This is a genomic window from Mesorhizobium kowhaii (assembly GCF_042431665.1).
Classification (GTDB): domain Bacteria; phylum Pseudomonadota; class Alphaproteobacteria; order Rhizobiales; family Rhizobiaceae; genus Mesorhizobium; species Mesorhizobium kowhaii.
In genome coordinates, this window is sequence record NZ_JBHLYT010000005.1 from 1 (window position 1) to 57,671 (window position 57,671).

Sequence of the window (57,671 nt, forward strand, 5' to 3'; positions counted from 1 at the left end):
CCGTAGCCCCCGCTGAAAACACGCAGGGCAAGGTTCAAACATGGGTCAATTCTCGGTGGAAATATCCTGGGTTGCCGGGTCAGTTCTCAGTGGCAATCAACACTATTACGCGGTTCCTGGGGATGAAATATCGGGTCTTGGACCCCGTGCGGATATTGAAACCGCCGCCCGGCAGCGGCTCGACATATCGAGGGCTGATGACCCGACAATCCTTCTTGTCGTCGCAGCATTCATAGCCGGTGACCGGATCGTGGTAGCCGGTATACCAGCTATGAGCGACGGCAAGCGCGATCAAAAAGAGCTTCATGTTTCAGAAACTTTGCGCCTCCGGACGAATATTAGCAAGCGCTTGACTAACGCTCCTCGCGCTCCAGAATCTGCCGCATGGTGCGGGGAATTGGCATTGGAGACCTGGTGGCGGTCATGGCCACGGTGCGACGGCGGGTCGATGAAGACACCGTTAGCGTCTCGATTCCGTCCTACGATTTCCCGCACGCGATCCGCGACTCGTCCAAGGTCAAACGCGGCCAGCAGATAGAGTTGACCGGCGAGGTCACGCGCATCGATGACGAGACCGTGACGATCGCCTTGGGACCGCTGGTGACGGTCACCATCGACAAGCTTCGGCTGGTGGAGAAATACCGGCCGCCGACCCGCAAGAAGCCGCTGCGAGACATGGTCGACTAAGCGAGAACGGCGTATAATTCGCCCAGCCGGCGCACCCCAACCCTGCGCCGGTCAGGCCCGGTGGTCAAACCCAAGCCCACCCGCCCTTGGCCGCTGGGCCGCTAATAGCCTCGCGAAGAAATGGCCGGTGTAGGCGATGAGGGGTTGTAAGCGAGCACCGGCCATCGCGAGAAAACCCCCGCTGGTTGATAAGTCTATATTACATTAGCAATCACGCAATTAAGACTGAAGTCCTTGGTTTGGCGGCCCTAAAGGCCCGCTTCGTCGAACTCCTTCGCCATCGCTTTGGCCTTACGTTTAGAACGTTTCCGGCTTGCGCCCCACCTTTTGCTGCTTCCTTCGTACATATTGATAAATGCCTTTATATTAGCAGAAGCGTATATATTCGCTAGCTGGCGCGCCCGCCTACGCCCACCCCCCGCGTCGGTCAGGCCCGGCGCTCTGCTGGCCACCCCGCCGGTGCAGAGATGCCGGGCCGCCTAGTCCTGAGCCCTGGGATCTTCGGGTGGCTGGGAACGAGATATTCCGGTCAGGGCGCCCCTCAGGCGCTCTACCCAGCCGTAGAGGCCTGCCGCATATACGGCCATTTGAGTTGCGGCTCGGGCGGTGACTGACTACCTACCCGCCTATGAACAGACTGAAAATCACGCTTTGGATTGTGCTGGCCGTCCTTATCTTGGCCGGCATTTATCTGTTTGTGGAAGCGGACGCGATTGATTGGTCATCGCGGCCTTGATCGCTACCCAGCCGTAGGCCGCACCAGTCCCGTCCCGTTCCATTGAATGAACGGCGCATCCTTGCCGGTGATTTCTTTGACCGTCTTCAACAGCGCTCATGCGTACGCTGCAGAGCCCGGTAATGCTCGCTGCTAGGCGATAGAAGCGGCTGGACGATGCTCTTATGAAGCCGCTCCGCCTCTACCAGAAAGCGGTCGATTTCAGCCTGTGAAAGCTGTTTGTGAAGTTTGGTTCTAGCCATTTATGGCGATCTCCGTTGAAGGGGTTCGCCGCAACGGGAGGATTATATTCCTGATCTTGATGGCGCCGGCAAGCCGGCTGGCATCGCCGCTTGCCTCGACTAGGCACGGGAGGGGCCATCCTTCTTCCGCCTGACCCGCATTCGCATACGGTGGTCCTCGTCACTAGTCGTGCTCATCCCTAGGGGCGACCTTGTCGGCTTGGGGTGTCCCCCTGCTGAAAAGAGAAGGGCGAAACGATAGATCCTCGAGGGAACAGGTCGGTACATCGCGCGCGAAAGTGCGTCAGCAGTGCGCTGGCCAAGTTCAAGCATGACGTTGTCGTATGTGTCGGAAACTCGACAATTGGGGCAAGACAAGAGGTCGGACCCTTGCGGCCCACTGATGCTGCTAAGGGGCACTCTGCATGAATTGCAGACAATCTTAGGACCGCTTTCGATCATCCACCACGCCCGTGTTTTGAAAGCTAATGTGATCGACCTCTCCGCGAGAACAGCTCAGCAGTGATTTCGTCTCTGTCCCCACTATGCCTAGCGATCAAAGCCAGCGCTTCCTGGCGGCTAATGTTGCCGAGCTTCATGAGGTACGGAACCTCAAACGTTCTCTTGTTGAGGCGCCATTCTGGCACGCGCCGTGTTGGTGATTTTCGCGCTGTTGTTCCATCTTGACGCATCATCTTTGACTCCTCTCCCTGATATGATGATGCCGTCGCAAATTCCGCGCCACGTCCTGCTTCGGAGGGCCACGGCCCCTGGCCTAAGCCGCCGGGTGCCGGGTAGCGCTATCTGGTGCGCGTTCTTTGCCGTCCTACACCGCCGAAGCGTCTGGCGCGTTCTGGCGCCCGCCTGTGGCTTTGCTGGAGCCTATGCCGCCGCCCGCTTCTCGATTTCGTTGAGCTTGGCCTTCCGCATCTTGCCACGGTCAGCCGGCTTGAACACGATCGGCGCCGACCTGAGTTGGCGGGCATAGAGCCCTACGGTGATATGGTGTTCGTCTACTATTCCGGCCATCATGTCATCCGCGCGATAGAAAGCGAGGACGTCCTTGACCGTGAACAAAGAGCAATTGCTGCGCTATGCGCGACTTGTCCGATTTACCTGGTGGCGGGTAGCGAGGCAGTTGACGCGTTCCCGTCCTATAAGCTGATGAAACCGCTGGCTGAAATATCCAACACGGGTGCTATTTGGCGACTGGGGAGTGCCCCCAACATAGGGCGTGACAAAGGAAGCTAAATCTTCACCTGCCATCAGCGAATTGGAACGGTCCTGCGCAGAGCAAAAAGGCCTGGGCGCCGCCAAGCGCCCAGGCCGTCCATTGAGATTGATGCGGGTTCAGTTCTTGACGACGCTGGTGGCCGCCTGTTCGATGAGCTTGGCGACGGCTCCGGGGTTGGAGACGTAGACTGCGTGGCTGCCGGGCACTTCAACGACCGTCGCCTGGGCGCGGGCCGCCATATGGCGCTGCGCCGGCGGCGGGATCATCTTGTCGTCGGAGGCGACAAGGTACCAGCTTGACTTCACCTTCCAGGCCGGAGCGGTGACCTTGCCTTCGAGCGCCGCGACACCCCACGGCACCTGCGAGTCCGCCATGAAGGAGGCGAGCGAGGGACGGACATCGGCGGCGAACGAGGCGGCGAACTTGTCCTTGTCGAGCATCAGGAAGCCGTCGACCGGCGGCAGGATCGGCGGCACCGACGCTCCGGGCGGCGGGTTGGCGATCAGGGTCGAGACCGATTCGCCGGCATCCGGCGCGAAGGCCGCGATATAGACGACAGCCGCCACCTTGGGATCGGTGCCGGCTTCCGACACCACGACGCCGCCATAGGAGTGGCCGACCAGGATGACGTTGCCGGGAGCGGCGGCGATGGCGCGCTTGGTGACGGCGACATCGTCGGCAAGCGAGGTCGTCGGGTTCTGGACAATGGTCACGTCATAGCCGTCCTTCTTGAGGATCTGGTAGACCCCGTCCCAGCCGGAGCCATCGACGAAGCCGCCATGCACGAGGACGACGGACTTTGCTGCAGTGTTCGACATTTGAGTTCTCCTGTTTCAAATCGTTGGTTGGGCGTTTGTTGCAGGAGAACTATGCGGCAGGGCTGAGCGGCGCGCTTTCAGGCGGCTTTCAGGTTCCCTTGATTTTACCTTGAGATCGCTTTGATTTTGCGTCCACGACGCGGCTACAGTGTCGTGTCCTCTTCGCCGCACGATCTGGAGCAAGCAGTTTGCCGTATCTTTTTGAGAATTTTGCTCTGGATGGCGATCGGCGGGAACTGCGTCGCGGCAACGACCTGATCTCCGTCGAGCCGCAGGTGTTCGACCTCTTGCAATCTGATCCGCAATCGCGAGCGGGTGGTGAGCAAGGACGATCTGGTCGATGCGGTCTGGCAGGGGCGCATCGTTTCCGACGCCACGCTCGCCAGCCGCATCAACGCCGCCCGCAATGCACTCCAAGACAGCGGCGAGGAGCAGCGGCTCATCCGCACCATCCTGCGCAGGGGCCTTCGCTTCGTCGGCACTGTGCGCGAGGAGGCCGAGGCGACGGCACCGGTGGAAAAACCGAAGCCTGCCCTGGGTATTCCCGCCCGTCCGTCCATCGCGGTGCTGCCCTTCGTGAACCTGAGCGGCGATCCGGAGCAGGATTATTTCGCCGACGGCATGGTCGAGGACATCATCACCGGCCTGTCGCGTATCCGCTGGCTGTTCGTCATCGCGCGCAATTCCAGCTTCACCTACAAGGGCCGCGCGGTGGACGTGAAGCAGGTCGGCCACGAGCTCGGCGTGCGCTACGTGCTGGAAGGCAGCGTGCGCAAGGTGGGAAGCCGCGTCCGCATTACCGGCCAGCTCATCGACGCGGAGGACGGCAGCCATCTTTGGGCCGAACGCTACGACCGCGAACTGACCGACGTGTTCGCACTACAGGACGAGATCACCGTCAGCGTGGTCGCGGCAATAGAGCCAAATCTGCGCCGGGCCGAGATCGAACGCGTGCGGCGCGATCGTCCCGACAGTCTCGACGCCTATGATCTGCTGCTGCGCGCGCTGCCGGATGTCTACACCTTCATGCCGCAAGGTGCCGCCAAGGGTCTGCCGCTGCTCGACCAGGCGCTCGCCATCGAGCCGACCTATGCGCTTGCCCACGGCTTTGCCGCCTGGGGCCATCAGACGCTGTTTGTGCGCGGTGGCATGAAGCCGGAGAACCAGGAAAAATCGATCCGTCATGCCCATGCGGCGATCGAGCATGGCTCGGGCGATGCGATGGCGCTCGCTCTGGCCGGTTTCACCATCGGCTTGGTGGAGCATGACCGCAGGCTGGCCGACGAGGCATTTGCCCAGGCTCTGGCGCTCAGCGCATCCTGCGCCTTCGTCTATGTCTTCGGCTGCGTGCCGGTGGCCTATGGTGGCGACGTGGCGCGGGCGATCGACTGGTGCGAGCAGGCGATGCGGCTTAGCCCCCTCGACGCCATGAGCTGTGTGCCGCAAGGCATCATCGGCTTCGGCAACTTCCTGTCCGGCCGGCACGAGCAAGCCGTCATGGCCGGCCGGCGGGCGGTTGAACTGAATCCCGGGTTCAGCATCCTGCACGGATGGCTGGCGGCGCCGCTCGCCAGGCTCGGGCGGCTCGACGAGGCAAAAGCGGCGGCCACGCGGCTCTTGTCGCTCGACCCGCATTTCACCATCGGCCGCTGGTCCGCCGCCGTGGGACTTGCACCCGATATCATCGATGACGTCACCGACGCCATGCGGATGGCCGGCTTACCGGAATAGCCGACAAGGGCGCATGCCAACTGGCGGGGCGAACGCTCCCTGCGCAAGCAGCTGGCCCCATGAGACCGCGGGCCGTTCGTTCACCCGGCGAAACAACTTTGCGCTCATTGGGCTGCCTGCGGATTTGATTTGCTTGGTGATCCCCCAACCTTAGGGCAAACTGCCTACCGGGGCGCTAGGAGGAGAAATGAGAGCACGCGCAGCAACGCTCGGGGATCTCGAGGATGTCTTTCGCGGTCTGTCCAAGCGAATGTCGGACGAATACGTCGCCGCGGGCAAGGACAGCAAGAGCGCGTACGACAATCTGATGATGAACTTGAAAGAAGGCCGTGCGCATGCGCTTGTCGAAGGCGACAAGACCGTGGCGATCATCGCCTGGCATGAAAATAGCGACGCTGCCGATACGCTGTTTGCCGCGCAGGAGGACTTCTTCCGTGCCACGACCGTCCGCTTCTGCAAGCGGCATATCAGGCACATCCAGGCGCTCGCCGGCAACCTCCCCATCCACTCGCGCAGCTGGCTTCAGGGGCCGGATGTCGCAAGATGGTTTGGAGTCATCGGCTATGTCCAGCGCGGCCAGGAGAACGGTGCCACCCTGTTCGAGCTGCCGCCTGCATAAGAAATCTCGGAATGCTACAGGCGCCACTACTCAGGGGGCGGGTGGCTAGGTGGCGTCCGCCCTCCGCACCGCAAACGCCGCCTGCACCGCGCGATTGACAGTGACCGGCAGGATCGACATGTGGTTCTCGCCGGCATGCAGCTCGAAGCTCGCGCGCACGCCCGGGACGGCGTGGAGACGCTCCGCCATTGCCCGCGCGAATTCGTCGGTGCGTGTCACCTTCTTCTGCTGCAGCCGCTTTTCTTCGTCCTCGGCACCAATCTGGAACGGCGCCAGCTTCTCGGTCTCGTACTCGCCAGCCGACAGGATCACGTCAACCGTCAGTTCGGGATTGGCCGCCTCGAAGGCTTCGAGAAAGCGGTCGATGGCGCGGTCTTCCCAATAGATGGCGGGGCTGGCCGCGATCCAGGTCCGGAACGAGAGCGGGCGGGTGAAAAGGGCATAGAGAGCGAACAGGCCACCGAAGGAATGGCCATACAGCGCCTGGCGGCTTTCATCGATCCTGGCGCGGCTCGCCACCCAGGGCTTCAGCTCATCCTCGATGAAGGCAAGGAATTCCCCTGCCCCGCCCGTCCTGACATCAGGGGTGCCATCATAAAAGGGCGGATAGGTCTTGCCCGGCGGCGGGCCGAGATCCCATGAGCGGCGCAGCGGATCATGGGCCCCCTCGACGGGATAGCCGATGGCAACGATGACGCCTTCGCAGACATTGGTGCCGGCGGGATAGCTCGCCTGCGCGCGCGCCGCGTCGACCGCCGTGCCGATGACGGCATTGCCGTCGGTCATGTAGAGGACCGGCCAGCCGGCTTGCGGCGCCGGCTTTGCCGGCACGTGCAGGAAAATCCGCCAGGGGGCACCGCCATGCGCCGGCATGAAATCACGGACCGTGGTGTCGACCATAAAGGCTGGCGTCGCCATCGACTTGGACATGGATATCTCCACAGGGACAAAAAGTCAGCGGCGGCGCAGCAGCCACATCAGCACCGGGCCGCCGATCAGCGTGGCAACGAGACCGGCCGGGATCTGGCGCGGGAAGATGGCGATGCGGCCGATCCAGTCGGCGGCGACCATGATCAGCGCGCCGGCGAGCACCGCGCCGGCGGCTTGCGGCAGCGCGCGGGAAAGGCCAAGGCGGCGGGCAAGATGCGGCGCCATCAGGCCGATGAAGGTCAGCGGACCGACGATCAGCGTCGAGGCGGCGGTGAGCGCGGCGACCATCAGCAGCACGAGAAGCCGCGTCCTCTTCACGTTGATGCCAAGGCCTTGAACGGCGGCGGAGCCGAGCGGCAGGATGTCGAGCCAGCGCATGAAGAGGGGCGCAAACGCGAAGAGGCAGACGGCGATACCGCCCGTCATCAAGGCAGCGCCCACATCGACGCCATAGGTCGAGCCGGTGAGCCAGTTGAGCAGCAGCATGGCGCGCGGATCGCCAGTGGCGGTGAGCACCAGGATCAGCGCGTCGAACAAAGCCGTCAAAGCCACCCCGGCGAGCAGCAGCCGTTCGGGCGCATAGGCGGCACGGCGGCCGATGGCCAGCGTCACCAGAAGAGCGGCGAAGGCACCGATGGTTGCCGCCGCGGTCTGCAGCGGACGGCCTGCATCGGAGATGGAGAACAACGCCACCATCATGCCGAGCGCGGCACCAGCGCTGATGCCTAGCACTTCGGGGCTTGCCATCGGATTGCCGGTCAGCCGCTGCATCATCAGCCCGGCAAGCGCCAGCATCGCGCCGGCACTCAGCGCGGCAAGCACGCGCGGCCACCGCCACGACAGCAGCGGCTGTAGCTCATCGGCGAGAGCGAAGGTCCAGCCATGCGGTCCCGGCCCATAGAGCAAGGCCAGGCCCAGTAACAAAAGCAGAGCCAGGCCGACTGCCGCGAGCACAAGGCCGGGCCGGCTTGCGCGTGGCAGACGCTCGGCCGTCAAGGCCGGGGCTTCAGAACCAAGGGCAAGGCGGGGCAATAGCCAAAGCAGCAGCGGCGCGCCGAGGAGCGCGGTGATGGCTCCGGTCGGCAGCAGATCGCCTTGCGGTCCGGTGGCGATCTGCACGCCCTAATCGGCGGCCCACAGCAATGCACCGCCGATGAGCGGCGCCATCACCAGTTGCTGGCCCAGCCGGCGTGCGCCGCCGATGCGCGCCAGGGTCGCGGCGGCCAGGCCGACAAAGCCGATGACGCCGACAGCGGCAACGACGAAGGCGATCAGTGCGACGGCCGCCGCCAGCCCGGCGAAGCGATAGGCGCCGAGCGGCACGCCAAGACTGCGCGCGCCTTCATCGTCGAGGCCAAGCAAGGTCAGCGGCCGCACCATGAGCAAGATCGCCAGCGCAGCAGTGCCGATGCGCGGCAACAGCCACAGCGTCGTCGACCAGTCCTGCTGGCCGAGTGAGCCCGCACCCCAGATGAACAGGCTGGCCAGCCATTCATGCCGAAGCACGATAAGCGCCGCGCCGATGGCGCCGGCATAGAGGCTGACGACCAACCCCGCCAGTACGATCGAAAGCGGCGACAGGCCCTTGTGCCAGGACAGAGCAAAGACGGCGGCAAGGGCGAGGAAAGCGCCGGCCAGCGCTACCCATTCGCGGCCGAAGGCGAGCAAGGAAGGCGAAAGAAGCGTCGCCAGCGCCAGCGCCAGATAGGCGCCGGCCGAGACGCCGACCGTTTCGGGCGAGGCTAGCGGATTGCGCAGAACCTGTTGCAGGACGGTTCCGGCAAGTCCGAGTGCGCCGCCGCACAGAAGGCTGACCGCAAGCCTGGGCAGGAAGGCGTAGTGGACCAGCACCTGCCGCATGTCCTCGGTGTCGGGGGCAGTGAGCGATTGGAGCCAAAGCGCCGCCGGCAATTGCACATTGAGATTGGAGACGGTCGCCGCCACTGCCGCGGCGGCGAGCACTACGCAGAGCAGAATCGCGCCGAGCGGGTAATTGCCGAAAAGGCTACGCGGCAAGACCCAGCCGGCAAGCTTGCGTTCCGATGCCACGATCGCCCCGTCCTCAGCCACGGGCGGCTTCCTCGATCATCGCCTTGGCCAGGACGCGTGCGAAGCGTGTCGCGGACGGAAGCGCGCCGAACATCAGCACGGCGGGAAGACGCATGATCGAGCGGTTGCGGACGAAAGGCATGGCGTTCCAGACCGGGCTTTCGGTCGGCGTGCCGCCGGCGCCGTCGGGCAAAGGCTCCAGATAGGCAAGGCGGGCGTCGCTGGATGTCGCCAGGCCGTCGATGCCGACGGTCGAAAACCCCCAATAGTTGGTCTCGCCGGTCCAGGCGTTGCTCAGCCCGATGCGGTCGAACACCTCCTGGAACAGGCTTTTCCTGCCGTAGACGCGCACATTGCGCGGGTCCATGAAGCTGACGACATAGATCGGCCGCGCCGAAAGCGGCGCCAGCTGCTGGCGAACTTCCGAAAGATACGCATCCGTCGCCGCGATCAGCGCTTCGCCTTCGCTTTCCTTGCCGACAAGCCTGGCGAGCTGGCGCGTCGCCTCGACGGCGCGCCGATAGGGCTGCCCGGCTTCGGTATAGAGCCCGATCGTCGTCACCGGCGCAACGCGTTCGAGCAGTGGCTTGATACCGTCGAGATACGGCATGGCCAGGATGATGTCGGGGGCAAGCTGCTGCAGCAATTCGAGATTGGGCTCGAGCAGCGTGCCGACATCGGCGATCTCGGGCGGCAGCGGCGGCTCGACCACCCAGGTCTCCCAGACGTCACGACCGGCAATGGCGACCGGGCTGACGCCGAGCATGAGCATGGTTTCGGCCAGCCCGTCATCCAGGCAGACGATGCGCAGCGGCCTGGCCGCGGCAGATGGCGATGCAATTGCGGTGAAGGGCAGAACGAAAAGCCGCAGCGCGCCGCGCCGGGTGATCCGGCTGCGGAGACGGTCAGCCCTGTGAGATTCGAGGGCCGCCATCATCGCACAGTGCCTGTGCGGAAAGCCGTCTGGGCGTGGATGTCAGGCACGGTCTTTCTCCAGAACAACACGATTCCAAAAATCTGGCTGTCGGCAGCCGATGGCCGGTTGACTATGAAACATGACTTTAATAGTCAACATTGAAGATGATTAAATGACTCAACAATTTGAATTTGGTGCGCGGCCGGAACGCCGCTGTGCGCATCGCAGGCAGTGAGGGGTGTCGAGATGGGGTTGAGTGCATATCGTGCGGCGCGTCGGCGAAGCCGGGCCCAGGGCCTTGTGGTCGCATCGCTCTCGACCCTGCTTTGCGCGCAGGCCCTTGCGCAGGACGCCACGACCGAGCTAAGCCCGATCAATGTCGAGGGGCAGACCGGCAGCCCGGTCGGCCCGGATGACGGCTATATCGCCAAGAATACCACCACCGGCTCGAAGACCGACACGCCGCTGAAGGAAATTCCGCAGTCGGTGTCGGTCATCACTCGCAAACAACTCGACGACCGTCAGCCGGGGCAGCTCGAGGACAGCCTATCCTATCTTGCCGGCGTCACGACTTCGCCATGGGGTATCGACGACCGCTTCGACCAATGCCTGATCCGTGGCTTCGACCTCTGCACGTCGGCGATCTATCGCGACGGCCTGCCGCAGAAGGTGATCGATTTCTCCGGCTTCAAGATCGAACCCTATGGGCTGGAGCGAATCGAGGTGCTGAAGGGACCGTCCTCGGTGCTCTACGGCGAGAACGAGGCCGGCGGCATGGTCAATGCCATCACCAAGCGGCCGACGGATAAGCCGATCTATGACGGCTTCCTCAGCTATGGCAGCTTCAACACGGTCGAGGCCGGGCTCGATGTCGGCGGCCCGATCGACGATGCCGGCATATGGTCCTACCGGCTGACCGGTCTGGTTCGCAACGGCGAGATCGAAACCGACTATTCCCGCAACGACCGCATCTTCGTCGCGCCGGCGCTCAAGTGGCAGCCGGATGCGCAGACCTCGCTGACCATCCTGGCCAACTACCAATGGGACAGGCTGACCCCGATTCAGTTCCTGCCAGCGGAATACGGCAATCTGCCGCGTAATTTCTTCACCGGCTCGCCCGACTTCGACCGCTTCGATGCCAACCATGGGTCGATCGGCTACCAGTTCAGCCATGAGTTCGACGACCATTGGACGGTGCGGCAGAACCTGCGCTACTCGCAGCAGGAAACCGACTACCGGCAGCTCTATTATGGCGAATGGCTTGGCGGCCCAGACATGATCAACGACCATACGATGTCGCGCACGCTGTTCACCGTGGACGAGACGGCAACGCTTTTCAATGTCGACAACCAGGCCGAATACAAGGCGAGCTTCGGCGCGGTCGAAAACAAGCTGCTGTTCGGTCTCGATTACAACAGGCAGTCGGTCGACGGGCAGAACGGCTACGGGGAGGGTCCGCCGCTGGACACGCTGAACCCGGACTACTCGATCCCGGTCACGCCGCCGGGCCTCATCATTGCCGATCGCGTGCAGACGATCGGCCAGATCGGTCTTTATGCACAAAACCAGTCCAAGATCGCCGACCACTGGGTTCTGACCCTCGGCGGCCGGCAGGCCTGGATCGACAACACCAATCAGGACCGGATTGGTACGGGCAGCTACGATCAGAAGGACCATGCCTTCACCGGCAATGTCGGCATCGGCTATCTCTTCGACAATGGCTTGACGCCCTATGCCAGCTATGCCGAATCCTTCACCACCAATATCGGCCAGACATTGTCCAATGTGCCGTTCCGGCCCTCCAAGGGAAAGCAGTACGAAGTCGGCGTGAAGTACGAGCCGACCTTCTTCCCCGGATACCTCACCGCCTCGCTGTTCGACCTGCGCAAGACCAATGTGCTGACGACCGATCCGAGCAATCCGCTTGGCCAGGTGCAGACTGGAGAAGTCCGCCATCGCGGCCTCGAGATCGAGGCCAATGCCGATCTCGCTTTCGGCCTGAGCACGACAGCGGCCTACACCTATCTCGATGCGGAGATAGCGAAGGGCGACGACGCCGGCAACCGCCCTGCCAGGGTGCCGGAACACCAGGCATCGCTGTGGGCCAACTATGAAGTTGGCAGCGGCGTGCTCGAGGGCTTGAGCTTCGGCGCCGGCGTGCGTTACATCGGCGCAAGCTTTGGCGACAACACGAACACAGTCAACGTGCCCGGCCACACGCTGGTCGACGCGGCACTGCGCTACAAGAAGAACGGCTGGCAGGCGGCGCTCAATGTCTCCAACCTGTTCGACAAGACCTACTACTCGACTTGCTATGAGAGCGGCAGCAAGTCCGACCTCAGCTGCATCTATGGCGAAGGCCGCGTCATCAAGGGCAGCCTCAGCATGAAGTTCTAATCACGCTGCCCAATTGCCCAGGTTGTGGCGATCTGGGCCAGTCAGGCACGGCCCGGTGCTTATCGGCGCCGGCTGCAAGGCGATTCCACCCGTCACGCCCGCTGCGACATGACGCCGCCCAGAATCGCGGCTCGCGCAGTCGAATCCAAACCCGGCATCATCTTTCCTCCACGAATTCAGTCCATAATGGGCCGGTCCACGGTCGCCTGGGGCACGAATCAAAAGCAAGCGGCAAGCCGCCGTCGGAAGATGGTGAAGACCGTGCCGAATGCATCGAGCGCAGTGCGATCGGGTTGCGCTCGGCGAGGCTTGATGATTTGTTGCCGCTATACGGAGAACGAATGATGCGAGAGCCTGCCGGTCAAGACGAATATGGGTCGACGAGTCCCTTCGATCCGGACGATCTGCCGACGTTGAATGCGATAGGTCCAAGCATGGGAAGCGGCAACGACTTCGAGAAATATGCGGTTGCGGTGATCATCGTGTTCGGCGCGCTGATCATTGGCGGGCTGATGGCTGCATCGATGACCTTCGGGCACCGCAATGGGTTCCTTTTTGCACTTGGCGGCGCCACATCGGCCTGGATATCGGGAAACGCGCTGCTGCTCGACCGGCCGCGCATTTACGCGCTGTTTGTCGGCATCGCCGCGTTGATGCTGATAGCGTCCACCGTCACGCTGATTTCGTGACGGTCTGGCTGTGAATTAGGACATCAATATCCGAGCGCTTCGCCCGATGCGGCACGGCTGTCGATAGCGCCATTGTAGCGGGCGCCGCCGCCCTTCTCGATTTCCGCCAGGCTCTTGCCGCCAACCAGGATGCCCGCCGCCTGGCCCCAGGTCGAATCACTGAGATCGAGGTGATAACCCATGCCGGCCAGCAGTTTCTCAGTGTCCGGCGACAGACCGAACGGCTCGATGTAAACCGTGTCTGGCAGCCATTGGTGGTGGATGCGCGGCGCGTCGATCGCCTCCTGGATGTTCATGCCATGGTCGACGACGTTGACGATGGCTTCCAGCGTGATGGTGATGATGCGCGAACCGCCCGGGCTGCCGATGACCATGAACGGCTTGCCGTCCTTGGCCACGACGGTCGGGCTCATCGACGACAGTGGCGTCTTCTTCGGCTGGATGGCGTTGGCTTCGCCCTGGACCAGACCATAGAGGTTGGGCACGCCGGGTTTCTGGGTGAAATCGTCCATCTCGTTGTTGAGCAGGATGCCGGTGCCGTCGGCGACGACGCCGGCGCCGAACGAGCCGTTCAGCGTATAGGTAACGGCGACCGCATTGCCGTCATTGTCGATGATCGAATAATGCGTCGTCTCCTTGCTCTCGCCAAAGCCCTTCGGCATCAGGTCCTGCGACACGCCGGCCCGGAACGGATCGATCTTGTCGCGGATGTCCTTGGCATAGGCCTTGTCCAGCAGTTTCGAGACCGGGTTTTCGACGAAATCGGGGTCGCCGAGCGCCGAATTGCGATCGACATAGGCGTAGCGCATCGCCTCGACCATGACATGGATCGTCTCGGCGGAACCGGCGCCGAGGTAAGACAACGGATAACCTTCCAGCACGTTGAGGATTTCGCAGATGATGACGCCGCCGGAGCTCGGCGGCGGCGAGGATGTGATCTCGTAGCCGCGATAGGTGCAGGTCACCGGCTTGAGTTCGCGAACCGCATATTGCTCGAAGTCCGGCTTGGCCAGGATGCCGCCCTTGGCGCCGCTCGCCTTGACGATGGCATCGGCAATGGCGCCTTTGTAGAACGCATCAGGGCCTTTCTCGGAAATGGCGGCGAGCGAGGCGGCAAGGTCAGGCTGGATCAGGCGCTCGCCGATGCCATAAGGCTTGCCATCGGGTTTCAGGAAAATGGCGGCAGCCGCGGGATCCTTTGCCAACCTGTCGGCACTGCCAGCAAAAGAGGCGGCGTCGCCCTGATTGAGGATGAATCCGTCCTTGGCATAGCCGATTGCCGGCGCCATCAGATCCTGTCTGGACAATTTGCCATATTTTTCGCGGGCCATCTCTAAACCAGCCACTGAGCCCGGCACGCCGACCGCAAGGTAGCCGTTGAGGCTGGCGCCCTTCACCGGGTTGCCGTCCTTGTCGAGATACATCGTCTTGGTCGCCGCAAGCGGCGCCCGCTCGCGAAAGTCGAGGAAGGTCGATTTGCCGTCCTTGAAGCGGATGGTCATGAAGCCGCCGCCGCCGATATTGCCGGCATTGGGGTAGACGACGGCGAGCGCATAGCCGACGGCGACTGCCGCATCGACCGCATTGCCGCCCTTCTTCAGGACCTCGACGCCGACTTCCGACGCCAGATGCTGGGCTGTCACCACCATGCCATGCTCGCCCTTGGCTGGCGCGGGTGAAGCGGCGAAGGCGCTCGTCAACGGGGCCAGTACGAAGGTGATGGAAAGACTGGCGGCGATCAATGTCCGGCGGTTCAGAGGCATGGCGGTTCTCCGGGCGGGGGGACGCCCAGAAGAACCCGTCAGGGCCGCCGAGTCCACCATCAATGGTGGACCAGGCAGATCAATTCAGATGTCAGACAATGCCGCCCGAGCCGCCGGCGACCACGGGACGTTCCGCCGCCACCTTGGTGCGGTACCCGGCTGCCCGGTAGGCGGCAACCGGATCGATGGCGCCGCCCGTCCTCAACCGCGCCATGGCGAGGATCGGCTCGACATCGGTTCGATAGGCGGCTTTCAGCGTCTGCGTCGCCATCAGCGCGTCATTGCTGTCCTGGTAGCCTTCCAGCGCCTTGCGATCGACCAACAACGCTTGTGCATAGGCGCGCTGTACCTCGACCGCCGACAGCATCAGGCTTTCGATCGGATCGGTGACGTTGTGGCTCTGGTCGAGCATATGGGCTGGATCGAAACCCTCGGCGCCCGAAAGCTCGGCATCGACCAGTTCGTTGAAGACCAGGAACAGCCGGTAGGGATCGATCGAACCGGCATCGAGGTCGTCATCGCCATATTTCGAATCATTGAAATGGAAGCCACCGAGTTTCTTGAACTGGATCAGCCGCGAGACGATCATCTCGATGTTGACGTTGGGCGCATGGTGGCCAAGGTCGACCAGGCAGAACGCCTTGTCGCCCAATTCCTTGGCGATCATGTAGTTGGTGCCCCAGTCCTGCACGACGGTGGAGTAGAAGGCCGGTTCGTACATCTTGTGCTCGGTGAACAGCTTCCAGCCGTCCGGCAGTCCGGCATAGACCTCTTTCATCGCGTCGAGATAGCGCTCGAAGGCTCTCGCGAAATTGACCTGGCCGGGGAAGTTCGAACCGTCGCCGATCCACACCGTCAGCGCTTTCGAGCCCAGCGTCTTGCCGATCTCGATGCATTCGAGATTGTGCTCAACCGCTTGCCGGCGCGTGCCGGCATCGGCATGCGACAGCGAGCCGAATTTATAGGAAAGCGTCTGGTCCTTGGCATCGGAGAAGGTGTTGGAATTCATGGCGTCGAAGCCGAGGCCGAAGCGCGAGGCCGCCTGTTTCAGCCGGTTCGGGTCGGCCTTGTCCCACGGAATGTGCAGGGACACGGTCGGCGTCGCCTGCGTCAGTTGCTTGATGACGGCGCAGTCCTCGATCTTGTCGAAAATGTCGCGCGGCTCGCCCGCGCCGGGAAAGCGGGCAAAGCGCGTGCCACCGGTGCCGACGCCCCAGGACGGGATCGCCACGGCGAATTTTTCGACCTTGTCGCGGATGACGTCGATGGCGATGCCGCGACGGTCGAGGCGCTCACCGAGCGAGGTGTAGTCACGCTCGAGATTGGCCCTGCGCGCGGCATTGTCCTTGTCGACGAGGTCGGCGGAGATGATGGATTCGGACACTATTGTTTCCTCCCAAATGCGTTCGGCCGGCGCTGCCCCTCATCCGCCTGCCGGCACCTTCTCCCCGTATAGACACGGGGAGAAGGGAAGCGCTCCGGCACCGCCTTCAAACGATTATCGCGTAAAACTCTGCGCGTTGCCCGCGTCGACATTGATGATGTTGCCGGTGGACTTGGCCGACATGTCGGAGGCGAAGAAATAGATAGCTTCGGCGATGTCCTCGGGAAACACCGAGCGCTTCAGCATCGAGCGTGAGCGGTAATGCTCCTCCAGATCGTCGGTCGACATCTTGTAGGCGGCGGCGCGCTGTTCCTTCCACTCGCCGGTCCAGATCTTCGAGCCGCGCAGCACAGCGTCCGGGTTGACGACATTGACCCTGATCTGCGCTTCCGCGCCTTCCAGCGCCAGGCAGCGCGCCAGATGAATCTCGGCGGCCTTGGCGGTGCAGTAGGCTGCGGCATTGGGCGAGGCGGCGAGGCCGTTCTTGGAGGCGACGAAGACGACGTTGCCACCAATCTTCTGCACCCGGAACAGCCGGAATGCTTCCCTGGAGACCAGGAAATATCCGGTCGACAGGATGTCCATGTTCTTGTTCCACAGCGCCAGCGTCGTCTCCTCGATCGGCGCCGAAGAGGCGAGACCAGCATTCGACACCAGAATGTCGATGCCGCCGAACTCGACCGCCGTGTCGGCGAAGCCGGAGACGACCTGATCCTCCGAGGTGACGTTGATCAGCACCGGCCGGACGAAATCCTTGCCATAGGCTTTGGCCAGCTCGTCATTGGCGCTGGCGAGCGCTGTCTCGTCGATGTCGGCCAGCACGACGCAGGCGCCTTCGCGCAGCAGCCGGCTTGCCGTCGCGCGGCCGATGCCGCCGGCGCCACCGGTGACCAGCGCGATCTGGCCGGCAAGCGCCTTTGACTTCGGCATGCGCTGCAGCTTCAGGTCCTCGAGCAGCCAATATTCGATGTCGAAGGCTTCCTGTGCGGGCAAGCCGACATAGGACGAGACCGTCGAGGCACCGCGCATGACGTTGATGGCGTTGACATAGAACTCGCCCGAAATACGCGCCGTCGCCTTGTCGCCGGCGAAGGTGAACATGCCGACACCAGGCATCAGGTAGACCACGGCATTGGGATCGCGAATGGCGGGCGAATCCGCATGCTTGCAGCTGTCGTAGTAGGCCTGGTAGCCGACACGATAGGCGGCCACGTCGTCGGCGAGGCGCGCGATGACGGCATCGACATCGGGCTTGGCCGGATCGAATTCGATCACCAGCGGGCGGATCTTGGTGCGCAGGAAATGGTCCGGACACGAGGTGCCGAGTGCCGCCAGCGGGCGCAAATCCCTGGAGTTGACGAATTCGAGCACGGCGGGCTGGTCGTCGAAATGACCGAGCTTGTGGCTCTTTTCCGAAATCAGGCCGCGGATCCTGGGCATCAGCTTCGCAGCGATGGCGCGGCGTGCGGTGGCGTCGAGCGATTTGACAGCCTCGCCACCGAAGATGGCCAAGCCCTCGGAGCGGCGCTCGAACCATTCGATCGCCTGATTGATCACCGAGATCGTCGTCTCGTAGCATTCCTTCGGCGTGTCGCCCCAGGTGAACAGGCCATGGCTTTCCAGGATGACACCCTTGGCCGCGGGATGTTCGAGGCAGAATTTCTCCAGCCAAAGGCCGAGTTCGAAACCCGGCCGCTTCCACGGCAGCCAGCCGATGGCATCGCCGAAAATCTCCCTGGTCAGCGCCTTGGAATCCTTCGCGGCAGCGATGGCGATGATCGCGTCGGGATGCATGTGGTCGACATAAGGCTTCGGCACGAAGGCATGCAGCGGCGTGTCGATCGAGGCCGCGCGCGGATTGAGATTGAAGGTGCAGTGCGGCAGGAAGCCAACCATCTCGTCTTCATGCGCGAGGCCGCGATAAAGCCCCTTCAACGCCCGCAGCTTGTCCATGTAGAGCGTCGCGAAACCGTCGAGCTTGATCGAGGCGCTGTCGCCGCCCGAACCCTTGACCCAAAGCACTTCGACGTCCTCGCCGGTGAGCGGGTCTTTCTGCCAGATCTTCGAGGAGGTGTTGCCGCCGCCATAGTTGGTGACGCGCTTGTCGGAACCGAGCGTGTTCGAGCGATAAACCAGAATCTCCGGCTCGCTCATCGATTGAGCCTTGGCCTCGTCCCACAGATTGGCGAGGCGCGCGCCGGTGCGCTTGTCGAGCATGGATAATCCTCCCGAAGGCACGCAAACGGTGCGGCCCATTTGGTCCGAATTTCCACGGAAGCGTCCGGCTTGTCAATCACAAACGATCAACACCGATCATATTGCACTGCACAATGAAATTATATGATCGGAAATGATTGACACTGCGCGTTTTGGGTGCCTAGATGCTTGGGCAGGGAGGAACCATGCACGAAAAAGAGCGCCACAGGATCATTCTGTCCGCCGTCCAGGAAAAGCCTGTGGTGACGGTGCAGGAGATGGTCGACCTGACGGAGTCGTCCGAGGCGACGATCCGGCGCGACATCGCGGCACTCCACATCCAGAAGCGCCTGCGCCGTGTGCGCGGTGGCGCGGAGGCGATCTCGCCGCCGCAGTTCATCGGCCTCGCCGGCCGGCCCTTTTCAGTCAACGAAACGCTCAATGCCGCGCAGAAGCGGGCGATCGCCCGCGAAGCGGTCGAATTGTGCAAAGACGGCGAGCCGATCATCATCAATGGCGGCACCACCACCTTCCAGATGGTGCATTTCCTGACCAGCCGCCGCATGCCGATCTTCACCAATTCGTTCCCGATCGCCGAGCATTTGCTCAAGCACTCCAAGAACACGGTGATGCTGTCGGGCGGCACCATCTACCGCGAGCAGAACATCATCCTGTCGCCCTTCGACAATGACGTGACGCGCAATTTCTATGCGCGCCGCATGTTCATGGGCGCGCAGGGGCTAGGGCCGCTCGGCCTGATGGAAGGCGATCCGCTTTTGATCCAGGCGGAGCAGAAACTGATCGACCAGGCCGACGAGCTGGTGGTGCTGGTCGACTCCTCGAAATTCCGCAAACGCTCCAGCCTGATCCTGTGCGGACTGTCGCGCATCGCCACCGTCATCACCGATGACGGCATCGAGGATCGCGAAGCCAAAATGCTCGAGACCGCTGGCGCGACGCTGATCGTCGCCCGCAAGTCGGCAACCAACAAGGAAGAATCTTCACTGCAGGCCTGAGGCCAACTCACGCCCGCAGCGGCGATGGAATGCAACGCTCAAGGGAGGATATTCGATGAGCTTTTTGAAGAAATTGATGGTGACGGCGGCGTTCTCGGCCGCCATGTTCGTGAATGCAGCCTATGCAGAAAACGTCAAGATCGCACTGGTGGTGAAGTCGCTTGGCAACGGCTTCTTCGATGCCGCCAACAAGGGCGCCGAAGAGGCGGCCAAGGAACTCGGCGATGTCGATATCATCTACACCGGCCCGACCAAGGCGACCGCCGAAGCGCAGATCGAGGTGGTCAATTCGCTGATCGCCCAGAAGGTCAACGCCATCGCGATTTCGGCCAACGACGCCGACGCGCTGGTGCCGGTGCTGAAGAAGGCCATGGAGCGCGGCATCACCGTCATCTCCTGGGATTCGGGGGTCGCCAAGGAAGGCCGCCAGCTTCACCTCAACCCGTCCGACACCGGCCTGATCGGCGAGACCATCATCAAGCTGGCAGCCGATTATCTGCCGGAAGGCGGCGACGTCGCCATCCTGTCGGCGTCTTCCACTGCGACCAACCAGAACGCCTGGATCGACGCGGCCAAGAAAATCCTGCCGGAGAAGTTCCCAAAGATCAAACTCGTCGCCACCGTCTACGGCGATGACGATTCGGCCAAGAGCACGGACGAAGCCAAGGGCCTGCTGAAGTCCTACCCGAACCTCAAGGCTATCATCGCACCGACCACCGTCGGCGTTGTTGCCGCGGCCCAGGTGGTGACCGACGAGAACCTGATCGGCAAGGTCAACGTCACCGGGCTCGCGCTGCCGTCCGAGTTCAAGAAGTTCATCGACAACGGCGCCTCGCAGGCGGTTGCGCTGTGGAACCCGATCGACCTCGGCTACTCGGCCGTCTACCTCGCCCATGATCTGGCGGTGAAGAAGGAAGAGGCCAAGCCGGGCGCCACGCTGTCGATCGGCCGCGTCGGCAAGGTCACGCTCGACGACACCAACTCGGCTGCGATGGCTCCGCCCTTCCAGTTCGACAAGAGCAACATCGAGAAGTTCTCCAAGATCTATTGATCTGGAGCTCCTTCGAGCTAACGCGGCGGGGCAGAGCACGATCAGCAAAAGTGGAAGCCGGTTTTGCGTTTGATCGTGCTCCAGAATCAAAGCGGCGCATGATCTTATCGTCAAAGTCTTCAACTTTGACGGATCATGCGCTGTCCCGCCGCGACTTTAAACCGACCTTGTTTCAGGGCTTGATACGACGATGGACACGACAGCCCAACACGGCACGGCAAAGGAGAGGCCATTGGCCTCGACCCCACGTCTGACGCTGTCCGGCGTCTCAAAGAGCTTTCCCGGTGTGCGCGCGCTGCACGATGTCAGCCTGTCGCTCTATCCGGGCCAGGTGACAGCCCTGATCGGCGAAAACGGCGCCGGCAAGTCGACGCTGGTCAAGATCATGACCGGCATCTACCAGCCCGATACGGGCACCATCAGCATAGACGGCCAGGCCATCACTCTGCCCAGCGCGCACGCCGCCTTCGGCTATGGCGTTACCGCGATCCATCAGGAAACGGTGCTGTTCGACGATCTGACGGTGGCTGAAAACATCTTTCTCGGCCACGCGCCGCGCACGCGCTTCGGCACCATCGACTGGCGCACCATGCGCAAAAATGCGCGCGAAGTGCTCGACACCATGCATGCCGGCCATATCGACGCCGACGCGCGGTTGAAAGACCTCGGCATCGCCAACAAGCATCTGGTCGCCGTCGCGCGTGCCATGTCGATCGACGCCCAGATCGTCATCATGGACGAGCCGACCGCGGCGCTTTCGATGAAGGAGATCGAGGAGCTTTTCCTGCTCATCGAGTTCCTCAAGAGCGAAGGCAAGGCGATCCTGTTCATCAGCCACAAGTTCGACGAGATCTACCGCATCGCCGACCGCTACACGGTGTTCCGCGATGGCGAGATGATCGGCGAAGGCCTGATCAAGGATGCCGGCCAGAGCCAGATCGTGCGCATGATGGTCGGCCGCTCCGTCGACCATATCTTTCCGCAGCGCAAGGCCGAGATCGGCGCGCCGGTGCTTTCGGTTTCCGGCCTGTCGCATCCGACCGAGTTCAACGACATCGGCTTCGAATTGCACAAGGGCGAGATCCTCGGCTTCTACGGCCTTGTCGGCGCCGGGCGCAGCGAGGTGATGCAAGCGATATCCGGCATCACCCGCACCACTGGCGGCACGATCACGTTGGAAGGCAAGACGATCGCGCCGAAATCGGCGGCGGATTCGATCGATGCTGGCATCGTCTACGTGCCGGAGGAACGCGGCAAGCAAGGCGTGGTGATCGGCCTGCCGATCTTCCAGAACGTTTCGCTGCCCTCGCTCAAGCGCACCTCGAAATCCGGCCTGCTGCGGTTGGCGGAAGAGTTCTCGCTCGCCCGCTCCTACACCGAGCGGCTCGACCTGCGCGCCTCCTCGCTCAGCCAGGATGTCGGCACGCTGTCAGGCGGCAACCAGCAGAAGATCGTCATCGCCAAATGGCTGGCGACCACGCCCAAGGTGATCATCCTCGACGAACCGACCAAGGGCATCGACATCGGCTCGAAGGCCGCCGTGCACGGCTTCATGGCCGAACTGGTGGCGCAAGGCCTGTCGGTTATCATGGTGTCGTCCGAGCTGCCCGAAATCCTCGGCATGTCCGACCGCGTCGTCGTCATGCGCGAAGGCCTTGTCGCGGCGGTCTATGACAACAAGGGACTGGACGCCGAGACGCTGGTCAGGACGGCAGCGGGGATCGCGGCATGAAAGCCTTTCTCAAATACCGCGAAATCTGGCTGCTCGCGGCCATCGTCGTGCTGATCGGGCTGATCTCGACCCGCTTCCCAGCCTTTGCCGATCCCGGCAATCTGCGCCAGGTGTTCAACGACACCTCGATCCTGATGATCCTGGCGCTTGGCCAGATGGTGGTGATCCTGACCCGGTCGATCGACCTGTCGATGGCGTCCAACCTCTGCTTCACCGGCATGGTGGTGGCGATGCTGAACGCCGCGCATCCAGCGATCCCGATCCCGCTGCTGATCGTCATCGCACTGATCGTTGGGCTGGTGCTCGGCGCAGTCAATGGCCTGCTGGTGTGGCGGCTGAACATCCCCTCGATCGTGGTGACATTGGGCACACTGACGATCTATCGCGGCGCCACTTTCGTCCTGTCCGGCGGCGCCTGGGTCAATGCCGACAAGATGAGCCCCGACTTCATCGGCTTTCAGCGTGCGGCCTTCCTCGGCATTCCGGTGCTGTCGTGGATCGCCATCCTGGTGATCGCGCTGTTCTTCGTCTTGATGACGCGCACAGCGCTTGGCCGTTCGATCTATGCCATCGGCGTCAACCCGACGGCATCGGTCTATGCCGGCTTCGATGTCGGCCGGACGAAATTCATCGTCTTCTGCATCTCCGGCATGATCGGCGGGCTTTCCGGCTACCTCTGGATCTCGCGCTATGTGATCGCCTCGGTCGAGGTCGCCAACGGCTATGAGCTCAACATCATCGCCGCCTGCGTCATCGGCGGCATCTCGATCGCCGGCGGCATCGGCTCGGTCGGCGGCACGGTGCTCGGCGCGCTGTTCCTCGGCATCATTTCCAACGCACTGCCGGTGATCAACATCTCGCCCTTCTGGCAGATGGCGATTTCGGGCAGCGCCATCATTCTCGCCGTCGTGCTCAACGCGCGCAGCGAACGCCAGCAGGGCCGCATCATCCTCAAAAAAGTGGAGGCGGCATGACCGACGTCCCGGCCCCCCGCCACATTCCCGACCGGCTCGACAAGCCGCTGAGCTCAGCGATCTTTTCCTGGGAGGCGCTGCTGGTCGTGGTGGCCGCCGCCATCTTCGCCATCAACAGCTTCGCCTCGCCCTATTTCCTCGATCCCTATTCGCTGTCCGATCTCACCTTCAACTTCACCGAGAAGGGCCTGATCGCCTTTGCCATGGCGCTGCTGATCATTTCCGGCGAGATCGACCTGTCGGTGGCTGCCATCATCGCGCTGGCGTCGACCATGATGGGCATGGCGGTGCAGGCCGGCGCCGGCACGCCGGTGCTGGTGCTGATCGGCATCGTCGTTGGGCTCGGCTGCGGCGCCTTCAACGGCTTGCTGGTGACACGGCTGGGATTGCCGTCCATCGTCGTCACCATCGGCACGATGAGCCTGTTTCGCGGCATCGCCTTCATCATCCTCGGCGACCAGGCCTACAAAGGCTATCCCGAAAGCTTTGCCTTCTTCGGCCAGGGTTACGTCTGGTGGGTGGTGTCGTTCGAGTTGGTGCTCTTCCTCATCGCGGCCGTCGTCTACTGGTTCGTGCTGCACCGGACGAGTTTCGGGCGTCGCGTCTTTGCTATCGGCAACAATCCGGTCGCGGCACAGTTTTCCGGCGTGCGCGTCGGCCGCACCAAGTTCATCCTGTTTTGCCTGACCGGGCTGATGTCCGGCATCGCCGCGGTGCTGATCACCTCGCGGCTCGGCTCGACCCGGCCGTCAATCGCGCAGGGCTATGAGCTGGAAGTCATCACCATGGTGGTGCTCGGCGGCGTCAGCATCCTCGGCGGCGCCGGCAGCATTTTGGGCGTCGTGCTCGCCGCCTTCATCATGGGGCTGGTGACCTTCGGCCTTGGCCTGCTCAACGTGCCCGGCATCGTCATGTCGATCTTCATCGGCCTGCTGCTGATCATCGTCATCGCGCTGCCGATCGTCTGGCGGCGGCTGCGCGGAGGACGCTGATGGCTGAGAAATACGCATTCAAGATGAAGCTCAAGCCGGGCATGAAGGCCGAATACAGGAAGCGCCACGACGAGATCTGGCCATCGCTGGTCGCTCTCCTGAAGCAGGCCGGCGTTTCCGATTATTCGATCCATCTCGACGAGGAGACCAATATGCTCTTCGGCGTGCTGTGGCGGCGAGACGGCCACGGTATGGACGATCTGCCGAAGCATCCGGTGATGCAGCGCTGGTGGGCTCACATGGCCGACATCATGGAGACCAAGCCGGACAACGAGCCGGTGGCGGTGCCGCTGGAAACCGTGTTCCATATGGCATGAGCGCGATGCGCCACATCGCCGTCATCGACATCGGCAAGACCAATGCCAAGGTGGCGCTGGTCGATCTCGCGACGTTGAGTGAGATCGCGCTGCGCCGCATGTCGAATGCGCCAGTGCGGCAGGCGCCCTACCCGCATCACGATGTCGAGGCGTTGTGGACGTTTATCCTCGACAGCCTTGCCGGCCTCAACCGCGAACAGCGCATCGACGCCATTTCGATCACCACACATGGTGCTACGGGCACGCTGGTCGACGCCGCGGGCGAACTTGTGCTGCCAGTCCTCGATTATGAATTCGATGGCCCCGACAGGCTGGCTGCGGACTATGATGCGATCCGCCCACCCTTCGCCGAGACCGGCACGCCACGCCTGCCGCTCGGCCTCAATCTCGGCGCGCAATTCTTCTGGCAGCAGAAAAGCTTCCCGGCGGCGTTCGCCAAGGCCGCCGCGATGCTGATGTATCCGCAATACTGGGCGCTGCGCCTGACCGGGGTCGCCGCCAACGAGGTGACTTCGCTCGGCTGCCACACCGATCTGTGGAACCCGTGGAAAGCAGATTTTTCATCGCTGGTCGACCGCCTGGGTTGGCGCGACCTGATGGCGCCGGTGCGGCCAGCCAAGGACCGCCTCGGCCCGATCCTGCCCGCGCTTGCCGCGCGAACCGGCATCGATCCGCGAACGCCGGTGTTCTGCGGCCTGCACGATTCCAACGCCTCGCTGCTGCCGCATCTCCTGTCCGACGCGCCACCCTTCTCCGTGGTCTCGACCGGCACCTGGGTGGTGTCGATGGCCGTCGGCGGCAAACAGATTGTGCTGGATGCGGCGCGCGATACGCTGGTCAATGTCAGTGCGCTCGGCAACCCTGTCCCCTCGGCACGGTTCATGGGAGGCCGCGAGTTTTCCGTGCTGACGGAAGGCCATCCGGACAACTGGACCGAAGAGGATGTCGGCGCCGTGCTGGCGCAAAAGACATTGCTGCTGCCATCGACCCAGCAAGGGTCGGGACCGTTCCCGCACCATGCCGCGATATGGCTTGACGCTGACGGCATGAACAGTGGCCAGCGCTTTGCCGCCATCTCGTTCTACCTGGCACTGATAACGGCGACCTGCCTCGACCTGATCGGCGCCGACGGCCCGACCACGGTCGAAGGGCCCTTTGCCCGCAACCGGCTCTTTGTCGGCATGCTGGCGGCAAGCACGGCGCGCGCCGTTGTCGCGTCCGAGGCCGCCACCGGCACCAGTATCGGCGCCGCGTTGCTGGCTACGGACCGGGCAACGGCTCATGGCAAAGGCGAAAGAATGGAGCCGCCGACCGATCCGGCCTGGGTCAATTACGTCAGCGCGTGGCGTGCGGCGGTCGAAGCACAGGGATAGGGTCTGTTTGTTTGGGCATGATTTTTTCCGAAAACCGAAACCCACTTTTCGGCATCATGCCCAGCTACAAGATCCGCTTGCCGAAGGCCGACATGACGAAGTTGATCGTGTCGGTGCCGATCCGAGGTTCCAGATCCGCGCTCAGGCCCGAAACATCCATCGACAGCAGCCCACCGGAGAGCGCGATTGCCTCCATCGCCTGATGGGTTTCGCGCACGGTGAGGCCACCGGAGCCGGCGGCCCAGCCGGCGAATTCGGTGACATCAGGCGAATAGCTGACATGAAAACCCTGCGTGCCGGAGGTGGCGATGCGGATCGCCTCATGCATCAGGTCGCGCATGCCCATGGCGTCGATATCAGTCATGGTGAAGGCCGCAACGCGCGAATCTTTCAGCACTCTCACCTCGGCCGGATCGGCATGGCGCAAGCCAACGATGACGACATTCTCCGTCGACAGCTGCGGCTGCAGCGCACCCGCCTTGTGGTCGAGGCCGAGCGCGCGCGCCAGCACCGAGCCTTCCGGCAGGTCGATGCCGTCCTCATCCTCCGGCATCAGGGCGGCTATGGAATCGATCCAGATCAGGCCGAAGGAGTGCGTCGCGCGCGCCGTTGCCGTCAGCGCCTTGTGCGCGATGCGACGGTCGGCGCCGGCGGCCAGCCGGATCAGCCCCGATGGCGGTCGCTCGACATCGGCGAGTTCGACGACGTCGAAATTCATCGCCTCAAGCCGGGCGCCGGTTCCTTCCCGGGCCAGGATGCCGGCAGCGCCCTGTTCCGCCAGTATCGACACCATCTTGCGGCCGGAAAAATCCTCGACATCGTGCATCGGGGCCTTTTCGACATATTCCGAGGTCATCGCCAGCAGCATGGCGCCATAGCTCATGCGGAAGGCGACGCGGTCGCCGACGGCCGGCTGCGGATCGGCATCAGCGACATCCAGCAGCAGATGGTCGCTGGAGGCACCGAGCACCCGCACGCCCTTGGCGATCGGCGTCAGCCCCTCGACCAGCACATCCTCGCGGCCGATATTGGCGATGGCGCGCAGCCTGTCGCCCTTGTCGGGAAAGACAGGCTGGTTGCCGAAGGCGTCGTAGCCGGATTGCCCGATCGGCCGTGACGGCTTGAGCTTGACTTCGATGATGTCGCTGGTCAGGCGGCAAGCGTCGGGTTCGAGTTCAGCCCACGGCACATCGCGGAAGGTTTCGACGCCGCCTTGCAGGATCGCCTCGCCGACGCGCAGATTGTTGATGCCGGCCGGCAGCTTGCCTTCCAATAACAGCGGCAGTGACGACGAGGCGCCACCGGAAATCCAGTCGAGGCTTTTGCCGGACAGGCGCTCGGTCTTGTAGGCGTGGGCGACGAGCTGCCCGAGATTTTCCTCGGTCGGCATGATGGCGCCGAAACAGCCGAGATTGGTGCCGATGCCGGCGATGCGCACGCCCTTGAACTGCAGGATCTGCTCGACTGTGGGGATCAGGTCGCTCGGCCAGATGCCTTCGCGGAGATCGCCGAGGTCGATCATCAGCATGATGTCGTGGACGCGGCCCATGCGCTCGGCGATGCGCGAAATCTCGCGGATGATGGTCAGTTCCGACTGCAGGCTCACGTCGACGGTGCGCACCACTTCCTCGACACGCGCCATCGGCGGGCTGCGCAACAGCATGATCGGTGCGTTGATGCCGCTGTCACGCAGCCGGCGGATGTTTTCGAAACGCGATTCGGCGATGCCGGCGACACCACCGCGCAGCATGGCGCGCGCCACTTGCGGCATGCCGCAGGTGCCCTTGGTGACGCCGAACACCTTGATGCCCGACAGCGCGCAGCGTTCGACGATCGTGCGCGTGTTGCGCTCGATGCGGCCAAGGTCGATGGCGACTTGCGGTCCCGACATTCCTAGCCTCCGTAGACCAGTCCCTGCGGATCGATCTCCGGCTTGCGGCCGGCGACCAGATCGGCAAGGAATTTCCCCGAGCCGCAAGCCATGGTCCAGCCGACATGGCCATGGCCGGTGTCGAGATAGAGATTCTCATACCGCGCCTGGCCGATGACCGGCACCGAGTTTGGCATCATCGGCCGCAGGCCCGCCCACAGCTCCGCTTTCTTCTCGTCGAAGGCGCCGGGGAACAGATCCTTCCCGGTTCTGAACATGGCGGCGAAGTCGCTTGGCTTGTGGGTGCGGTCGAAGCCGGTGAATTCGGCGGTCGAGGCGAGCCGCAGCCGGTTGCCCAGCCTGGAATAGGCGATCAGCTGGTCCTCGTCGGCGCCGCCCATGGTCGGACCCTTGCTCTCGTCCTCCAAGGGCACCGTCGCCGTATAACCCTTCACGGGATAGACCGGCAGGTCGATGCCGTAACGGCGGCCAAGCAGGCCGCTTTCCGGCCCCATCGAGATGACCACGGCATCGCCGGCAATCGGACCGGCCGAAGTCATCACCGCGCGCACCCGGTCGCCCTCGATGTCGAGGCCTTCGACCGTCGTGCCGTAGAGAAATTTCACGCCGAGCTTTTCGGCGGCATAGGCGGCGAGTTTTTCCACGAACTGCCGGGAATCGCCGGTCTGGTCGATCGGCGAATAGACGCCACCGGCGATCTTTTCCTTCACGCCGGCAAGACCCGGTTCAAGCTCGATCAGCCGGTCGCGGCCGACGATCTCGATCGGCAGGCCATGCTCGGCCAGATAGCGATAATTGTCGGTGCCGGTGTCGAGACTGTGCTGCGAGCGAAAGAAATAGAGGATGCCTTTCTTGCGCTCGTCATAGCCGATGCCGGTGTCGGCGGAGATGGCGTTGATGCAGTCGCGCGAATAGAGCGCCAGGCGCAGCTTGACCCGGCTGTTGGCGCGCAAGCGCTCTTTCGTGCACTGGCGCAGGAAGCGCAGGCTCCAGACGAGGAAATAAGGATCGAAGCGCAGCCGCACCTTGATGCCGAGATCATGGTTGTAGAGCGCGCGCAGGAAGGTCTTCAGCGCCGCCGGCGAGGCCCAGGCGGTGGCGTCGCCCGGCGACACCAGGCCGGCATTCGACTGGCTGGTGCCGCGCGCCGGCGCCGCATGGCGCTCGATCACGGTGACGTCGTGACCTTCGCTGGCCAGATAATAGGCGGCCGCCGTACCGACAACGCCGGCCCCAAGCACCGTTATTTTCATGCCTCCCCCGAAACTCTTCGCGGCACAGCGCCTCCACGCCTGCCGCGAATGCCTTCAATAGCGCTTCACTGCCCGCCTTGCGAGCCCTTGGGAGAAAGCCCTTGTCAGCCCCGGACGGAGTTCTTGCCGGTCAGGATGCGCTCCCAGGCGAGCGCGTCGGCAACGATCTGGTCGAGATCGTCGCGTTGCGGGGTCCAGCCGAGTTCCGCGCGGGCGAGGTCCGAATTGGCAACCACCGCCGCGGCGTCGCCGGGACGGCGATCGCCCATCTTCACCTCGAAATCATGGCCAAAGGCGCGGCGCACGCTGTCGATGACCTCGAGCACCGAATAGCCATGGCTGTAGCCGCAATTGGCGACGAGGCTTTGTCCCCCATCACGCAGCCGCTGCAAGGCAAGGCGATGCGCCGCCGCCAGATCGCTGACATGGATGTAGTCGCGCATGCAGGTGCCGTCCGGCGTCGGGTAGTCGGTGCCGAACACCTGCATGAAGGGGCGTTTGCCGAGCGCCGTTTCGCAAGCGACCTTGATCAGATGGGTGGCGCCGGGCGTCGACTGGCCGGTGCGGCCCTTCGGGTCGGCGCCGGCGACATTGAAATAGCGCAGCGCGGTGTAGCGGAGCCCATGCGCGATCGCCGCATCGCGCAGCATCCATTCGCTCATCAGCTTGGACAGGCCATAGGGCGATTCCGGCGCCAGGCGGGCATCTTCGCGCACCGGCTCCAGTCCAGCGCCGCCATAGACGGCGGCGGTCGAGGAGAAGATGAAATTGGGCACGCCCTCGCGCACCGCGGTTTCGATCAGCGTGCGCGTCTTGCAGGTGTTGTTCTCGTAATAGCCGAGCGGGTCGGCGACCGATTCCGGGACCACGATGGAACCGGCGAAATGGATGATCGCGTCGACCCGATTGTCACGAATGATGCCGCCAACGAGTTCCTTGTCGGCGACATCGCCGACGACCAGCTTTGCCTCGGGCGCCACCGCCCATTCGAAGCCGGTCGAAAGGCGGTCGAGAACGACCACGCTTTCGCCGGCATCCAGCAACTCCCAGACCATATGGCTGCCGATATAGCCGGCACCGCCTGTCACCAAAACCGTCATCCCAGTCCTCGCATCTCAAGATTTATCGGAAACTGTCTCAACCACCGCCTTACTGGAAAGCCTGCCGCATGGCCATTAGAACCCGTGGTAACCGGCATCATCGGCATGTGGCATCATCCTGAAACAAAGTTGATCCACATCAAGGGAATAGGCCACGATCCGTGGTCGTTAGGAACAGGTCCGGGGCGTGGCATTTTGACCAAAAAGGCCCGGTGGACGACCAATAGGGCAATGATTATGATCCCGCGCAAAATTGGGAAGTCGACATGAACTATCAGCGGTTCTTCGAGGAAGCGATCGATCAGCTCCATGCCGAGCGTCGCTACCGCGTCTTCGCCGACCTCGAGCGTATTGCAGGCAAGTTTCCGCGCGCCATCTGGCGTTCCAATGGCCGCGCGGAGGAAATCACCGTCTGGTGCTCCAACGACTATCTCGGCATGGGCCAGCATCCCGATGTCATCGCCGCGTTCCAGAATGCGGCGGGCAAGATGGGCTCTGGCGCCGGCGGCACCCGCAACATTTCCGGCACCAGCAACCCGCTGGTCGAGCTCGAGCTGGAGCTTGCCGACCTGCACGACAAGGAGGCGGCCCTTGTCTTCACCTCCGGCTTCGTCTCCAACGAAGCGTCGATCTCGACCATCGCACGGCTTCTGCCCAACTGCCTGATCATTTCGGACGAACTGAACCACGCCTCGATGATCGAAGGCGTGCGGCGCTCGGGTGCGGAAAAGAAGATCTTCCGCCACAATGACGTCGCGCATCTGGAAAGCCTGCTGCAGGCGGCGGGCCGCGAACGCGCCAAGCTGATCGTCTTCGAAAGTGTCTATTCGATGGATGGCGACATCGCGCCGATCAAGCAGATCGTCGAGCTCGCCGAGCGCCACAACGCCATGACCTATATAGACGAGGTCCATGCCGTCGGCATGTACGGACCGCGTGGCGGCGGCATCACCGAGCGCGAAGGCCTCGCCGACCGCATCGACATCATCGAAGGCACACTGGCCAAGGCATTCGGCACGCTCGGCGGCTACATCACCGGCACCAGCGCTGTCATCGACGCCGTGCGCTCCTATGCGCCGGGCTTCATCTTCACCACGGCGCTGCCACCGGCGATCGCCGCTGCCGCGACCACGTCGATCCGCCATCTCAAGCGCTCGCAGGCCGAGCGCGATGCGCAACAGCGGCAGGCGACGCGAACCAAGCAGATCCTCTCCGCCGCCGGCCTGCCGGTGATGGAGTCGCCCACTCATATCGTGCCGCTGCTGGTCGGCGACCCGGAGCTGTGCAAGATGGCGAGCGACCGCCTGCTTGGCGTGCACGGCATCTACATCCAGCCGATTAATTACCCGACCGTGCCGCGCGGCACGGAGCGGCTGCGCATCACACCGACCCCGTTCCATTCCGACGCGCTGATCGCCGAGTTGCAGGACGCGCTGGTCGAGACCTGGGACGCGCTCGGCATTCCCTACGGCTCCGCAGGCCGTCCGTCGGTGGCCAAGAGCGACCGGATCATTCCGCTGCTGGTGCCCAAGTCAGGCGGCTGAAGCCCGTTTGAAACTCTACTCAAACGCTCTTCATCCACTTCGCCAGCCGGTGCGCCGCTTCCTCGACCTGGTCGAGGCGGCGGTGGAAGCACAGCCTGAGAAAGGCTTCGCCACCGGGGCCGAAGGCGGTGCCGGGCGCCAGACCGACATTGGCCTTGTCGACGATGTCGAAAGCGGCGCTCCGTGAATCGGTGATGCCGTCGACCGTGAAGAACAGATAAAACGCGCCTTGCGGCACGGTGAACCGGGCGCGGCCGGTGGCGCCGAGAATGCCGCAGACCAGGTCGCGCGCCTTCCTCGCCCGCTCGATCTGTTCGGCGATGAAACCATCGCCCTCATCAAGGGCGGCGACCGCGCCGCGCTGCATGAACTGGGCGACGCCGGAGTTCGAATACTGGATCAGGTTCTCGAACACCTGCTGCAAGGCGGGATGGGTCTTGATCCAGCCGACGCGCCAGCCGGTCATCGCCCAGTTCTTGGAGAAACTGTTGACGAACAGGATGCGATCCTCGGCAGTGGCGATGTCGAGGAAGGACGGCGCACGGCCATGGCCATAGTGGAACAACGAATAGATCTCATCGGCGATGATCCAGAGGTTTTTCGCACGCGCAAGATCGAGGATCGCCTGCAAGGTCTCATGGTCGGCGGTCCAGCCCGTCGGGTTCGACGGCGTGTTGATGAACAGCGCCTTGGTGCGCGGCGTGATCGCCGCCGCGATCTTCTCGACGTCGCAGGACCAGCCATTGCCGGAATGGTCGAGCGTGACCGGCACCGGAACGGCTCCCGATATCACCGCGGCAGCGTCGAAATTCGGCCAGGCCGGCGACAGATAGACAACCTCGTCGCCGGCGCCGGCGAGCGCGTCGAGCGCCAGCTGGATGGCATGCATGCCGGACCCGGTGACGATGAACTGTTCCTCGGGGAAGGTCTTGCCGAAATGCCTGGCGTAGTAGCGGGCAAGCGCCTGCCTGAGATCGGGGATGCCCCTTTGCCAGGTGTAGAACGTCTCGCCGCCGGCCAGCGCCTTCGACGCGGCATCGGTGATGAATGGAGGCGTCGGCAGGTCGCCCTCACCGGCCCAGAGCGGGATCATGCCCTCGCGCAGGCGGCCGTAATTGACGACGGCGACAATGCCGCTTTCGGGCGCTGCGCGGGCTTCCGCGCGCAAGCTGTCGATCAAGGTCATGGCGGCTCCGTTCCAATCTCGGGCGTTAATCAGCGCTCCTTACCAGATGCGAAAACAGAAAACCCCGGCCGCGAACGACCGGGGTTTTGGTCCAGCAATGCTGTACTAAACTATCTTTTGGCGAGCAGGTCGCGAATTTCGGTCAGCAGCGCAACGTCGGCGGGCGGCGGCGCGGCAGGTGCTGCCGGCTTCTCGGCCTCAAGCCGCTTGCGCAGATTGTTCACCGCCTTGACCATCAGGAAGATAATGAAAGCGAGGATGATGAAATTCAGCGCCACCGTTATGAAGCTGCCAAAGGCGAAAACAGCGCCTTGCTTTTTGGCGTCCGCCAGCGAGGTGGCGTTGACGGCCGAGGACAGTCCAAAGAAATAGTTGTTGAAGTCCAATCCACCGAAAATCGCGCCGACGATCGGCATGATGATATCGTTGACAAGGGAATCGACAATCTTGCCAAAAGCAGCGCCGATGATGACGCCGACGGCCAAGTCCATCACGTTGCCCTTGGAAATGAATTCCTGGAATTCTTTCAGCATTCGACCCTCCTTGTCATGACCGGCCCCGCTGCCGTTCCGTCCTTGCGGCATCGACCTGAAGACAACATAACAAAAACCTGGGGTTGCAACATGGGCGAAAAGGAGAAAACAACCGGTTTCGCCTTACCTTGCGGCACCTTGGCTGTGTGGTGTCTGAATGTCGCGGCCGCAATCATGCTTCCAAAGCCGCAATGGACTCGGACGCCAAGCTGTGATTGCGTTCGGACAAGCCGGACAAAAAGACGGCAAAGGAGGAAATTCCAGGCGTGCAGGGCTTGTTCATCGTCATCATCGCGATCGCCTATGTGACGCTGTTGTTCGCCATCGCCAGCCTGGGCGATCGCCGTTCGGCGATATCCGGGCCGAGCCGGGCGCGGCCGTTCATCTACGCGCTCAGCCTTGCCATTTACTGTACGTCCTGGACCTTCTTCGGCTCGGTCGGCCTCTCCTCCGAGCGCGGCCTCGAATTCCTCGGCATCTATACCGGCCCGATACTGGTGTTCGTGTTCGGTTTTCCGCTGCTCAACCGCATCGTGCGGCTGGCCAAGACAGAGAAGATCACCTCGATCGCCGACTTCCTCGGCGCCCGCTATGGCAAGAGCTTCACCGTCGCCGCGATCGCGACCCTGATCGCCACCATCGGCGCGGTGCCCTATATCGCGCTGCAGTTGAAGGCGATCTCCGGTTCGGTCAGCCTGATGGTCGAGCACTACACGGGCTCACCACCCTCCTTCGATCCGTTCGTCAGCGACATCTCGCTGGTCGTTGCCATGCTGCTGGCGCTGTTTGCGGTGCTGTTCGGCACCCGCCACGCCGACGCCACCGAACATCAGGACGGGCTGGTGCTCGCAGTGGCGGTCGAGACCGTGGTCAAGCTCGCCGCCTTCCTGGCGATCGGCCTGATGGTCACCTTCCTGATTTTCGGCGGCCCGGGCGATATGTTCGACAAGCTCGCCCAGAACGCACAGGTCCGGCAGGCGATGGGCTACAGCACCTCGCTTGCCACCTGGCTGGTGCTGACTTGCCTGAGCGGCTTTGCCATCATCATGCTGCCGCGGCAATTCTACGTCACCATCGTCGAGAACCGCGACGAGGCCGAGTTGCGCACCGCGACATGGGTGTTTCCGCTCTACCTCGTGGCGATCAATTTGTTCGTGCTGCCGATCGCCTTTGCCGGCCTGTCGCTGGTCGGCACCGGGACCAGCAGCGATCTCTATGTGCTGTCGCTGCCTTTGTTCAGCGGCCATGATCTGCTGGCGATGGCAGCCTTCATCGGCGGCCTGTCGGCGGCAACGGCCATGGTGATCGTCGAAAGCGTCGCGCTGTCGATCATGATCTCCAACGACCTCGTCATTCCGCTGTTCGTGCGCCGCCTGCTCAAGACCTCGACCTCCGAGAACGAAGACTGGTCGACGCTCATCCTCAATGTGCGGCGCGGGGCGATCTTCATCCTGCTGTTCATCGCCTTCCTTTACTACCGTGAGAGCACCAACAGCGCGCGCCTGTCGTCGATCGGCCTGATGTCCTTCGCGGCCATCGCCCAGTTCGCGCCGGCGCTGATCGGCGGGCTGATCTGGCGCGGCGCCAATGGCAGGGGTGCAGCACTCGGCATGGTCGCCGGCATCCTCGTCTGGGGCTACACGCTGCTGTTTCCATCGCTTGCCGCACCCGATACCGGTATCATCGTGCACGGACTGTTCGGCTTCGAGGCGTTGCGGCCGCAGGCACTGTTCGGCACCGTCGCCGAACCGCTGAACCACGGCGTGTTGTGGAGCCTGTCGATCAATGCGGTGTTCTTCGTGCTCGGCTCGCTGTCGCGCGCGTCGGTGCCGCTGGAACGCATCCAGGCGTCGATCTTCGTGCCGCGCGATGCCGGCCCGATGCCCAGCCTGCGCCGCTTCCGCACCGCCATCACTGTCAACGACCTCAAGGACACGATCTCGCGCTATCTCGGCGTCGAGCGCACCGAGCGGTCCTTCCAGTCGTTCGAAAAGACCAACGGTGCCTCGCTGCACGGCAACGAGCAGGCGAGCATGGACGTCATCCGATTTTCCGAGCAGCTGCTGGCCAGCGCCGTCGGTTCTTCCTCGGCACGGCTGATCCTGTCGCTGCTGTTTCGGCGCCACGACCGCGAATCCAAGGATGCCTTCCGGCTGCTCGACGACGCCACCGAGGCGCTGCAGCACAACCGCGACCTCTTGCAGATCGCGCTCGACCAGATGGAGCAAGGCATCACCGTCTTCGATCGCGATTTCCGCCTGATCTGCTGGAACCGCCAGTACCGGGCGCTGTTCGACCTGCCCGACGAGATGGGTCAGGTCGGCGTCTCGCTCGACCGCATCCTGCGCCATCTCGCCGAGCGTGGCGACATTCCGGCGGACCAGCGTGTGGCGATGCTCAACCGGCTGACCAGTTTCGTCAGCCCATGGCAGATGGAATTGAAGACCAGCGGCCGCATCCTGGAGCTGCGTTCCAACCCGATGCCGGATGGCGGCATCGTCGCCACCTATGCCGACATTTCCGGACGCGTAGAACAGGATCTGGCGCTGAAGCGCGCCAATGAATCACTGGAGCAGCGCGTCAAGACCCGCACCATCGAGTTGACCCGCGTCAACGAGGAACTGGCGCAGGCACAGATGCTGGCCGAGGAAGCCAATCTCGGCAAGACGCGCTTCCTCGCTGCCGCTGGCCACGACATCCTGCAGCCGCTGAATGCCGCCCGGCTCTATTGCTCGTCACTGATCGAGAAGGCCGGCAAGGGGCCTGCCGGCAAGGCAGCGGTCAACATCGAATCCTCGCTGGAATCGGTCGAGACCATTCTCGGCGCCGTGCTCGATATCTCCCGCCTCGATGCCGGCGCAATGAAGCCGGACGACACCGCCTTCAACCTCGACGGACTGCTGCGCCAGATCGGCAATGATTTTCGGCCGCTGGCCGCCGAAAAGAAGCTCGGCCTGACGATCATGCCGTCATCGCTGACCGTGATGACGGACCGCAACCTGCTGCGCCGCCTGATCCAGAATCTCGTCTCCAACGCCATCAAATACACGCGGAACGGCCGTGTGCTGGTTGGCGTGCGGCGACGCGGCGAACTGGCCGAGATCCAGGTGATCGACACCGGCATCGGCATCGCCGGCGACAAGTTGAACACTGTCTTTCACGAGTTCACCCGGCTGGACGAAGGTGCGCGCGAAGCCGAGGGCCTCGGTCTCGGCCTCTCCATCGTCGACCGTATCGCCCGGGTGTTGCGCCTGGAGATCCGGATCTTTTCCAATCCGGCCAAGGGTACGCGCTTCTCCGTCATCCTGCCGGTCGCGGCGGTACAGGAGCCGCGACGCGAGATCGAAACCAGGGCTCCTGCCCATGCGACGGCTTCGCTGGCCGGGTTGCGCGTGCTCTGTATCGACAACGATGCCCGCATCCTCGAAGGCATGCGGCTCCTGCTCGAGGGCTGGGGCTGCAGTGTCGACACGGTGTCCGGCTCAAGGGATCTGGCGAGTGCCACGATGCACCGCCCGGACATCGTCCTTGCCGACTACCATCTCGACGGTGAAACCGGCCTCGACATCATCGTCAGGTTGCGCGCGATCCATGGCGACACCCTGCCGGCCGTGCTGGTCACCGCCGACCGCTCCAACGAGGTGCGCACAGTCGCGGGCGGGCTCGAGATTCCGTTGATCAACAAGCCGCTGAAACCGGCGGTGCTGCGTTCGACGATGGCCAGGGTCAGGCCGCTGGCATCGGCCGCCGAATAATCCAGTCGTTTGATTTCGCCGGGGACCGCGTGTCAGCCGGCCGTCTGCAACGGGTCGCCGCCGATCTTGGACAGCAGGATCACCGCCTGGGTGCGGCTGTCGACGCCGAGCTTTTGCAGGATGGCCGAGACATGCGCCTTGATCGTCGCCTCGGAGACGCCGAGTTCATAGGCGATCTGCTTGTTGAGCAGGCCCTCGGCCAGCATGCCGAGCACGCGGGTCTGCTGCGGCGTCAGCGCCTGCAGGCGCTTGATCAGGTCGGAAATCTCGGGATCGCGCTCGACGCCGAGATCGACGCCGACGGGCGCGGCGATGTCTCCGGCAAGCACCGACTGCACGGCATCGCGGATCTCCTCCATGCTGGCCGACTTGGAGATGAAGCCGGAAGCGCCGAGATCGAGCGCACGCCTGATGGTCGCCGGATCGTCATGTGCCGAGACCACGACCAGCGGCACCGCCGGATGGATGCCGCGCAGCGATATCAGGCCGGAAAGGCCGCTGGCGCCCGGCATCGACAGATCGAGCAGCACCAGATCGACATCCTCATTGGCCACGACCAGCGCCTTGGCGCTCTCGAAATCGCCGGCCTCGTGGATCGCCGCGACATTGCCGATGCCGGCGAGCGCTTCGCGCAGCGCACCACGAAACAGCGGGTGATCGTCGGCGATGACGAAAGAATAGCCTGCCGGCAAATGTCCCTCCCCGAATCCCCCGATGATTTTTAGCTTTTTTCTGGGATCAGTTGGACGATTATGAGGGGCTGCGCGCTGTTTTCAAGCGGCAAAGCCAGCGCGCCGCGATTTCCCTGTTTCGAGCGCTCAGGTCTTCTGCGAGTTGAGCTGGGCGCCGTTGTCCTTGTCCAAATCCTTGACGATGCCCATGAAGCCACGCAGGAAACGCTCCATGTAACTCATCGTCTTGTTGAAATCCTCCTCGCTCGGCAATTGCGATTCGAGGCGGGCGGAGAGCGAATTCTCGAGCTTGGTGACCCGCTCGTCCATCGCCTTCATCGAGGTCTGGAGGCGGTCGACCTCGTCCTGGAAAGCGGCGCGTTCGTCGGCCGCCATCTTGCAGACGAGCTGACCGGAGCGCTCCTCGCAGATCGACATCGCACCGGTCTGCGTATCCATGCGGACATAGCCGTTATCAGACTTTTCCAGCCGGTAGCGATCGGTTTCTTCCGAATATGCGGATGCCGCGACCAGCGAAACCAGCGCGGCGGGGATCAAGATGTGCTGCAGACGCATGTTGTATCCTCCATGGCCAAAGTCAGATTTATCGCATGTTTGCGCCGGAAATGGGGAAGACCCTTGGCGTGGTCTTTCCCGCGTGGCTGGTTCGGACTATAGCGCAACCATGTCTCAGTTTATCTACAAGATAACCCCGCAAGCGCCCTGGCGCGAGGCCGAAGCAAATGGCTGCTTCACCGGCGCGCCGATCGATGTCGCGGACGGCTTCATTCATTTCTCCACGGCAGGGCAGGTCAAGGAAACGGCGGCAAAGCATTTTGCCGGCCAGACCGGCCTTCTGCTGGTCGCCATCGACGGCTCGCGTCTGGGCGCAGCGCTGAAATACGAGGTCTCGCGCGGCGGCGCGCTGTTTCCGCATCTCTATGGCGTGCTGGACCTGAAAGCCGTCCTGTGGGTCCGACCGCTGCCGCTTGGCGCCGACGGTACCCACCAGTTCCCGGCACTGGAGGCCGAATGAGCGTGCTCGACAGGCTCGGCCAGAAGCTGCTGTTCACATTCGATCCGGAAACCGCGCATGGCATGTCGATCGCGGCGCTGCGATGCGGCCTGCCTGTCGGCGCGCGGACAACGCGCGATGCGCGGCTGAAGGTGACGGTCTGCGGCCTCGATTTCCCCAACCCGCTCGGCATGGCTGCCGGCTATGACAAGAACGCCGAGGTGCCCGATGCGCTGCTTGGGCTCGGCTTCGGCTTTGCCGAGGTCGGCACGATCACGCCGCTGCCACAGGCCGGCAACCCGAAGCCGCGCATCTTCCGGCTGACGGCGGATGAAGCGGTGATCAACCGGCTGGGCTTCAACAATGAAGGCCATGCGGCCGCCGAAAAGCGCCTCGCTGCCCGCAAGGGCCGCAGCGGCATCGTCGGCGTCAACATCGGCGCCAACAAGGACAGTGCCGACCGCATCGGCGACTATGAGCGAGGCGTCGCCCGCTTTGCGCCCTATGCCAGCTATCTGACGGTCAACATCTCATCGCCCAACACGCCGGGCCTGCGCAACATGCAGGCGCGCGAGCAGCTCGGCGAGCTTTTGTCACGCGTCATGGCCGCGCGCGCCGCTGCAACGGCACAGCCGCCGGTCCTCCTCAAGATCGCGCCGGACCTGGTCGAGGCCGAACTGGAAGACATCGCCGCCGAGGTCACCGAGAAGCAGATCGACGGTGTCATCGTCTCCAACACCACCATCTCCCGGCCAGCGCTGCTCAACGGCGACGCCGCGCGCGAGACCGGCGGGCTCTCCGGCAGGCCGCTGTTCGAACGCTCGACCATCGTGCTGGCCAGGATGCGCAAACTGCTCGGGCCAGAGCTTGCAATCATCGGCGTCGGCGGCGTCGATTCCACCGACGCGGCGCTGGAAAAGATCCGCGCCGGCGCCGATCTCGTTCAGCTCTACACCAGCATGATCTATGCCGGCCCCGCACTGCCGGGCCGCATCGTCGCCGGGATGGCACGCTTTGCCGAAACGGAGCGGCTCAGATCCATTCGCGAGTTGCGCGACGGCCATCTCGATCAATGGGCATCGAAGCCGCTCAGCTGAACGCCGTCCGCACCCTGAGCCGCAAAATCGTAAGCAGGCTGAAGCCCCGCGCCAGCAGGAAGACGTGCAGCGCCGCCCACAGGCCATGATTGCCGAAGGTGGGCGCCAGAGTCAGCAGCGCGCCTGAGAAGACGAGGAACGACAGCAGCATCATGTTGCGCATGTCGCGCGACCAGGTGGCGCCGATGAAAACACCGTCCATCTGAAATGCCAGCACACCGCTGAGCGGCGTCAATGCCGCCCAGGGCAGATAGATGTCAGCGACGGCGCGAACGTCCAGCGACGTTGTGACCAAGGCGACCAAACCGGCACCGCCCAGCCAGAAGATCAGCGTGGCCGCACCCGCCAGCCCGAACCCCCAAAACAAGGTGAGCCGCACAGCCTGCCGGAACGGTGTGGCGGCACGCGCGCCGACGGCACGGCCCGCCAGTTGCTCGGCGGCGGTGGCAAAGCCATCGAGGAAATAGCCGGCAACGAGAAAGAAATTCATCAGCACGGCGTTGGCGGCGAGCGTCACCGTGCCGAACTGCGCGCCCTGGCGGGTGAACAGCGCGAAGGCGGCAAGCAGCGAGAACGAGCGGATCATGATGTCGCGGTTGAGCGACAGCATGCGCAGGAAGGCGGCCATGTCGAGCAGGCGGTGACGTGGCAAAGACGGGGCCGCCCGGAACCGGCGGACCACGATGGCCAGGCCGAGCAGCATGGCGAGGAACTCACCGGTGACGGTCGCCCAGGCGACGCCGGCGACGCCCCAGCCAAGCTTCAATCCAAGCAGGAAGCAGAGCGCGATGTTGATGCCGTTCAGCACCAATTGCAGCATCAGCCCGAGCCCGCCCTCGCCGCGGCCCAGGACATAGCCGAGGATGGCATAGTTGATCAGCGAGAAGGGGGCTGCGAGCAACCTGATGCGGATATAGACGCCCATCGCCTCGCTGACGCGCGGTTCGGCGCCCATGAACTTTTGCCCGGCGACGGCGACCAGCGGCGCAAGCGCTGCGAGCACGATGCCGGCGACAACCGCGATCAGCACGGCGCGCCAGAACACCGCCTGTTCCTCCAGTTCGTCGCCGCGCCCGAAAGCCTGGGCGACGAGACCGGTGGTGCCCGAGCGCAGGAAATTGAAGGTGGTGAAGACGACGTCGAAGATCAGCGCGCCGGCCGCCAGGCCGCCAAGCAAGGCCGCGTCGCCGAACTGGCCGACAACCGCCGTATCGACCAGGCCGAGCATCGGCGTCGTCAGATAGGCAAGCGTCATCGGCACCGCTATGGCGAGCACGGAACGATTGGTGACGACAAAGGATCTGGCGTCGGCTGGGGTTGCACCCTTGTCCAAAGGATTGCTGCCTTGCTGATTGCGGCTTGATCGAACAGGCGGTGTGCCCCATTTTGCCGGCATCGCGCAATCACCCATCCCGTGACGGCCAACCGAATCCCCGGTCTGGCGCGAGCCCGCCGGATCCAGTTCATGCCCCTGCAGATCGTCCACCATCCCGACTACGACGCCGGCTTCGCCATCAGCCATCGCTTTCCGATGAGCAAATATCCGCTGCTGATGGACGCCTTGCGCGCACGCGGACTGGCCGGACCCGACGCGCTCAACATGGCCGAACCCGCGCCGGCATCATGGCTGAAGCTTGCCCATGCGGCGGAGTATGTCGACCAGGTCATCTGCTTCTCCGTGCCTGAAAAAATCGAGCGTGAGATCGGCTTTCCGGTCGGCCCGCGTGTCTCGCTGCGCGCGCAGCTTGCCACCGGTGGCACGGTGCTGGCGGCGCGGCTCGCCTTGCGCCACGGCATCGCCTGCAACACCGCCGGCGGCAGCCATCACGCGCGGCGCGCGCAAGGCGCCGGCTTCTGCACCTTCAACGATGTCGCTGTCGCCGCGCTGGTCCTGCTCGCCGAAGGCGCCGCACAAAACATCCTGGTCGTCGATCTCGACGTGCATCAGGGCGACGGCACGGCGGACATTCTCGCGGACGATCCGCGCGTGTTCACCTTTTCCATGCATGGCGACCGCAACTACCCCGCGCGCAAGATCGCCTCCGACCTCGACATCGCCCTGCCCGATGGCACAGGTGACGCTGCCTACATAGAGGGGCTCGCAGCCATCCTGCCGGAGCTGTCGGCCAGGGCGCATTGGGATATTGTTTTCTACAATGCCGGCGTCGACGTCCACGCCCAGGACAGGCTTGGACGATTGTCGCTATCGGATGACGGCCTGCGCGCCCGCGACGACATGGTGATCAGCCACTTCCGTGCGCTCGGCATTCCCGCCTGCGGCGTCATCGGTGGCGGTTATTCAACCGATGTGGCAACGCTCGCCGCACGCCACGCCATCCTGTTCGAGGTCGCCTCGGCCTATGCCCGATAATCCCCTTCAAGCATGATCTTGTCCGAAAACCGGTTCCCAAGTTTCGCTGACGCGGACCTGCGGTTCGGGATCATGCCCTATTTCCGGTAGCTGGCGATCCTGAGCAGGATGAAGGCCGGAACGACGATCGCCGCACCCAGCAGGATATATCCCAGAAAGCGATCGATGGCGTGGAAGCCGAGGTTCCACAGGTCGCGGAAAAACTTCTGGATGCCGTACAGGACGTCCATCGGCGACCAGCCGAAGGCATTCATGACCAGGCCGACGAGGAACGACACCACAAGCAGCTTCAGGATCACCCTGAACGGCGAGTCGCCGAGAAAGCGCGTCAATGCAGACAAGGCCCGTCTCCCGATTGAGGTGCCCGAGGGCGTCGGCCCAGACATACGCACTTGGCTTCCCGGCTTCAAGCCGACAGGTTTGATTGGATATCGGGGGCCTTGGGCGAGACAGAGCGCGGCACTGTCGTGCGAATTATACTGATCGAACCCATGCCGATTGGTTAATAATGGGTAACCAGCGTCGCTTTAATTTTTTGAAAATAAAGCGAAAAATCTTCATTTTTCGATTTCCCGCAATGTGCGTGCAATTTTCGCCTGCGAGATAATCCACGTCTTTCAGGCAGAGGTTGCGCGAAAGATCCGGTCACCCACCACGACTGCCTTGCGTCAGTTCTCGTGACCCGCGCGACCATTCCCGGTGAGACAAGTGAGCCGGAGCATGACCGCCCCAACGATCAGGCTCCTAGGAGATCAACCTGCGTGTCGTCGGATGCGCGTGCGTGTGGAGTAATGCAATGTCCCCCCAAGCAATGATGCTGCTGACGGCAAGTGCGCTTGCCATGTGCCTGAACGGTTCGGCAATGGCTGCCGATCTTTCGCCGACCTACAACGATCCCCCCGCCTTCGAGTGGAGCGGCGCTTATGTCGGCGTGCATGGCGGCACGGCGTTTACAGGGATGCCGAACCCGTTTGCCGGCCGGAACGGTCTCAGCGGCGGTATCCAGGCCGGCTACAATCAGCAAGTAGGACCGGGAATCCTGGGGGCCGAGATCGAAGGCTCCTATCTGGGCGGCGCCGAGCACGACGTCGAGGGCGGCAAGATCAAGGAAAAGTGGCGCGGTGCCGCCAAGGCCAGGGCCGGCTTGAGCTTCGACCAGACGCTGCTGTTCGGAACCGGGGGCGTTGCGCTGACCAAATTCGACAAGGGCGACAAGGTGAGCAGCACCGACGGATGGAAACTCGGCTATCTTGTCGGCGCCGGCATCGAACAGGCTTTCGCCGGCGGCCTCTCGGCCAAGGTCGAATATGACTATGTCCGCACACCCGGCGTCGAAACCACGTCGGCCTTTGGCAAATCCAAGGCGACGAACGGCAGCCATGAACTGAAGGCCGGCATCAACTATCGGTTCTAGAGAAGGCCCCCGGTTCGGTTGAACTCAGCCGTCTTGTAGTCCGTTCGAACAGACCTTGCGCGGTGCCCGGAGGCAATGGGTGCCGCGCAATGCGTGCCTCCATCTGCGCCGGCATCGACGCGCATCAGTTGACCGCGCCTCAGCCAGCTCCTGCGTAATGTCGATGCAATCTTCACACCCTAGGTGCCGCGGATGACCTTGATGAGGGGAATCAGATAATGCCCAAATGCAGCGCAAACCATCTTATGTGGATCTCAAGGGCGGTCTTCGTCGCAATCGTGCTGGCGCTGACGGGGTGCGCCTCCGACATCATGAAGAACTACATCGGGCAACCGGTCGAATCGGTCATTCTGGACTACGGTCCGCCAACCGCCGTCGTTGACCTCGGCCAGGGCGAGCGGGCCTATCAGTGGCGCAAAATATCCACCAACGCGGTTTCCGGGACCTCCAGCGGCGAGGTTCGCCACACAAAACACGGAACCGTCTACGAAGAGACCGAAACGCCGGGCTATATCGAGCGTCAGGAATGCTTCTATACGTTCTACGCCCGCTCTTCGGGCGGCCGATGGTTCATCACCAATTTTCGCCAACCGAAGCTGGAATGCGAATGAATTGCTTCAGCACGCTGGTTGCCCGTGACGGAGAATGCGCATGCGCATCCTGCTGATCGAGGACGAACCGGAAATGGCCTCGGTGCTGAAGACGGCGCTCGAGCGCCAGGATATCATCGTCGACCATGCCGCGACACTGGCCGATGCGGAGGCCATGGCCCGGCTCGGATACCACGACGCCGTGGTGCTGGACCGCCGCCTGCCGGATGGCGACGGCCTCAGCCTGATACCGCGCCTGCGGGCCTTGCATCTGGATGTGCCTGTCATCGCGCTGACGGCGCTTAGCGGGCTCGACGACCGGGTGGCCGGGCTCGATGCCGGCGCCGACGACTACATGGTCAAGCCGTTCGCCACGGTGGAACTGGTTGCCAGGCTCAATGCCTTGCACAGGCGCTCGTTCACCACGCGCGCCAACCAGACGGTGGTCGGCCGCCTCACCTATGATTTTCGCCATCGCGAGGCGCTTGTCGAGGATCATGCGCTGGAGTTGCCGCGGCGCGAACGGCTGGTGCTCGAAACGCTCATCCGCAGGCCGGGCCGAACCATCATGCGCGGTGCCCTGGAAGAAGCCGTCTATGCGCTTGACGACGAGATCGGCTCCAACGCGCTGGATGCGCACATTTCGCGGCTGCGGCGCAAGCTCGACGATGTCGCTGCCGGCATCGAGATCAGGGCCATCCGCAACCTCGGTTATCTCCTGCGGGCGGCCTCGTGAAAAAAAAGCCGCGCACGCGCTCGCTGCAATGGGTGCTGGTGCGGCGGCTGATCCTGCTGCAGGCGGCGACGCTTCTCATCTTCATCGTGCTGTGTGCGGCCGCGCTGTGGATCGCCAATCCGCGGCTGCTGATCGACAACGAGGCTGCCGTTGCCGCCATCAAGGAGGCCGTCGACCGAGACGGGAACGGCAAGCTGATCGTCCATCAGACCGACGGGCTCGCTACCTTTCGCGATGGCTTCCCGAATGTCTGGTACATCGTTCGCGACGGCAGCGGCCAAAGCGTCCATTTCGGCAACGTGCCCGATGTTTACGCCAGGAATTTTGGCGATCTGCTTGGCGAGGCCGATCATGCCACCATCGGATTTTCCGAAGACGATTTGAGGCCGGAAGCCTATCTCGAGAGGGTTTCGACCAGGGCCGGCACGGTGCAGATCATCGCCGCGACACGGTCATCGCGCGACGAAACCGATGGCCTCGAGATCAACATTTCGGCGACGATCGACGTCGCCAGGAATCCGGACGGCAGCAGAAACTGGGAGAAAGCGCTTCCGGCGCTTGCGGTCATCATCATCATCCTGCTGTTGCCGATCGTCCTCGTCATGGGAACCACCACCCTGGTGACTACGCCTGCGGTGGTGCGCCGGTCCTTTGCCGGCCTTGTCGAAACCGTCCAGCAGGCCGCGCGCATCGATATCGGTACCCGGACGATGCAGCTGCCGGTCAAGAACGTGCCGCAGGAAATCGCGCCTTTGATGCAGGCGTTCAACCAGACGCTGGCGCGCCTCGCCCAAGGTTATGACCGGCACAACCGCTTCCTCACCGATGCGGCCCATGAACTGCGCACGCCGATCGCCATCTTGCGCACACGCGCGGAATTGCTGAAGCAGGAGCCGCAAAGCGCGCGTCTGCTGCATGACATCGAGCGCCTGTCGCATCTTGCCCAACAGCTGCTCGACCACCAATTGCTAGACCGCCCGACGGACCAGCGCCAGATCATCGATCTCTGCGACATTGTCAGCCGGGTCGCCGCCGACTTCGCGCCGCTTGCCATCGAGGCCGGCTATGACATTGCCTTCGAGCCCTCGCCCGACAAGACCCATGTCGAGGTCAACGTCCTGCAGATCGAGCGTGCGCTGGCAAATCTGGTGCGCAATGCCATCGACCATGGCGGCGGCAGCGGCACGATCACCATAGCCGTCGACGAGACCGGCGGCGTAGAAGTGCGCGATGAAGGCCCGGGCATTCCGGCCGAGGAGCACGAGAATGTCTTCGAGCCCTTCTACCGCCTGCAGCCACAGTCGCGCGGGGCGGGGCTGGGACTGAACCTTGCACGGCAGATCGCGCTGCTGCACGACGGCACCATCCGGATATTGGTGGGAACCTGGCGCGGTGCGCGCATCCGCATGGAACTGCCGGTTCGGTCGTGACTGTGGCCGCCGGCGACCGAAAAAGGCGGCCGGCCAATGGCCACGGCCGACCCCGCTGGCTTATCTGTTTTCTAACCAATTGCCGCTATTCCCAATCGAATAGAGGGAGCAAGGCTTTTGGTGGAGATGGAGAAAAACACCGCGCGACGCGCCGTCATGCTGTCGGTGGTCGTCCCATGCTACAATGAGCTGGATGGGGTGGCCGAACTTCATCGACGGGTGACGGCCGCATGCCTGGAACAGGGATCCTCCTATGAGATCGTCCTTGTCATCGACGGCGCGACGGACGGCACGCGCGAGGCCATTTTCCAGTTGGCCGAAAAGGACGACCATGTCGTCGCCATCGACCTTGCCCGCAACTACGGCCACCAGATCGCGTTGAGCGCGGGGCTCGAATTCTGTCGCGGCCAGCGCATTTTCATTCTCGATGCCGACCTGCAGGATCCGCCTGAGCTGCTCGGCGCGATGATGGCGAAGATGAATGAAGGCTTCGACGTCGTTTACGGCCAGCGGCAGAGCCGCGACGGGGAAAGCTGGTTCAAGCTCGCCTCCGCGTCGATATTCTATCGCTTGCTGCGCCGCATGGTCGACGTCGAGATCGCGGCGAATTCGGGGGATTTCCGTCTGATGAGCCGCCGCGCGCTCGACCATCTGAACGCGATGCCCGAACGCTACAGGTTCATTCGCGGCATGGTGAGCTGGATCGGGCTGAAACAGGTGGCCTTCCCCTATGAACGGCACCGGCGCTTTGCCGGCACCACCCACTATCCGCTGAGGAAGATGGTTCTTCTGGCGGTCGACGCGATGACCAGCTTTTCCATCGCGCCCTTGCGGTTCGCCTCGCTGCTTGGAATGTTGTTCGGGCTTCTGGGCATGGTCGTGCTCGGCTACACCCTGGTCGAGTGGTCGGTCGGAAACGTGTTGCCCGGCTGGACCAGCCTTGCCGCGATCGTGCTGATCCTTGGCAGCGTCCAGCTTATGGTGCTTGGTATCTTCGGCGAGTATCTCGGGCGCATGTACATGGAGACAAAGCGGCGGCCGCTTTACTTCGTCAACGAGATCGTTTCGCGCAGCCAGGCAATCGAGGACAAGGATCTGCCCGTCCACCGCCTGCAGGAGATGGCAAAGAGGGCCGCACGTGCTTGAGGCGGAGTTCGACCAATTTGCGCGGGAATACCAGGAGCAGCATGCCGCGAGCATAAGGCTGAGCGGCGAAACGCCGGACTTCTTCGCCAAATACAAGATCGACGACATCGCCGCGACGCTGCGGCGGGCTGGTGTGAAACCGCGACGGATACTCGACTTCGGCGCCGGTGTCGGCAACTCGCTCGGCCATATGCGCAACGCCTTTCCCGACAGCGAGATCACCTTGCTCGATCCTTCGCGGGAATCGCTCGACATCGCCAGCAAGCGCTTCCCTGGCCAAGCCGCCTTCACGCATTTCGACGGCAAGACAATTCCCTTTGCCGACTGCAGCTTCGACCTGGCTTTCGCGGCCTGCGTCTTTCACCACATTCCCGAGGACCTCCAGGTCGGACTGCTCGCGGAGATCGGCAGGGTACTGGCCGATGGCGGCAGCTTCTTTGTTTTCGAACACAATCCGTGGAACCCGCTGACCACGCAAGCGGTGAGAAATTGCGCCTTCGACGAGAACGCGGTTTTGATAAATTCGCACGAGATGCGCAGGCGCATGGCCGAGGCGGGTCTTGCCAACACCCGGATCATCTACCGGATCTTCTTTCCTCGGCTGCTTGCGAGGTTGAGGCCGTTCGAGCGTTTCCTCACCAAGATTCCGGTCGGAGCCCAATATTTTGCGCATGCGGTCAAATCTGCCGTTTGACTATCCGCGGATGCTGCGATTTGGCGCCGTCGGTCTGTTGAACACGGCGCTGGGCTACGCGGTCATTCTGGCCGGGCTTGCACTGGGTCTTGGCGACATCCTCGCCAATGCCACGGGCTATGCCGCCGGCCTTGTCCTCGGCTTCTTCCTCAACCGCCAATGGACCTTCACCAGCGCCGATGGCTTCCGGCCCGGAACCTTGCTGCGATATGGGGGCGTCTTTCTGCTCGCCTACAGCATCAATCTGGCAGTCGTGATCGCCGGCCGTTCTGCAGGCTTCACCGAAAGCCCCCTGGTTCACCTCGCGGGAATCTGCGTCTATTCGGGTGTCTTCTACCTCGGTTCGGCTCACTTCGTGTTTGTCGGGCGCGGAGGTCGCGAAGACGATAAAGCCGAGCGGAATAGTCGGGTGACCGATGGGCCCCGGCGGGTGCCGACCAGTCGAACTCCTTGAACCAAACTGTCATCGGAAGCGATTAGAGGCGGCGCTATGAACAACGCTCAGGCCAGTGCTGGGGCCGCAACCTACGACGAGCGGATCCGGCTGATATTCTGCCTGTTCACCGCCTGTATCATGGCGGCGGTGCTGGCCGCCTTTGCCCCCGCCATCCTGCAGGATCCCGACAGTTGGTGGCAGGTGAAGGTCGGGCTGGATTTCCTGGCAAACCGGACATTTCCGACAGTCGACCCTTATTCCTACACCTTTGCCGGCCAGCCATGGATCGCCAAGGAATGGCTGGGGCAGGTCCTGCTGGCTCTTGCCTACCGGGCGGGAGGCTGGAACGGCGTGGTCACGCTGATCATCGCCACGATATCCCTGACGGTTTTCCTGATCGGGTGGTTTCTCAGCAGATGGCTGAAGCCGATCCTGGCGACCATGCTGGCCTTCGTCGCGATGGCCCTGATCACCCCGATCTTTACGGGGCGTCCACATATCTTCACCTTCCCGATCATCGTCATCTGGACGGCGACGCTCTTTCGTGCGGCAAGGGAAGAGCGCGCGCCACCCTGGTGGCTGCTTGTGCTGGTTGTGTTGTGGGCGAACCTGCACGCTACCTTCACCCTGAGCTTCGTCATCGCGGCTTTCGCCGGTCTCGATCTGCTGACGCGCACGGGTCTCTCGAAACCGGCCCTCGTGGCGAAATGGATCGCATTCGGTCTGCTCTGTCCGCTGGTCAGCCTGATCCACCCCTATGGCGTCCAGGCCATCCTGGCGACCTTCGCCGTGGCCTATGGCAATGAGGCGGTGTCGCTGATCGCGGAATGGCGACCGTTCAATGCGCAGGATCTCGTTGTCCAGGAAGTTGCGATGCTGGTGGGGCTTTTCGGGCTGCTGGTGTCACGGTTGCGAATTGGCTGGGCCAAGGCGTTGTTCATCGTCTTCACCTTGCATGCCTTTCTCGCCCATATACGTTTCATGTATCTGTTCTTCCTCCTGGTTCCACTGGTGGTCGCGGTGGAGGTCGCACAGCAGTACCCCTCGCTTTCGGCCACCGCATGGCTGGCTGAAAAGCGCGACGGGCTGGAACAATTCTTTGCCAGGCGGTTTTATGCGATCTGCGGCGCGACAGCTGTTTTGCTGATCGGCGCGGTTGCCGTGTTCGGCAGCGTCTATCAGGTCGCGCCGAGCCCGAAGACTTCGGCCAGCGGGGCGCTGGCATTCGCGGAAAGCCATCATCTGTCCGGCAACGTGCTGAATTCCTACAATTTCGGCGGCACGCTGATTTTCCATGGGATCAAGACTTACATCGACGGACGGACGGACCAGCTCTTCCTAGGCGGTTTCACAAAAACCGATGACGAGACGGGGCACAGCAACGGCAGGCCGCTCCTCGAAGCCCAGCTGAAGAAATACGCAATAGGCTGGGCGCTGCTGGCAGCCGACGACAATCGCATTCCCTTCCTCGACCAGTTGGGCTGGAAGCGGGCCTATTCGGACGATTACGCGGTGATCTACCTGCCCGGCGCCTGATCCTGCTCCGCCGGCGCGAACCGGCTTCGCCAGCATTCGAACTGGCATATGCCTTGACACTCATGTTGCGGTGCAGCAAAGTTGCACGGCAGAGGACAGGCGTGTGAGACTGACGAGCCGGGATTTTTTGCAGGAGCGGGACATCGCCGTATGAGCGGCGTCTCGAGTTCCGCAGCACCAATGCCTCCGGCCGCGGCGCGCGAGCCGGTCCGGATGAACTACAGGCGCGACATCGATGGCCTGCGGGCCGTGGCGGTGCTGCCCGTCCTGCTCTTCCACTTCGGCGTCTCGGCCATTCCCGGCGGCTTCACCGGCGTCGACATCTTCTTCGTCATATCGGGCTATCTGATCAGCGGCAGCCTGCTCGACGATCTCGAGCGCGGCCAGTTCTCGATCGGCCGCTTCTATTGGCGCCGCGCACGGCGTATCCTGCCGGCGCTGACCTTCGTCATCCTGCTCGCGAGCATTGCTGCCTGGTTCATCCTGCTGCCGTCGGACCTGCACGAATTCAGCTGGAGCGTGATCGCCGCCTCGACCTTCTGGTCGAATCTGTATTTCTGGAAGACGACGAATTATTTCTCCATCGACGCTGAACTGCGGCCACTGCTGCACACCTGGTCGCTTTCGGTCGAAGAGCAGTATTATATCTTCGCGCCGATCCTGCTCTATTTGATCTACCGATATGTCTCGAAGCGATGGCTGACGGTACTGCTGCCGATAACCATCGGCAGCTTTGCCCTGGCGGTCATGGCAACCTCGCTGGCGCCGACCGCCGGCTTCTATCTCTTGCCGACGCGCCTCTGGGAACTGGCGCTTGGCGCCATGCTGATGCTGAAGAAGCCACCGGCGCTTGCCAGCCGGCCGGCGATGGAACTGATCGGCCTCGCCGGCTTTGCCCTGATCGCCTTTGGCTTTCTGACGATTTCGGAGAGCGACCCGTTTCCGGGCTACAATGCCTTGTTCCCCTGCATCGGAACCGCCCTGCTCATCTATGCGGGCCACGATCACGCTGGCGCCGACAGGCCGGCACCTGTTGCCACCCGCGTCCTTCGGTTCGCGCCGCTGGTCTGGGTCGGTCTCATTTCCTATTCGCTCTACCTCGTTCACTGGCCGATCAATTCGTTCGTCCACTATCTCTCGCTGAAGGCCATCGGCGTGCCGACGGTCATCGCGATGATGGTGGCCAGTTTCGCCTTGGCGACATTTTCCTGGAAATATGTCGAGCAGCCTTTTCGCCGAAAACGGGCGTTCACCGCCCCGCTGCCGATCTTCGCCTTTTCTGCAACGGCGATCGCCCTGCTCTGTGTCGGCGGCTTGGCCGGCGCGCTCGGCGGTGGTTTTCCACAACGGTTCCCGGACTTCTCGACGGAGCGGGTCCGGGTCGGCGACTGGCGCAACGGCGTCTGTTTCAACGAAGGGGCCCGCATCGACACCTGGAGCCTCGCCGACTGCACCCGCACGCAAGGCTTTGCCACCAATGTGCTGCTGTGGGGCGATTCCTTCGCCGCCCACTATGTTTCGGGACTCGAGGCCAACGCCCAGAAAATCCAGGCCAATGTCATCCAGTACACCTATGCTGGCTGCCCGCCCGACCTCACCTATTTTTCCTATGCCCGGCCAAGCTGTACCCGTTTCAACGAACGGGCCCTGTCGATTATCCGCGACGCCAACATCCGGGCGGTAATCCTGAGCGGCCGATGGACCGACTACCAGGTCAGAGGCTTCGATGGCCTGCAAAAAACGATCGATCGGCTTCGCGACATGGGCGTCAAGGTCTATGTCATCGGCCAGTCGCCGGAATTCATCGCCGACGTCCAGAAAATCGCTTTCTTCGCAAGACGGGAGCATGTCGGGAATGCGTCCTGGCCGATGGCCATGGATCCGGGCATCAACGAGCGGGTGCTGCCGTTCGCCAAAGGCGCGACGTTCATAGATCCGCTGGCATATCTGTGCGATGCGGCCGGCTGTTCGTACGCCGATCTCGACAGCAGGCAATTTCTCTACTTCGATTATGGCCACTTCTCTTCCGCCGGCGCGACGCTGGCCATCTCGAAGTACTGGCCAAGCTTTGCCGCCGGCAACAAGATCGCCAAGGCAAGATAGCAATCGCGGGTCCGCACTCGGGGAACCGCGCAGCCTGCGGTGTGAAAGCCGCTTTGCGATTGCCCGAAGGCCAACCCGCATGGTAACGAGGGCTCACGCGGGTATGATGTAATGGTAGCTTGTCAGCTTCCCAAGCTGAACGCGAGGGTTCGATTCCCTCTACCCGCTCCAGCTTGTGCCGCCAGAAACAATTTCAGCCTGCCTGTTCGTCGAACAAAACCGAGCAGCCTCGAGCAAGCGCCACCGTTGCGAGGGCGTTTGCTACATCGTCATCCGATGAGACGAAATCGCCGGTCAGTACCCGCAATTCTTCCACGCCTTCAGCCATCGACACGAAATTCCCGACCGATCGATCGTGCTTGCAGGCTTCGACCACGCAAAGCAGATCAATCATTTCGAAGCTGCGCATGTTCGGCCTCCTGAAGAAATCGCCCGTTGCAAGGATATGAACGCACCGGCAGGAAATAATGTTCCCGGCTCGCTGTTCGCTAGCCTCGGCCTGGCGGCTCATTCATGTGCTTTACGCGCACTCGACGCCTGTCCGAGCCATCACCCCACCTCTCGCAGGATGAAATCGTGCAGCATCTTGGCGGCCGGCGACAGCACGCGGTTCTTCACCGTGATCAGGCTGTAGGGCCTGACCTCGATGTCGAATTCGGTCTGGACGACGTCGATGGCGCCGGCCAGCCCGTCGGGATTCTGGATGAATTTCGCCACCTGGATCGACACCGGCGCGATCGCATCGGACTGCGCGACCATCACCAGGGTCAAGAGCAGCGAGCTGGTGTTGAGGATACGGTCCGGCAAGGCGATGTTGCGGTTGAGGAAATTGCTCTCCATCGCCTGGCGCAAGGGCGAACCGCCTGACTGGAAAACCCAGTCGTAGGCGGCGGTGTCCTCCAGCCGCACCGCCTCGCCCTTGGTGAGCGGGTGGCCCCGGCGCACGATCAGGCAGGCCTTCTCGACGCCGATGACGCGCGATTCGAACAGCCGCGGATTGAGATCGTCGGGGATGCGAGCGATGATGAAATCATGGCGCGTGGCGATCAATTCGCGTGCCAGCACGTTGGAGGTCTCGACCTGCATGGTGATCTCGATGCGCGGATAGATGCGGCGGATTTCGCGAATTGCCGGCACCGCCAGTTCGATCGCCGGTGCCGTCACGGCACCCAGGAACACCGAGCCGCCCTTGCCCGCCTTGAGTTCGGAAATCTCGCGGTCGACCTCGCGCATTTCCAGCAGAATCGAGCGCGCGCGCCTGGCCAGTGCCTTGCCGTAAGGCGTCAAGGTGATGCCGCGCGGCAGCCTTTCACACAGCTTGACCTCCAGCACGGCCTCCATCTCGCCGATCATGCGCGAGGCCGCCGGCTGAGAAATGTTCATAACCTGGGCTGCCGCGCTCACCCGGCCATGGTCGTCGAGCGCGACGATCATGCGCATGTGGCGCAGGCTGAGACCACTGCGCAGCAAGGTTTCGCCGTCGCCCTGTTTCTCGCTGTAACCGTTTGAAACCGCAGTCGGATTCCCCAGCGCCGCCATTGCCTCTCCTTGCTCCTGTTCGCGGTGCGTCGGCAGTCGCGCCGGCCGCCTCGCCTCAATACCACATACCAATCATGATATAGCAACTATCAAAGATCGCATTTGACAGTTATGGCAAAGGATCAGAACCTTCGCGCGTTCCGAGACGCGACGGTCGCTGACGAGAAACATCGTATCGATTGAAATCAGCGCCTCGGGGCCATGGGAGGATACCGGAGATCGATATGACGGCAGCAGTGCCTTGGCGCTTCTGCACGATTGCGCGGCCCGCGACCCCCGGGGGACCGCGTCCATCAACCAGGGAGAGTTAAGTGAAAATCATCAAGACGTTAGTCGCCGCCTTGGCGGTCAGCATCGCGGCCATGTCGGCCACCGCCTACGCAGCAGACAAAGGCCTGATCGGCGTGCTGATGCCCACCAAGACCTCGCAGCGCTGGATCAATGACGGCGACGCTGTCAAGTCCCAGCTCGAGGCTCTGGGCTACACGGTCGACCTGCAATATGCGCAGGACGACATTCCAAACCAGCTCAGCCAGCTGGAAAACGAAATCACCAAGGGCCCGAAGGCGCTGATCATCGCTTCGATCGACGGCACCACCCTGTCGGACGCGCTGCAGAAGGCCGCCGACGCCGGCGTCGTCGTCGTTGCCTATGACCGCCTGATCAAGAAGACCGCCAATGTCGACTACTACACCACCTTCGACAATTTCGGTGTCGGCGTCATCCAGGCCAATTCGCTGCTCAAGGGCCTCGGCTATCCGGACAAGAAGGGTCCGTTCAACGTCGAGCTGTTCGGCGGCTCGCCGGACGACAACAATGCCTTCTTCTTCTACAACGGCGCCATGTCCATTCTTCAGCCGCTGATCGACAGCAAGGTGCTCGTCGTGAAGTCCGGCCAGACGGGTATGGACAAGGTCGGCACGCTGCGCTGGCTGGCGGCAACCGCCCAGGCGCGTATGGACAATCTGCTCTCCGCCAACTACTCGGACGGCAGCCGCGTCGATGGCGTTCTGTCGCCATATGACGGCCTTTCGCGCGGTATCACCGCATCGCTGCGCGCCGTGGGCTACGGCACGGACGCTCAGCCCTGGCCGATCGTGACCGGCCAGGACGCCGAGACCGCCTCGGTCAAGCTGATCATCTCGGGCGAGCAGTACTCGACCGTGTTCAAGGACACCCGCGAACTGGCCAAGGCCACTGTCGGTCTGGTCGACAAGGTGCTGTCGGGCGGCAAGCCCGACGGCCTCGACACCAAGACCTACAACAACGACGTCAAGGTCGTTCCTTCGATCCTGTTGACGCCGCATGAAGTCGACAAGTCGAACTACCAGGCGCTGGTGGTCGACTCCGGCTACATCAAGGCCGACGACCTGAAGTAATCGCATTTGCGAAGCCTGGGGTCCCGCGCAAAGCGGGGCCCTTTTTGCTAGCGCGGCGAATCCAAAATTCGCATACTAAGCCCCCCGGGCATTGTTCCGGACCTTGGAGGAGCGGTATTCCTGATGGCCTCGACGATTTTGGAGATGCGCGACATCACCAAGACGTTCCCCGGCGTGAAGGCGCTGTCGAACGTCAACCTCAGCGTCGAGGAAGGCGAGATCCATGCCGTGGTCGGCGAGAACGGCGCCGGCAAATCGACGCTGATGAAGGTGCTGTCAGGCGTGTACGCATCCGGCACCTATGATGGCGCGATCGTCTACCGTGGCGAGGAATGCCATTTCAAAGGCATTCACGACAGCGAACACAAGGGCATCGTCATCATCCACCAGGAGCTTGCGCTGGTGCCGATGCTGTCGATCGCCGAAAACATTTTCCTTGGCAACGAACACGCCAGATTTGGCATCATCGACTGGAATGCCAACGAGACACGGACCAGCGCCTTGCTGAAGAAGGTGGGCCTCAAGGAGGACCCCAAGACGCTGATCACCAATATCGGCGTCGGCAAGCAGCAACTGGTCGAGATTGCCAAGGCGCTCAGCAAGGAAGTCAAGCTGCTGATCCTCGACGAGCCGACGGCGAGCCTGTCCGAGAAAGACAGCCAGGCGCTGCTCGATCTGCTGCTCGAGTTCAAGCGGCAAGGCATCACCTCGATCCTGATCTCGCACAAGCTCAACGAAGTGAACCGGGTCGCCGACAAGGTCACCATCATCCGCGACGGGCGGACCATCGAGACGCTGGCCAAGAAAGACATCTCGGAAGACCGCATCATCACCTCGATGGTCGGCCGCTCGCTCGACGACCGTTATCCGCCGCGCGAACCCAAGATCGGTGAGATCGTGCTGCAGGTGAAGGACTGGTCGGTCTATCATCCGATCCATGCCGAGCGGCAAGTGATCAAGGGCATCGACATGAATGTCCGCAAGGGCGAAGTGGTGGGCATCGCCGGGCTGATGGGCGCCGGGCGCACCGAATTCGCGATGAGCCTGTTCGGCCGCTCCTACGGCCGCCGTATCACCGGCGAGGTGCTGCTCAAGGGCAAGCCAATCGATGTCTCGTCGGTGAGCAAGGCGGTGGAACACGGCATTGCCTACGTCACCGAGGACCGCAAGACCTACGGTCTCAACCTGATCGATCATATCAAACACAACATTACGCTGGCCAATCTTGGCGGCGTGTCGCGCCACGCCGTGATCGACGATTTGCGCGAACTCGCCGTCGCCAACGACTACAAGGCCAAGACCAACATCCGCTCGTCCAGCGTCTATCAGATGACCGGCAATCTGTCGGGCGGCAACCAACAGAAGGTGGTGCTGTCGAAGTGGCTGTTCGCCAATCCGGAAGTGCTGATCCTCGACGAGCCAACGCGCGGCATCGACGTCGGCGCCAAGTACGAAATCTACACCATCATCGCCCGCCTCGCCTCGGAGGGTAAGGCGATCGTCGTCATCTCGTCGGAGATGCCGGAACTGCTCGGCATCACCGACCGCATCTACGTCATGAATGAAGGCCGCATGGTCGGCGAAATGGCGGCGAGCGACGCCAGCCAGGAAAAGATCATGCGCGCCATCGTTCGGGGAGAAGGAAAAGTATCATGACCACCGAGAGCGGTCCCGCGCCGAAAAGCGGCGTCGCCGAAGATGTGCAGCAGGGGCCGCGTGTGGCCGTCTCGGCGCTGATCACGAATCTGCGCGAGTACGGCCTGATCCTGGCGCTGATCGCCATCATGGTGTTCTTCCAGTTCACCACGTCCGGCACGCTGTTCAAGCCAGTGAACCTGAGCAATCTGGTGCAGCAGAACAGCTTCATCATCGTGATGGCGCTGGGCATGCTTTTGGTGATCGTTTCGGGCCATATCGACCTCAGCGTCGGCTCCGTCGCCGGTTTCATCGGCGCGCTGGCGGCAATGATGATGGTCATCTGGCCGCTTGGCCCCTTCAGCAATCCGCTGGTTGTGTCGATCATCTGCCTCATCATCGGTGGCGGCATCGGCGCGGCCCAAGGCTACTGGATTGCCTATCACCGAATACCGAGCTTCATCGTCACGCTGGCGGGGATGTTGATCTTCCGCGGCATCTGCCAGGCGCTATTGGGTGGCGGGTCTTCCGTGGGGCCGCTTCCAGACGGCTTCAAGGCGCTCAGTTCCGGCTTCATTCCGGACGTGATCGGCCCCTTGACGCTGATCCCGCCGACGGTGAACGCCGCCGGCAAGACCATTATGGGCAGCGGCCTGACCCTGCACATGACGACGATTGTGCTGGGCCTGATCGCCGTGCTCGCCTATGCGTATTTCGGGCTCAAGGCACGACGCACACGCGAGCAGCATGGCTACGAAGCCGAGCCCTTCACACTGTTTGTCGTCAAGACCC

General features: G+C 62.8%; 48 protein-coding genes, 1 tRNA gene and 1 pseudogene (1 of these 50 running past the window's edge). 30 read left to right on the forward strand and 20 right to left on the reverse strand.

The annotated features are described in order from the left end of the window. Nucleotides 1-79: 79 nt before the first annotated feature. Nucleotides 80-307, reverse strand: a complete 228-nt coding sequence (locus ACFFNA_RS03600) for a hypothetical protein (RefSeq protein WP_378915669.1) — start codon at nt 305-307, stop codon at nt 80-82. Between the two features lie 77 nt (nt 308-384). Between ACFFNA_RS03600 and ACFFNA_RS03605 the strand changes: the two genes are divergently transcribed. Beyond that, entirely contained in the window at nt 385-687 is a 303-nt protein-coding gene (locus ACFFNA_RS03605) for a hypothetical protein (protein ID WP_378915670.1), read from the forward strand. A 1,839-nt stretch (nt 688-2,526) separates the two neighbouring features. Here ACFFNA_RS03605 and ACFFNA_RS03610 read toward each other — a convergent pair. After that, nucleotides 2,527-2,673: a hypothetical protein gene (locus ACFFNA_RS03610; RefSeq protein ID WP_378915671.1), complete on the reverse strand. Its 147-nt coding sequence runs from the start codon at nt 2,671-2,673 to the stop codon at nt 2,527-2,529. Nucleotides 2,674-2,994: 321 nt separating this feature from the next. After that, the gene (locus ACFFNA_RS03615) at nt 2,995-3,696 is read right to left on the reverse strand and encodes an alpha/beta fold hydrolase (protein ID WP_378915672.1); all 702 of its coding nucleotides are present in this window, start codon (nt 3,694-3,696) and stop codon (nt 2,995-2,997) included. Between the two features lie 318 nt (nt 3,697-4,014). Here ACFFNA_RS03615 and ACFFNA_RS03620 point away from each other — a divergent pair, with 318 nt between their 5' ends. Both ACFFNA_RS03620 and ACFFNA_RS03625 read left to right on the forward strand, forming a co-directional pair. After that, entirely contained in the window at nt 4,015-5,427 is a 1,413-nt protein-coding gene (locus ACFFNA_RS03620; RefSeq protein WP_378915674.1) for a transcriptional regulator, read from the forward strand. 187 nt (nt 5,428-5,614) lie between these two features. After that, on the forward strand, nt 5,615-6,046 hold the full coding sequence (locus ACFFNA_RS03625; RefSeq protein WP_111544582.1) for a hypothetical protein: 432 nt from the start codon (nt 5,615-5,617) through the stop codon (nt 6,044-6,046). A gap of 45 nt (nt 6,047-6,091) precedes the next feature. On the opposite strand, the gene ACFFNA_RS03630 is transcribed toward ACFFNA_RS03625, so the two are convergent. The 3 genes and pseudogenes from ACFFNA_RS03630 to ACFFNA_RS03640 all read right to left on the reverse strand — a co-directional run bounded on the left by ACFFNA_RS03630 (nt 6,092) and on the right by ACFFNA_RS03640 (nt 9,962). After that, the gene (locus tag ACFFNA_RS03630; RefSeq protein ID WP_378915676.1) at nt 6,092-6,976 is read right to left on the reverse strand and encodes an alpha/beta hydrolase; all 885 of its coding nucleotides are present in this window, start codon (nt 6,974-6,976) and stop codon (nt 6,092-6,094) included. A 24-nt stretch (nt 6,977-7,000) separates the two neighbouring features. Further along, nucleotides 7,001-9,046: pseudogene (gene fhuB, locus ACFFNA_RS03635) on the reverse strand (Fe(3+)-hydroxamate ABC transporter permease FhuB). Continuing rightward, nucleotides 9,039-9,962: an ABC transporter substrate-binding protein gene (locus ACFFNA_RS03640; protein ID WP_378915678.1), complete on the reverse strand. Its 924-nt coding sequence runs from the start codon at nt 9,960-9,962 to the stop codon at nt 9,039-9,041. The pseudogene fhuB and the gene ACFFNA_RS03640 overlap by 8 nt, the downstream one beginning before the upstream one ends. 231 nt (nt 9,963-10,193) lie before the next feature. Here ACFFNA_RS03640 and ACFFNA_RS03645 point away from each other — a divergent pair, with 231 nt between their 5' ends. Together ACFFNA_RS03645 and ACFFNA_RS03650 are read left to right on the forward strand one after the other, a co-directional pair. Next, a complete protein-coding gene (locus ACFFNA_RS03645) occupies nt 10,194-12,338 on the forward strand; it encodes a TonB-dependent siderophore receptor (RefSeq protein ID WP_378915680.1) in 2,145 nt (714 codons plus the stop codon). Between the two features lie 341 nt (nt 12,339-12,679). Further along, the gene (locus tag ACFFNA_RS03650) at nt 12,680-13,027 is read left to right on the forward strand and encodes a hypothetical protein (RefSeq protein ID WP_167458483.1); all 348 of its coding nucleotides are present in this window, start codon (nt 12,680-12,682) and stop codon (nt 13,025-13,027) included. A 23-nt stretch (nt 13,028-13,050) separates the two neighbouring features. Here the strand turns inward: ACFFNA_RS03650 and ggt are convergent, their stop codons facing one another. The 3 genes from ggt to ACFFNA_RS03665 all read right to left on the reverse strand — a co-directional run bounded on the left by ggt (nt 13,051) and on the right by ACFFNA_RS03665 (nt 18,391). Then, nucleotides 13,051-14,790, reverse strand: a complete 1,740-nt coding sequence (gene ggt / locus ACFFNA_RS03655) for a gamma-glutamyltransferase (protein WP_378915682.1) — start codon at nt 14,788-14,790, stop codon at nt 13,051-13,053. 91 nt (nt 14,791-14,881) lie between these two features. Beyond that, nucleotides 14,882-16,174 (reverse strand): L-rhamnose catabolism isomerase, encoded by a 1,293-nt coding sequence (gene rhaI, locus ACFFNA_RS03660; protein WP_378915684.1) that lies wholly within the window; start codon nt 16,172-16,174, stop codon nt 14,882-14,884. Nucleotides 16,175-16,288: 114 nt separating this feature from the next. After that, the gene (locus ACFFNA_RS03665; RefSeq protein ID WP_378915686.1) at nt 16,289-18,391 is read right to left on the reverse strand and encodes a bifunctional rhamnulose-1-phosphate aldolase/short-chain dehydrogenase; all 2,103 of its coding nucleotides are present in this window, start codon (nt 18,389-18,391) and stop codon (nt 16,289-16,291) included. 185 nt (nt 18,392-18,576) lie between these two features. Between ACFFNA_RS03665 and ACFFNA_RS03670 the strand changes: the two genes are divergently transcribed. The 7 genes from ACFFNA_RS03670 (at nt 18,577) to ACFFNA_RS03700 (ending at nt 25,825) form a co-directional block, all read left to right on the forward strand. After that, a complete protein-coding gene (locus tag ACFFNA_RS03670; RefSeq protein WP_378915688.1) occupies nt 18,577-19,386 on the forward strand; it encodes a DeoR/GlpR family DNA-binding transcription regulator in 810 nt (269 codons plus the stop codon). A gap of 55 nt (nt 19,387-19,441) precedes the next feature. Beyond that, complete coding sequence (gene rhaS, locus ACFFNA_RS03675) at nt 19,442-20,437, forward strand: rhamnose ABC transporter substrate-binding protein (RefSeq protein WP_027055502.1); 996 nt, start codon at nt 19,442-19,444, stop codon at nt 20,435-20,437. 190 nt (nt 20,438-20,627) lie between these two features. After that, nucleotides 20,628-22,169 carry a sugar ABC transporter ATP-binding protein gene (locus ACFFNA_RS03680; RefSeq protein ID WP_378915691.1) on the forward strand — a complete coding sequence of 514 codons (1,542 nt, stop codon included), beginning with the start codon at nt 20,628-20,630 and terminating at the stop codon, nt 22,167-22,169. After that, the gene (locus ACFFNA_RS03685; RefSeq protein ID WP_378915693.1) at nt 22,166-23,143 is read left to right on the forward strand and encodes an ABC transporter permease; all 978 of its coding nucleotides are present in this window, start codon (nt 22,166-22,168) and stop codon (nt 23,141-23,143) included. Before ACFFNA_RS03680 ends, ACFFNA_RS03685 begins: the two co-directional genes overlap by 4 nt. Further along, nucleotides 23,140-24,135 carry an ABC transporter permease gene (locus ACFFNA_RS03690; protein WP_378915695.1) on the forward strand — a complete coding sequence of 332 codons (996 nt, stop codon included), beginning with the start codon at nt 23,140-23,142 and terminating at the stop codon, nt 24,133-24,135. The genes ACFFNA_RS03685 and ACFFNA_RS03690 overlap by 4 nt, the downstream gene beginning before the upstream one ends. Next, nucleotides 24,135-24,452: an L-rhamnose mutarotase gene (rhaM, locus tag ACFFNA_RS03695; RefSeq protein WP_378915697.1), complete on the forward strand. Its 318-nt coding sequence runs from the start codon at nt 24,135-24,137 to the stop codon at nt 24,450-24,452. The genes ACFFNA_RS03690 and rhaM overlap by 1 nt, the downstream gene beginning before the upstream one ends. Further along, nucleotides 24,449-25,825 (forward strand): FGGY-family carbohydrate kinase, encoded by a 1,377-nt coding sequence (locus ACFFNA_RS03700; RefSeq protein ID WP_378915699.1) that lies wholly within the window; start codon nt 24,449-24,451, stop codon nt 25,823-25,825. The genes rhaM and ACFFNA_RS03700 overlap by 4 nt, the downstream gene beginning before the upstream one ends. Before the next feature lie 64 nt (nt 25,826-25,889). Here the strand turns inward: ACFFNA_RS03700 and ACFFNA_RS03705 are convergent, their stop codons facing one another. The 3 genes from ACFFNA_RS03705 to galE form a co-directional block, all read right to left on the reverse strand. Beyond that, entirely contained in the window at nt 25,890-27,716 is a 1,827-nt protein-coding gene (locus ACFFNA_RS03705; protein WP_378915701.1) for an alanine racemase, read from the reverse strand. Nucleotides 27,717-27,718: 2 nt separating this feature from the next. Continuing rightward, on the reverse strand, nt 27,719-28,969 hold the full coding sequence (locus ACFFNA_RS03710; protein ID WP_378915703.1) for a D-amino acid dehydrogenase: 1,251 nt from the start codon (nt 28,967-28,969) through the stop codon (nt 27,719-27,721). A 104-nt stretch (nt 28,970-29,073) separates the two neighbouring features. Beyond that, nucleotides 29,074-30,069: a UDP-glucose 4-epimerase GalE gene (galE, locus tag ACFFNA_RS03715; protein WP_378915705.1), complete on the reverse strand. Its 996-nt coding sequence runs from the start codon at nt 30,067-30,069 to the stop codon at nt 29,074-29,076. A 266-nt stretch (nt 30,070-30,335) separates the two neighbouring features. On the opposite strand from galE, the gene hemA reads away from it, so the two are divergent. Beyond that, complete coding sequence (gene hemA / locus ACFFNA_RS03720; RefSeq protein ID WP_378915707.1) at nt 30,336-31,613, forward strand: 5-aminolevulinate synthase; 1,278 nt, start codon at nt 30,336-30,338, stop codon at nt 31,611-31,613. Nucleotides 31,614-31,632: 19 nt separating this feature from the next. On the opposite strand, the gene ACFFNA_RS03725 is transcribed toward hemA, so the two are convergent. Further along, nucleotides 31,633-32,799, reverse strand: a complete 1,167-nt coding sequence (locus tag ACFFNA_RS03725) for a pyridoxal phosphate-dependent aminotransferase (RefSeq protein WP_378915709.1) — start codon at nt 32,797-32,799, stop codon at nt 31,633-31,635. Between the two features lie 110 nt (nt 32,800-32,909). Continuing rightward, nucleotides 32,910-33,332: a large conductance mechanosensitive channel protein MscL gene (mscL, locus tag ACFFNA_RS03730; protein WP_111545369.1), complete on the reverse strand. Its 423-nt coding sequence runs from the start codon at nt 33,330-33,332 to the stop codon at nt 32,910-32,912. A gap of 266 nt (nt 33,333-33,598) precedes the next feature. On the opposite strand from mscL, the gene ACFFNA_RS03735 reads away from it, so the two are divergent. Further along, the gene (locus ACFFNA_RS03735) at nt 33,599-37,087 is read left to right on the forward strand and encodes a PAS domain-containing hybrid sensor histidine kinase/response regulator (RefSeq protein ID WP_111545370.1); all 3,489 of its coding nucleotides are present in this window, start codon (nt 33,599-33,601) and stop codon (nt 37,085-37,087) included. Nucleotides 37,088-37,119: 32 nt separating this feature from the next. On the opposite strand, the gene ACFFNA_RS03740 is transcribed toward ACFFNA_RS03735, so the two are convergent. Next, nucleotides 37,120-37,779 (reverse strand): response regulator transcription factor, encoded by a 660-nt coding sequence (locus tag ACFFNA_RS03740; RefSeq protein WP_111544600.1) that lies wholly within the window; start codon nt 37,777-37,779, stop codon nt 37,120-37,122. A 126-nt stretch (nt 37,780-37,905) separates the two neighbouring features. After that, nucleotides 37,906-38,334: a hypothetical protein gene (locus ACFFNA_RS03745; protein WP_111544601.1), complete on the reverse strand. Its 429-nt coding sequence runs from the start codon at nt 38,332-38,334 to the stop codon at nt 37,906-37,908. Nucleotides 38,335-38,443: 109 nt separating this feature from the next. Here ACFFNA_RS03745 and ACFFNA_RS03750 point away from each other — a divergent pair, with 109 nt between their 5' ends. Both ACFFNA_RS03750 and ACFFNA_RS03755 read left to right on the forward strand, forming a co-directional pair. Continuing rightward, nucleotides 38,444-38,794 (forward strand): DUF952 domain-containing protein, encoded by a 351-nt coding sequence (locus tag ACFFNA_RS03750; RefSeq protein ID WP_111544602.1) that lies wholly within the window; start codon nt 38,444-38,446, stop codon nt 38,792-38,794. Then, nucleotides 38,791-39,870: a quinone-dependent dihydroorotate dehydrogenase gene (locus tag ACFFNA_RS03755; RefSeq protein ID WP_378915713.1), complete on the forward strand. Its 1,080-nt coding sequence runs from the start codon at nt 38,791-38,793 to the stop codon at nt 39,868-39,870. Before ACFFNA_RS03750 ends, ACFFNA_RS03755 begins: the two co-directional genes overlap by 4 nt. On the opposite strand, the gene ACFFNA_RS03760 is transcribed toward ACFFNA_RS03755, so the two are convergent. Further along, a complete protein-coding gene (locus tag ACFFNA_RS03760) occupies nt 39,863-41,203 on the reverse strand; it encodes an MATE family efflux transporter (protein ID WP_378915715.1) in 1,341 nt (446 codons plus the stop codon). The genes ACFFNA_RS03755 and ACFFNA_RS03760 overlap by 8 nt on opposite strands. A 132-nt stretch (nt 41,204-41,335) precedes the next feature. On the opposite strand from ACFFNA_RS03760, the gene ACFFNA_RS03765 reads away from it, so the two are divergent. Beyond that, the gene (locus ACFFNA_RS03765) at nt 41,336-42,241 is read left to right on the forward strand and encodes a histone deacetylase family protein (RefSeq protein WP_378915717.1); all 906 of its coding nucleotides are present in this window, start codon (nt 41,336-41,338) and stop codon (nt 42,239-42,241) included. Nucleotides 42,242-42,318: 77 nt separating this feature from the next. Here the strand turns inward: ACFFNA_RS03765 and ACFFNA_RS03770 are convergent, their stop codons facing one another. Further along, entirely contained in the window at nt 42,319-42,582 is a 264-nt protein-coding gene (locus ACFFNA_RS03770; protein ID WP_111544604.1) for a DUF6460 domain-containing protein, read from the reverse strand. Between the two features lie 455 nt (nt 42,583-43,037). On the opposite strand from ACFFNA_RS03770, the gene ACFFNA_RS03775 reads away from it, so the two are divergent. From ACFFNA_RS03775 to ACFFNA_RS03820, 10 genes are all read left to right on the forward strand, one after another. Then, complete coding sequence (locus ACFFNA_RS03775) at nt 43,038-43,655, forward strand: outer membrane protein (protein ID WP_378915719.1); 618 nt, start codon at nt 43,038-43,040, stop codon at nt 43,653-43,655. 245 nt (nt 43,656-43,900) lie between these two features. Further along, complete coding sequence (locus ACFFNA_RS03780; RefSeq protein ID WP_378915721.1) at nt 43,901-44,266, forward strand: hypothetical protein; 366 nt, start codon at nt 43,901-43,903, stop codon at nt 44,264-44,266. A 40-nt stretch (nt 44,267-44,306) separates the two neighbouring features. Then, nucleotides 44,307-44,981 (forward strand): response regulator transcription factor, encoded by a 675-nt coding sequence (locus tag ACFFNA_RS03785; protein WP_111545373.1) that lies wholly within the window; start codon nt 44,307-44,309, stop codon nt 44,979-44,981. Beyond that, nucleotides 44,978-46,411 carry a sensor histidine kinase gene (locus tag ACFFNA_RS03790; RefSeq protein ID WP_378915723.1) on the forward strand — a complete coding sequence of 478 codons (1,434 nt, stop codon included), beginning with the start codon at nt 44,978-44,980 and terminating at the stop codon, nt 46,409-46,411. Before ACFFNA_RS03785 ends, ACFFNA_RS03790 begins: the two co-directional genes overlap by 4 nt. Before the next feature lie 126 nt (nt 46,412-46,537). After that, entirely contained in the window at nt 46,538-47,557 is a 1,020-nt protein-coding gene (locus tag ACFFNA_RS03795) for a glycosyltransferase family 2 protein (protein WP_208647076.1), read from the forward strand. Beyond that, on the forward strand, nt 47,550-48,251 hold the full coding sequence (locus tag ACFFNA_RS03800) for a class I SAM-dependent methyltransferase (RefSeq protein WP_378915726.1): 702 nt from the start codon (nt 47,550-47,552) through the stop codon (nt 48,249-48,251). The genes ACFFNA_RS03795 and ACFFNA_RS03800 overlap by 8 nt, the downstream gene beginning before the upstream one ends. A 10-nt stretch (nt 48,252-48,261) precedes the next feature. Beyond that, the gene (locus tag ACFFNA_RS03805; protein WP_378916380.1) at nt 48,262-48,705 is read left to right on the forward strand and encodes a GtrA family protein; all 444 of its coding nucleotides are present in this window, start codon (nt 48,262-48,264) and stop codon (nt 48,703-48,705) included. A 36-nt stretch (nt 48,706-48,741) separates the two neighbouring features. Beyond that, nucleotides 48,742-50,223, forward strand: a complete 1,482-nt coding sequence (locus ACFFNA_RS03810; protein WP_378915728.1) for a hypothetical protein — start codon at nt 48,742-48,744, stop codon at nt 50,221-50,223. A gap of 150 nt (nt 50,224-50,373) precedes the next feature. Continuing rightward, nucleotides 50,374-52,326 carry an acyltransferase family protein gene (locus ACFFNA_RS03815; RefSeq protein ID WP_378915730.1) on the forward strand — a complete coding sequence of 651 codons (1,953 nt, stop codon included), beginning with the start codon at nt 50,374-50,376 and terminating at the stop codon, nt 52,324-52,326. Nucleotides 52,327-52,423: 97 nt separating this feature from the next. Next, nucleotides 52,424-52,497, forward strand: a tRNA-Gly gene (locus ACFFNA_RS03820). Nucleotides 52,498-52,519: 22 nt separating this feature from the next. Here ACFFNA_RS03820 and ACFFNA_RS03825 read toward each other — a convergent pair. Both ACFFNA_RS03825 and ACFFNA_RS03830 read right to left on the reverse strand, forming a co-directional pair. Beyond that, nucleotides 52,520-52,735: a hypothetical protein gene (locus ACFFNA_RS03825; protein ID WP_378915732.1), complete on the reverse strand. Its 216-nt coding sequence runs from the start codon at nt 52,733-52,735 to the stop codon at nt 52,520-52,522. A gap of 140 nt (nt 52,736-52,875) precedes the next feature. Beyond that, the gene (locus ACFFNA_RS03830) at nt 52,876-53,865 is read right to left on the reverse strand and encodes a LysR family transcriptional regulator (protein ID WP_378915734.1); all 990 of its coding nucleotides are present in this window, start codon (nt 53,863-53,865) and stop codon (nt 52,876-52,878) included. Nucleotides 53,866-54,176: 311 nt separating this feature from the next. Here ACFFNA_RS03830 and chvE point away from each other — a divergent pair, with 311 nt between their 5' ends. The 3 genes from chvE to mmsB all read left to right on the forward strand — a co-directional run. Continuing rightward, complete coding sequence (gene chvE / locus ACFFNA_RS03835) at nt 54,177-55,244, forward strand: multiple monosaccharide ABC transporter substrate-binding protein (protein ID WP_378915736.1); 1,068 nt, start codon at nt 54,177-54,179, stop codon at nt 55,242-55,244. 123 nt (nt 55,245-55,367) lie between these two features. Next, nucleotides 55,368-56,900 carry a multiple monosaccharide ABC transporter ATP-binding protein gene (gene mmsA, locus ACFFNA_RS03840; RefSeq protein ID WP_378915738.1) on the forward strand — a complete coding sequence of 511 codons (1,533 nt, stop codon included), beginning with the start codon at nt 55,368-55,370 and terminating at the stop codon, nt 56,898-56,900. After that, nucleotides 56,897-57,671: the 5' portion of a multiple monosaccharide ABC transporter permease gene (gene mmsB / locus ACFFNA_RS03845; RefSeq protein WP_378915740.1), read on the forward strand. 518 nt of this gene lie beyond the right edge of the window; 775 of the gene's 1,293 nt are visible here — the first part of the coding sequence; it begins with the start codon at nt 56,897-56,899; the stop codon falls past the right edge of the window. The genes mmsA and mmsB overlap by 4 nt, the downstream gene beginning before the upstream one ends.

What these genes read in the sequence shown, in the direction of transcription:
- ACFFNA_RS03600 (WP_378915669.1), bottom strand. Translation starts at nt 307, where the DNA reads ATGAAGCTCTTTTTGATCGCGCTTGCCGTCGCTCATAGCTGGTATACC.
- ACFFNA_RS03605 (WP_378915670.1), top strand. Translation starts at nt 385, where the DNA reads ATGGTGCGGGGAATTGGCATTGGAGACCTGGTGGCGGTCATGGCCACG.
- ACFFNA_RS03610 (WP_378915671.1), bottom strand. Translation starts at nt 2,673, where the DNA reads ATGGCCGGAATAGTAGACGAACACCATATCACCGTAGGGCTCTATGCC.
- ACFFNA_RS03615 (WP_378915672.1), bottom strand. Translation starts at nt 3,696, where the DNA reads ATGTCGAACACTGCAGCAAAGTCCGTCGTCCTCGTGCATGGCGGCTTC.
- ACFFNA_RS03625 (WP_111544582.1), top strand. Translation starts at nt 5,615, where the DNA reads ATGAGAGCACGCGCAGCAACGCTCGGGGATCTCGAGGATGTCTTTCGC.
- ACFFNA_RS03630 (WP_378915676.1), bottom strand. Translation starts at nt 6,976, where the DNA reads ATGTCCAAGTCGATGGCGACGCCAGCCTTTATGGTCGACACCACGGTC.
- ACFFNA_RS03640 (WP_378915678.1), bottom strand. Translation starts at nt 9,962, where the DNA reads ATGATGGCGGCCCTCGAATCTCACAGGGCTGACCGTCTCCGCAGCCGG.
- ACFFNA_RS03650 (WP_167458483.1), top strand. Translation starts at nt 12,680, where the DNA reads ATGATGCGAGAGCCTGCCGGTCAAGACGAATATGGGTCGACGAGTCCC.
- ggt (WP_378915682.1), bottom strand. Translation starts at nt 14,790, where the DNA reads ATGCCTCTGAACCGCCGGACATTGATCGCCGCCAGTCTTTCCATCACC.
- ACFFNA_RS03665 (WP_378915686.1), bottom strand. Translation starts at nt 18,391, where the DNA reads ATGCTCGACAAGCGCACCGGCGCGCGCCTCGCCAATCTGTGGGACGAG.
- ACFFNA_RS03670 (WP_378915688.1), top strand. Translation starts at nt 18,577, where the DNA reads ATGCACGAAAAAGAGCGCCACAGGATCATTCTGTCCGCCGTCCAGGAA.
- rhaS (WP_027055502.1), top strand. Translation starts at nt 19,442, where the DNA reads ATGAGCTTTTTGAAGAAATTGATGGTGACGGCGGCGTTCTCGGCCGCC.
- ACFFNA_RS03680 (WP_378915691.1), top strand. Translation starts at nt 20,628, where the DNA reads ATGGACACGACAGCCCAACACGGCACGGCAAAGGAGAGGCCATTGGCC.
- ACFFNA_RS03685 (WP_378915693.1), top strand. Translation starts at nt 22,166, where the DNA reads ATGAAAGCCTTTCTCAAATACCGCGAAATCTGGCTGCTCGCGGCCATC.
- ACFFNA_RS03690 (WP_378915695.1), top strand. Translation starts at nt 23,140, where the DNA reads ATGACCGACGTCCCGGCCCCCCGCCACATTCCCGACCGGCTCGACAAG.
- rhaM (WP_378915697.1), top strand. Translation starts at nt 24,135, where the DNA reads ATGGCTGAGAAATACGCATTCAAGATGAAGCTCAAGCCGGGCATGAAG.
- ACFFNA_RS03700 (WP_378915699.1), top strand. Translation starts at nt 24,449, where the DNA reads ATGAGCGCGATGCGCCACATCGCCGTCATCGACATCGGCAAGACCAAT.
- ACFFNA_RS03705 (WP_378915701.1), bottom strand. Translation starts at nt 27,716, where the DNA reads ATGTCGGGACCGCAAGTCGCCATCGACCTTGGCCGCATCGAGCGCAAC.
- ACFFNA_RS03710 (WP_378915703.1), bottom strand. Translation starts at nt 28,969, where the DNA reads ATGAAAATAACGGTGCTTGGGGCCGGCGTTGTCGGTACGGCGGCCGCC.
- galE (WP_378915705.1), bottom strand. Translation starts at nt 30,069, where the DNA reads ATGACGGTTTTGGTGACAGGCGGTGCCGGCTATATCGGCAGCCATATG.
- hemA (WP_378915707.1), top strand. Translation starts at nt 30,336, where the DNA reads ATGAACTATCAGCGGTTCTTCGAGGAAGCGATCGATCAGCTCCATGCC.
- ACFFNA_RS03725 (WP_378915709.1), bottom strand. Translation starts at nt 32,799, where the DNA reads ATGACCTTGATCGACAGCTTGCGCGCGGAAGCCCGCGCAGCGCCCGAA.
- mscL (WP_111545369.1), bottom strand. Translation starts at nt 33,332, where the DNA reads ATGCTGAAAGAATTCCAGGAATTCATTTCCAAGGGCAACGTGATGGAC.
- ACFFNA_RS03745 (WP_111544601.1), bottom strand. Translation starts at nt 38,334, where the DNA reads ATGCGTCTGCAGCACATCTTGATCCCCGCCGCGCTGGTTTCGCTGGTC.
- ACFFNA_RS03750 (WP_111544602.1), top strand. Translation starts at nt 38,444, where the DNA reads ATGTCTCAGTTTATCTACAAGATAACCCCGCAAGCGCCCTGGCGCGAG.
- ACFFNA_RS03755 (WP_378915713.1), top strand. Translation starts at nt 38,791, where the DNA reads ATGAGCGTGCTCGACAGGCTCGGCCAGAAGCTGCTGTTCACATTCGAT.
- ACFFNA_RS03765 (WP_378915717.1), top strand. Translation starts at nt 41,336, where the DNA reads ATGCCCCTGCAGATCGTCCACCATCCCGACTACGACGCCGGCTTCGCC.
- ACFFNA_RS03775 (WP_378915719.1), top strand. Translation starts at nt 43,038, where the DNA reads ATGTCCCCCCAAGCAATGATGCTGCTGACGGCAAGTGCGCTTGCCATG.
- ACFFNA_RS03780 (WP_378915721.1), top strand. Translation starts at nt 43,901, where the DNA reads ATGTGGATCTCAAGGGCGGTCTTCGTCGCAATCGTGCTGGCGCTGACG.
- ACFFNA_RS03785 (WP_111545373.1), top strand. Translation starts at nt 44,307, where the DNA reads ATGCGCATCCTGCTGATCGAGGACGAACCGGAAATGGCCTCGGTGCTG.
- ACFFNA_RS03795 (WP_208647076.1), top strand. Translation starts at nt 46,538, where the DNA reads ATGGAGAAAAACACCGCGCGACGCGCCGTCATGCTGTCGGTGGTCGTC.
- ACFFNA_RS03805 (WP_378916380.1), top strand. Translation starts at nt 48,262, where the DNA reads ATGCTGCGATTTGGCGCCGTCGGTCTGTTGAACACGGCGCTGGGCTAC.
- ACFFNA_RS03810 (WP_378915728.1), top strand. Translation starts at nt 48,742, where the DNA reads ATGAACAACGCTCAGGCCAGTGCTGGGGCCGCAACCTACGACGAGCGG.
- ACFFNA_RS03815 (WP_378915730.1), top strand. Translation starts at nt 50,374, where the DNA reads ATGAGCGGCGTCTCGAGTTCCGCAGCACCAATGCCTCCGGCCGCGGCG.
- ACFFNA_RS03825 (WP_378915732.1), bottom strand. Translation starts at nt 52,735, where the DNA reads ATGCGCAGCTTCGAAATGATTGATCTGCTTTGCGTGGTCGAAGCCTGC.
- ACFFNA_RS03830 (WP_378915734.1), bottom strand. Translation starts at nt 53,865, where the DNA reads ATGGCGGCGCTGGGGAATCCGACTGCGGTTTCAAACGGTTACAGCGAG.
- mmsA (WP_378915738.1), top strand. Translation starts at nt 55,368, where the DNA reads ATGGCCTCGACGATTTTGGAGATGCGCGACATCACCAAGACGTTCCCC.